Raw genomic sequence first — 56511 nt, 5'->3', positions numbered from 1 at the left:
CAGTCATGCTGGTAAAGGGGAGGGACTGGTTCTGCATTCGCGGATAGTTTAATTCACAATGCAACATCCAATGTGCTGAAAATAGATTCTGAATACTCGCCTAGGCTCTTTCAGAATGACGTTGGGAAAGCACGGAGCGCACCGCAGCAAAGAAAAACTCTCCCCCTTGATAACCACATTTAAATGCTTGGCAAAGCATGTCGAGAAAAGGGGGAGTTGGAGGGGGTTGCAAGCACCTACCTCGACGTTAAGCAACCCCACCTAACCTCCTCTTGGCTTCAACTTTAGGGGACTACAATAGTCATGTTGGTAAAGGGGAGGGACTGGTTCTGCATTCGCGGATAATTTAATTCACAATGCAACATCTAACACGCTTCAAGTAGATTCTGAACACTCGCCCAGGCTCCTTCAGAATGACATCGTGAAAGCACTGAGCTAACCGCAATAAAGAACAGCTCTCCCCCTTTATAACCACATTCAAATGCTTGGCAAAGCATGTCGAGAAAAGGGGGAGTTGGAGGGGGTTGCAAGTTTGGAAACAAACCCCATCTCCCTTCATCTATTTGTCATCTTCTGGCTATAAATTTGTCATTGGAACGTAACACTCCAAAACTAAAGTTGGTATATACCATTTGGAGCGTGTGTTATGTCAACTAACCAACATTACCTAAATATCGAAAATGTAGTGAAGCAATTCGGACAGTTCACTGCATTAAAGAAAATCTCGCTAGCGATTGAAAAGGGCGAGTTCGTTTGTTTTCTTGGTCCTTCTGGCTGCGGTAAAACCACTCTGCTACGTGCCATTGCAGGTTTAGACTTGCCAACGTCTGGTGCGATTTTTCAAAACGGTCAAGAGACCACATTCCTACCACCAGAGAAGCGCGATTTCGGCATCGTATTCCAATCTTACGCGCTGTTTCCGAACCTAACTGTGCAAGAGAACATTGCAGTGGGTTTGAAGAACCAAGGAATGTCGACCAAAGAAGCGTTAGAGAAGGTGGATTACTGGTTAGAAACCATTGGTCTTCCAACCTCTGGCGAGAAATTTCCTAACCAACTTTCTGGTGGTCAGCAGCAGCGTGTTGCCTTGGCTCGTGCATTGGCGCTATCTCCGGGTCTACTGTTACTTGATGAGCCGCTGTCAGCGCTGGATGCAAAAGTACGTGTTCACTTACGTGACGAGATTTGTAAGCTGCAACGCAAGCTTGGCATTACCACCATCATGGTTACGCACGATCAGGATGAAGCGTTGTCGATGGCGGATCGTATCGTGGTAATGAACCATGGCGTGATTGAGCAAGTTGGCACACCTCAAGAAATCTACCAACAACCAGCAACGCGCTTTGTCGCTGAGTTTGTCGGCAGCATGAACTTTATTGAAACCTCAGTAGCAACGGACTCCCAAGTACGCATTGCAGAAACCCTAATGCCAGCGCCAAGCTTGACCAATCGTGAGATCCAACGTGGTGACCGCTTCGACCTTGCGGTGCGCCCTGAAAGCATCAAGTTCGTTGAAAACTACAACAACTCTTTACCTGTGCGAGTGACGGCTACCGAGTTTCTAGGGGCGTTTTTCCGCATTGATTGCGTATTACAAAACGACAGCTCAACGAAAACCATCGTCGTGGATGTGCCTGTGGAAACGGTTCAAAAACTCAATATCAAGGCGGGCGATGTACGTTACATTCAGTTTGCTGAAGAAGGGCTGCATGGTTACGCCGTGCCCTCGGTTGATAAAGCGCTAGCGGCGTAGGTGTAAACATGGATGCGAAGACAATGACGATGAATAGCCTGACCACACAAGACAAAGCAAAATCACTACTCGGACGTGTCAGCCGCGACAACCTTGTGTTGTTTGGTTTGCTTGCTGGTTTGTCGACCATGATGGTGCTGTTCATCTTAATGCCGCTTTGGGCAATGTTGACCAAGAGTGTGCAAAATGCCAATGGCGAATTTGTCGGATTGGCAAACTTTGCGACGTACTTTTCCTCTTCAAGCTTGTGGGTGTCGGTGGGCAACACCTTCACTTTGGGCGTGATTGTGACCTCGGTAGTGGGTGTGCTTGCGTTTGGTTATGCCTACGCGCTGACTCGTTCCTGTATGCCGTTTAAAGGTTTGTTTCAAATCCTAGGTACTGCGCCGATTCTCGCGCCTTCGTTGCTACCAGCGATCAGTTTAATCTTCCTTTTCGGTAATCAAGGCATTGCCAAAGAGATGCTGTTAGGAAACTCGATTTACGGCGTGATTGGGATCTCGATGGGTTTGATTTTCTGGACCTTCCCTCATGCATTGATGATTTTGACCACTTCGCTGCGCACTTCAGATGCCCGCTTGTATGAAGCAGCCCGCGCACTGAAAACTTCACCCATCAAAACCTTCTTTATGGTGACGTTACCTGCGGCGAAATACGGTTTGATCAGTACGCTTATCGTGGTCTTTACGCTAGTTATCACGGACTTTGGTGTGCCGAAAGTGATTGGTGGCAGCTACAACGTTCTGGCGACTGACATTTTCAAGCAAGTGGTGGGACAACAAAACTTTGCCATGGGGGCGGTGACCAGCATTATGCTGCTATTTCCAGCGGTAATGGCGTTCGGCGCAGACCGCTGGGTTCAGAAAAAGCAAAAGAGCTTATTTGACACTCGCTCGGTGCCTTATCAGCCAGAACCTAACAAAGCGCGCGACAGCATTTGTTTGGTTTACTGCAGCATCATTTCTATCGCAGTGTTGGCAGTGCTAGGCATGGCGGTGTATGGCTCGTTAGTTACGTTCTGGCCTTGGAACAAAGCGCTGACGCTAAACAACTACAACTTTGCCGAAATGAGCACTTACGGTTGGAGCCCATTCTTCAACTCGCTAACGCTGGCAGGTTGGACAGCGGTTATTGGTACAGCCATCATCTTTGTCGGTGCTTACTGCATTGAGAAAGGGCGTGCGTTCGGTCCAATTCGTCAAGTGATGCAAATGCTCAGCGTGGTGCCAATGGCGGTTCCGGGTATGGTGCTTGGCTTGGGTTACATCTTTTACTTCAACGATGCGAACAATCCTCTGAACGTACTTTATGGCACCATGGCATTCTTGGTGATTAACACGGTAGTGCATTACTACACAGTGGGTCACATGACCGCCCTGACAGCGTTAAAGCAGTTGCCATCGGAGATTGAAGCCACTGCGGCATCGGTGAAGCTTCCTCAATACAAGTTGTTCTTTAAAGTGACATTACCTGTGTGTTTACCTGCGATTTTGGACATTGCGACTTACTTGTTTGTTAATGCATTGACCACCACTTCTGCGGTAGTATTCCTTTACTCAACCGATACGATTCCGGCTTCGGTCTCGATTCTGAATATGGACGATGCAGGTCAAACTGGCGCTGCAGCGGCAATGGCTGTCATGATCATGATTGCTGCCGCGATTGCGAAGATTGTTCAGATGACTTTGGGTAAATTGTTAGAAAATCGCACACAAGCTTGGCGCAAAAGATAAGGACACTTCGTGCAATACGTAAAAATTAAAGATTCGATTGTTGAACAGATTGAAGCGGGCATGCTATCGCCGCGTCAAAAACTGCCAGCAGAGCGTAAGTTGGCGGAATCGTTCGATACTACACGCGTCACTCTGCGTGAAGCTTTATCACTGCTAGAAGCGGAAGGTCGAATCTATCGCGAAGATCGCCGAGGCTGGTTTATCTCACCTGAGCCATTGCGTTACGACCCAACCCAAACGCTAAACTTCCCGAACATGGCGAAAGCGCAAAATCGTGTGCCAAAAACGGAGTTGGTTGCAGCAAAAGGGACGTTGGCAAACAAACAAGCGGCGCGTTTGCTGGACTTGCAGCCTTTCTCGGATGTGTATCGAGTTGACCGTGTGCGATACCTTGAAGATAGACCTGTGGTGTTCGTAACAAACTACATTCGCCCAGAGTTGTTTCCGAACCTGTTGGACTACGATTTATCAAATTCACTGACGGACATTTATCGCGAGCATTATGGCGTTACATATCAAAAGATTCGCTACCGCATTTCAACCAGCACTTTGTTGGGTGAAATGGCTCAAGCATTGCGCGCGACAGCCGGCACGCCAGCGATGGTGGTGGAGCGCATCAACTACAACCAACACGGTGAGTTGATTGATTGCGATATCGAGTATTGGCGACACGATGCCATCAGCATTGAATCTCTGGCGGAACTCAATCGTTAAGTGGATTTTCTCATTATCTAAGGCTCCATCTCGGGGCCTTTCTTTTATTCAGACAGGAACATTGAAATGGATTTGTTGGCGATTGGTCTCGTCGTTTTCTCTGCTGTTCTTCATGCGGGTTGGAATATCCTTGGCAAAAGCAACTCTGGGTCAGGGCTCGCGTTTACCATGGCCGCCAGCTTTTCTGCATGTTTCATTCTTACCCCTTATTTGATTTGGTATTTGGCAACCATTGGCTGGACATCATTACCGAGTGAGTTTTGGGGATTGCTGTTCATTAGCGGCATTTCACAAATGGTTTATCTGGTTGGTTTGATTGTCGCTTATAAGCACGCTGATGTGGGGGTGGTTTATCCGATTGCTCGGGCACTGCCTGTGATGATGGTCGGCGCAATCAGTGTTGCATTGGGACATGAATTATCTAGTCAGCAGTGGCTTGGATTCTTACTAATTACTCTTGGTTGTATGCTGGTACCACTGACGAATTTTCGTCAGATGACATTGGGCTCTTATTTGAACGTTGGTGTGTTCTGGGCATTGATTGCCGCAATAGGCACAACGGGTTACTCGGTAGTCGATAAAGAAGCGCTGAGTTTACTCACAGGACAAGCATCAGAGATCTTGAATGATCAGTACAGTGCGATCTTTTACTTGGGCGTGCAGTTTTGGGCAATTGGTATCCCAGCCCTTGTGTGGTGCTTAGTTACGGGCAAGCTAGATGAGATTAAGACCGCGTGGCAGATCCGCAAAACAGCCAGCATGGCAGGGGTAATGATGGCATCCACCTACGGTTTGGTACTGTTTGCGATGACCATGACCGACAACGTCAGTTTGGTCGTGGCACTAAGGCAAATTAGCATTGTGTTTGGATTGTTTATGGGGATTTGGTTTCTATCTGAGAAATGGTATCTCACCCGAGGGCTTGGTGTTACTTCGATCGTGGCGGGGATCATTCTTGCGTTGACGAACTGACTCATATTGATGAAAGAAAAAGGCAGCAACTCAGGCCATCGCGGCCTTTTTCTTTTTTAGTTTTTGGGGAAGGGGTAGGAGTATAAGGGACGTCAGAAACGCAATTGAGCACCAAACATCACGCCGCTAGAGTCAAAATCGCTGTTTTTTGAGTACACATATTCTGCATTCAAACCAAAGTGTTTGTAGCTCCAGCCGATACCGCCAGCCGCTTCACCTCCGACACTTGAGTGTTCGATGTTCTTGCTCTGACCGTTCACTTTATAAGTGTATTCGAGAGTGTAGAGAGTGACACCTGCCTTGCCGTACAGTTCGAAACCTGAACCCAGAGGATAGCTAGCATAGCCACTCAAGCGAGGTCCGGAGAAGCTCGTATCGGTGACTTCTGAAATCGGACTCACGAGTATCGAGCCGATACCGTCAAACGCGCCTTTATAACCTGCTTCGATACCAAAGTTATGTGTTGGCATGTAGCGGTAATATATTTCACCTAAGAACATGTCGCCTGATTCTTTGCTTGTCGGAGCATCGTAGTTCACATCGCCATAGCCAATGTTTGTACCTATGATGTGCTCACTGGTTTCTGCATTGGTTGACAAAGAAAAAGCCGACAGCACTAAAGCAGTAATGAATGAATAACGCATGAACGCTTCTCCTTAGCTTTTAGCTTGCTCGCCTTTTAATATTTGTTCGAAAGTGACCTTGGTGTTGTCTAGCCATTCATAACGGCGACGATACATCGAACGCTTAGAGCGCGACATGCCTTCGATATCTCGACGGGGTGCATTTACATCAATTGAGTAAAAATGACGATTGTATTCGGTGCCGCCCAATTCTTGCCAGAGTGCATCGTAATCCGTTTTGATTCGCCCTTTGCTGTAGCGCTTAGCTGCGTAAGTATGGGACTGCGTTTTCACTGCTAGAATCGTGTTCACTTCCCAAATTTGTGCGAGCAAAGTGAGCAAGCTCACCATCAAGCTTTTTGGTCTCTGTCCGTAAAGCTTACGAGTTAGCTTTTTAATTTTCGCGTTGTTTTCTTCACTGCTTCGCGGTCCTTGTAAGCCGCCAATCATAATGCTGCGTCCAGATTCGATGTGACCGAGCGTAAAAGAGAGCGTGTAGAAGTTGCCATCTTCAGCGCTGTGCAGCACTAGGCTCATGTCGCCTTCTTTTTGATAACGTGCTTCGTATACTAATCTCACCGAGTACAGTATTTCGTCAATTTCAAAAGAGGCTAATGTTAGGCCTTTCGAGTCTGTGTAGATTTCTTCGATTGTTTGTTTAGAAAACAGTTCTGAAATCGTTTTATAGTGATCAACCACCAAGTTGGAGCGATCAAAGGCGGAGTTATTCTTGATGATGTACGGGCGAAACGGTTTTTCTAGGAATCGGTGTGTACGCGTACAAAGCAACTCTAACAATGAAGATTCAATATTGTCTGAAAGGTGCTTAAACGCACGTTTGTAATAAAGCGCACGTAAGATGAACTTAGCTCTGTAGGTCCAAATTGGCTTGTAGACATCAGCATAATCATCTGAGTAAATCGATTTGCTATGGTAAAAAATGGATTTGTTCGCGGTCATTTTCACTCCAGATTAACTTGTGCTCAATAGCGACAATTAAGAACCGACGGACGAGCAGCGAAGAACCCGAAAAGGAGGAATGCAAAGCACGACTGAAAAGAGGTGGTTTTTGCTGTGTCCGACGTTTTTGTAAGGTTTTGAACACTGTTCTTTTGCTGGAATTCTAAGAGAAAATTGACCTTAGGTATTGTATGGTTTGGTAAGGAAGTGTCAGGTTGAAACCCATTGTTCAAAATGAAGAAAATGCGAATGTCGGCTGAATATGACGTTGAGTTGCTAAGTTAATGTGAAATAAGTTGAACGAAAATTGAACATTATTTGAAATTGTTTTGACGTGTTTTAGGTCTTTATACGTACCTTATAAGTATCGAGCCAATTTTGGCCCGATGTAAAGGTAAGTAAGGAGAGGTTTATGAAACGCTTAACAACTTTAGCAAGTACGATTGCTCTGATTGCTGCACCTTCTATGGCTCTTGCTAGTGGTTATCAGTGGACAAACGATACCGAAACTATCCATGGCGACGTAATGGATAGCAAACAAGCGGCTTATGAAATGGGCCGAGACATGATCCAAAGCTACCAAAATAAATCATCTGGACAACTCCGTGATGAGTTTACGAGCCTTACAACGTATGTTGATCGCCAATCGTTTTCTATCACTGACTCAAAAGTCATGGTAAATGAGTTCTTGCAAAGTGACGGGCAAGTTGTTTACCAGCCTATTCTCAATGTTCAATACGAGTACCGCATGCGTGATACCGGTAAATACTAACCAGTAAGACGGACTCGAATTGTTTACCACTAATATTTTTTGCTGTTTGTTTTGGGGAGCCACGAGCTCCCCATTTTGTTTTTGTCGAAAGCGAAAATTTTCACACTCTCAGTGCAACATTTTCTATCGCTCAGCGTTAGATTTTCTTGCTCGTTGATTGTCATCATCGTTTGTAAAGTGTTTGCGGAAATGGATGTAACGCACTAACGAGGATACCCGATGACACATCATTCATATTGGTTCAAGCAGGCAATTGAAGCTGAGCAACCAGAAACGCCACAACCGTTACAGCAGAACATTAATACTGACGTTGCGATTGTTGGTGGCGGATACACCGGACTTTGGACCGCGATTATGATTAAGCAGCAATCTCCGGCAAAACAGGTGGTTGTTATCGAAAAGGGCTTATGTGGCAGTGGTGCATCGGGCGCAAACGGCGGTTGTATGCTGACTTGGTCTACCAAGTTCCCGACATTGAAACGGTTATTCGGTGAAGAACATGCTGCTTGGTTAGTAAAAGAGTCGGAACAAGCAGTGCTAGAGATTGACGACTTTTGTCAGCAGCACAACATCGATGCGCAATTATCGTTAAAAGGGGTTTATTACACTGCAACCAATCCGGCTCAAACTGGGGGAATGCAGCCAGTTGTGGACGAGTTAAAGCGATTAGAAGTGAACAGTTGGCGTCGTTGCTCGGTGGAGGAACTGCGTGCCAATGCGGGATCGCCGCGCAATATAGAAGGCTTTCACTCTCCAGTTGCAGCCAGCGTTCAACCTGCTTTATTGGCGAGAGGATTAAGACGCGTCGCAATGGAGTTGGGTGTTGAAATCTATGAGAATACGCCGATGACGCGTTTAGATTATGGAAAACCTGCCACTGTCTGTACACCTAAAGGAAATGTTCAAGCGCAGCAGGTGGTGTTGGCATTGAACGCATGGATGGTGGAGCAGTTTAAACAGTTTAAAAACAGTATCGTGGTGGTCTCTTCCGACATGGTGATCACCAAGCCGCTTGGTGACGCACTACCTCAATCTGGTTGGCAGGTAGGTTCTAGTGTGTTGGATTCTCGTATTTTTGTGCACTATTACCGAGATACGCCAGATGGCCGTTTGATGTTGGGGAAAGGCGGCAATCAGTTTTCTTTCAATAACCAAGTTGACGTAATGTTTAACAAGCCAACACGCTACCAAGGTCTACTGCGTAAGTCGTTCGATAAGTTGTTTCCTCGTTTGAGAGGCGAGGAGTTTGCTTATTCATGGACGGGGGGCTCTGATCGTTCTGCTACTGGTTTCCCTTTTTTCGGCGAGCTAGATAAACAGAGCAATATCTTTTACGGATTTGGTTATTCAGGCAATGGTGTAGCGCAGACTCGCATGGGCGGAAAGATCCTATCTTCATTGATATTGGGAATCGATAACGAGTGGACGAACAGTGGTTTAGCCAAAGGACCGTTGGGGTGTTTCCCACCAGAACCGCTTCGCTGGACCGGGGCTATGATAGTGCGCAACGCGGTACGTCGAAAAGAGGAAGCAGAAGATAACGAGAAAACGCCGTTTATCTGGGATAAGTGGCTAGCAAAACTTGCAGGACCAGCAGGCAAAGCGGATAAGCTTGACTAAACTGAAGACTTTAGCCACAAACGAGACAGTTTGCAGTGAAAGTCATTGGGGCGCGATGAAGCCTTGTGTTAGCCTCTGTCTTTCAAGCTCAGATTTAAAAGGTGAGTCATAAAATGAAAGTATTCAGCAACTTCGATAGCGGCAGCATTCACGTAGTGAAAGCGGACGACAAAAACGACATCCAACTCAAAATTCCTAACGACAATATGTCGGAATTCTACCAGTGGTTCCACTTCCGTCTTGAGACAGAAGCTGAGCAATCGCACACCATCAAATTGCTTGATTTGGCTAAATCGGCTTATCCAGAAGGATGGCAAGGTTACGATGTGGTTGCGTCTTACGATCGTGAAGAATGGTTCCGAGTACCGGCAGAGTTCGATGGCGACACGCTGACTTTCACTGTAATCCCTGAGCGCAGTTCAATTTACTTCGCGTACTTTGCGCCATACACGTACGATCGTCATTTAGACTTGTTACACATGGCACAAAGCACGCACCATTGCCAACTTGAAACACTAGGCCACACATTAGACGGCAACGACATGAGCTTGCTTACTTTCGGTGAGCCAGAAGAAGGTAAAAAGAAAATCTGGATGATTGCACGTCAGCACCCAGGTGAGACAATGGCGGAATGGTTCATGGAAGGTATGATCCAACGTCTGTTAGATGAAAACGACACGGTTGCGCGTGCATTGCTTGAAAAAGCGGTGCTTTACGTCGTACCAAACATGAACCCAGACGGTGGTATTCGCGGTCACTTGCGTACCAACGCAGTAGGCGTAAACCTAAATCGTGAATGGCAAACGCCATCAATGGAAAAGAGCCCAGAAGTCTACCTTGTGCGTCAGCGCATGCTGGAAACGGGTGTTGACATGTTTTTAGATATTCATGGCGATGAAGCGATTCCGTATAACTTCGTCGCTGGCTCAGAAGGTATTCCTTCTTACGATGAAAATCTTGCCGCTTTAGAGACATCATTTAAGCAAGCGTTACTGACTATTACGCCAGAGTTCCAAGATGAGATTGGTTACGATAAAGATGAGCCTGGTAAAGCGAATTTGACTGTGGGTTCAAATTGGGTTGCAGAGCAGTTCAAATGCTTGTCTTACACAATCGAAATGCCATTTAAAGATAACAACAATCACCCAGATCCACTTTACGGTTGGTCTCCTGAGCGTAGTGTTTTGTTTGGGCAAGATGTATTAGCTGCAACGTTAACCGTAGCGGATAAAATTTAGCTCGACGAGTTAACGCTTTTTCATTATTTCGAAAACAGCTCATTTAAATGAGCTGTTTTTTTTGTGCTCTCCAGAACCACGCTCCCCTGTAAAAATTTGTTGCCATTCACAAGCTTAAATGATGATTCTTAAATTTGAGAAAGTGGCCTTTTATGGTGATTTGCGTCACAGAAAGTTGGCTTCTTTGTGATATTCTCCGCAACGAATTGACTATGGCTAAACCAACGCAACGAACTTTATTTTTCGGTTGGGTATGCGGATGAAGCTCATGAATAGATGGTCTTGAGGTTACCTTTTTCCGTTTTACGTCATTGGCGTTTGAATATCATTTTTGATTCTTTCCTACGCTATTTAGCTATTTCTATTCGAAGAAAAGAGAAAGTTACGGCTTCATATTTTACGGCAGTATGCTGCCGCGGTGTGTTGCTTTGTGTACAAGAAAAAGGAAAAGAATAATGAAAAAAATCGCTATAGCAGTGGCTACTGTACTTGCTGGTGGTGTGATCTCAAACGTTGCACTTGCTGACACTTACATGGGCGGTAAAGTAGGTTACAACTCTCTAAACGATGCGTGTTACCTAAACGAACCTTGTGACGACGACAGTTTTGCAGCATCTATGCACTTAGGCTACAGCTTCAACAAGTACGTTGCAGCAGAGTATGGTGTTGATTACCTTGGTGACTTCACTGCAAACTTCAAAAAGCCTGGCCTAAACACCGTTGATGGTGATCTTTGGGCGTTGACGCTTGCTCCTAAATTTAACCTACCACTAACGGATTCTTGGAATCTATTCGCGAAAGTTGGTGCTGCATACATGATGGCTGGTGACGAGAAAGATTTCGTACCAACTGGCTCTCTGGGTGCTGAATACCAAATCAACTACAACTGGAGCCTACGTGCTGAATACCAACGCTACCAAGATATGTCTGATGATGTAATTGAAGACATGGATTCAGATTTCTTCGGTATTGGTTTCAACTACAAGTTTGGTTCTGAGCCTGTCGTTCAAGAAAAAGCCGTTGAAGAGGTAGTAGAAGCACGTCCTGCAACACGCATTGTAGATCATGTTTACCCTGCTCAAACAACAGCGACAGTACAATTCGACTTAGAAAGTGCAGAAGTGAAAGACGCGTCGAACCTTTCTGGTACCGTTGATTTGATGAATACTTACCCACAAGCTCAAGTTGAGATCACGGGTTACAGCGATACGACAGGTTCTGCTGCTTACAACAAGCAACTAACAGAAAAACGTGCGAAAGCCGTTGCTGACGAGTTCCAAGCAAAAGGTATTGCGGCTGAGCGTATGACAGTGAAAGGCATGGGTGAAGCTAACCCAGTAGCAAGCAACGAGACACGTCAAGGTCGTCAAATGAACCGTCGTGTTGAAGTGGTTGTTCCTGCGTTTGAATACCAAACAACTGAAAAAGCAGAATAATTCCTGCTTAAGATAAAGTTCCAAAAGCCAGCGTGTATCACGCTGGCTTTTTTGATCCCGCTTAACTAACTAAGTAGTTGTGTAGAAACATAGTTATATCGGGACGCTTTGACATGTGCTCAACATACGTAAACTCAGCACCTTCATCAATTTGTCATCACCAGTTCATAGCATGACAGCCAAGTGTTTGGGAGAATGATATGCAAAGTTTACCGCCGCTCAATTTGCTCCGAGCTTTTGAAGCCACGGCTCGACTACAGAGTTTTACAAAAGCTGCAGAGGAGCTAAATGTGACTCGTGCGGCCGTAAGCCAACAGGTGAAATCGCTAGAGTCACAGCTTAATGCGACGTTATTCGAGCGCAAGGGCACTCACCTTACGCTGACCTGCTCCGCACAAGAATACTGGCCTGTGGTTAATCATGTGCTTCAAACATTATCGACCACGACGCAGCATTTATTTACTCGTCCCAAGAATACGCAAGTTAACTTACATGTCGCTCACAGCTTTTGCTCTCAGTGGTTAATGCCAAGATTGGCTGATTTTCAGCGACAATTCCCAGACATTTCCTTTAAAGTCTCGACAACTGCTAATACAGTTCCAAACGCCAGTGCGATTGCGGATATCGAAATTATTAACGGAGATGGAGATTGGCAAGAGCAAGAAGCCATACGATTAACCCAAGAAAACTGGATTGTTGTCGCAAGCCCCGGCTTTATGCATTTAAACCCGATAAATGACCTCTCGCAGTTAGCTAAAGCGCCTAAAATCTGTACTAGCGGTTATCATGAATCTTGGCAAGAGTGGCTTTCACACCAAGGTTACCAAGGGAAGGTGAGCAAAGTCGTCGCCGAGTTTGAACACTCATTGCTTGCTATTCATGCTGCGATTAATCAACTTGGCGTGTTGCTGGTAAGAGACTTTCTTGTTGAGGATGAGCTGCAACAGGGCGTATTAGTCCAGGCTGGAAATTGGCATATGCCAAGTTCTGGTGCACATTATATGATGGTTCGAGCATCCGAAAAATCACACGTAAACACCTTTGCTCGATGGTTAATACAGAGTCTTTAATGTTCGTTCAGCGAGTGAGTAGAGCGCATGTGTGGTTTAGCTATTATTAGCAGTAGCAAGTCATCAGTCTAGGACTGAGCGACATGCTTAATGACATCTAATAACCACTGATTTACCGGAGCTTGCTGTTGAGAGCGACGACAGCTCATCACGTAGCGAACATCAAGCTCTAGCCCAGCAGGAAGCGCGATACTCCGGCAACCCTTAGGAACATGTCCACTCATCGTTATGCCAAAATGATTCGTTTGCAGAAGCACTTTTTGAATCATCGCTGGATGCTCAATTTCCACTTTAGGTGTGGTTCTAAAACCCATATGTTTGAGCCTTTCCAACACTGGGTATCGGTAGTCGTTCCATCCCGGCGTTTTAAAAAGTATAAAAGGGTATTCTTCTAGTTCTTGGGAGTTTTGAGCGGGATGATCTTGTCGAACAAAAAATACCGCTTTTCCTCGCCCTAGTTCGGTCTGAACAATTGACTGTGGCAGATCTTCATCAAAGTAATGAATCGCAATGGCGTTTTCACCGTCAATTAATCGTTTTTTTGCTTCGCTACCCCAGCGCAAACATGAGAATTTTGCGTTTGGGGCGTGCTTTAGTAACTCCAAGTAAAACTTGTCACCAAAGTACTCCCAAAACAATGTGTTGGCATAAATAGTGATTGAACCGTCAAAATGAGCTGGTGAAAAATGCTGTGGTTTGATGGAATCAATACTGTTGATTATTTGCTCAAAATGCGCAATGTTCGCTTCCACAAAAGCTGTTGGTTCAAAGCCATTTTTGGTCTGAACGAATAGCGGATCATTGAGCTGAGTTTTCATCTTTGTCAGATTTTTGCTGATTGCTCCTGACGTTTTACCGAGTGATTCTGCGACTAACCGGACGTTACGTAACTCATACATCCGTTTTAATACCAAAATATTTTGAATATCCAGATTAACGCTCATACATTGTCTCGCTTGGCTTTTGTCGACAAATCATATCGCTGAATTTCTTAAGAAAAGACAACGCTCGGTCAATTTACGTTGCTGCCTTATCCCTGATTTATTGAAGGTAACGATAAGTTATTCTTGGTTACATCAGTTTATTAGCATGGATTTCCATTTGGTAAATAATGGCTTTCCTCGTATGAGCGCGTTTCTGTTGTTACAGTTTTTCCACCGAAAGAAAGTAAGAACGATAATAGAGGTGATGTATGAAAAAACTAATCGCACTTGTTTTGATGGTTTGCTCAACAAACGTAGCATTTGCTGGCGATGGGTCATACACGGGCACGATTGATATGACGATGGCAACGAAAAATCAGGTTGACGTAGAGCGTGCAGATTCTCAATTGACGCTGAAGGGTCGCAATGAAATGGCCTATGGCGGTGTAACAATCCATTCGGATGCTGCAACTCAAAAAATTGAACTTCGTGGTCGACGTGATTAATCGAATAGTTTCTTGTTAAGAAAATGCCGCGAAGAACGCGGCATTTCTATATGTAATATCATCAGATCATAATTACCAGATAAGCGTATGGTGAGAAGCTAAGCGCAATGACCACCTGCCATTATTCGCATGGCGGTGCCATATGAATGACAGCTAAGCCCCCCAAAGAGGTTTCACGGTATTTTTTATTCATATCTTTACCAGTCTGATACATGGTTTCGATAACTTTATCTAACGAAATTAAACATTTACTTGTGCGCTTTAATGCCATACGCGATGCATTAATCGCTTTCATTGCTCCCATGGCATTTCTTTCAATACAAGGTACTTGAACCAAGCCGCCAATCGGGTCACAAGTCATACCCAATGAATGCTCCATCGCAATTTCCGCAGCAATACAAATCTGCTCGTTACTGCCCCCTCTTAGCGCTGTTAAGCCAGCGGCAGCCATGGATGAAGAAACCCCAACTTCTCCCTGACACCCCACTTCTGCACCAGAAATTGACGCGTTAGTTTTATATAAGATGCCGATAGCGCCGGCGACTGCGAGAAAGTCTTTTAGCTGTTTAACATCGAGCTCTTTGATGAAGCGATGGTAGTACATCAATACCGCCGGAATCACCCCTGCTGCACCATTCGTTGGAGAAGTGACGACTTGCCCTCCTGCTGCATTTTCTTCACTAACCGCAAAGGCGAAGAGATTGATCCAATCCATGATCTCCATCGGATCGTTTTCAACTGCAGCGTTGGCTTCGAGCTTTTTCAAAAGGTTTGGTGCTCGACGAGTGACATTTAGACCACCTTCCAAAATCCCTTCCGTATCGAAGCCACGTTGCATGCAGAGCGACATCACTTTCCAAATTTGCTCTGCTCTTTGGTTAATTTCTTCGTCTGAGCGAAATGCGAGTTCGTTTTGGAGGATCATGCCTCCCAAGCTGAAACCGTTCGTCTCGGCTTTTTCCAGCATCTCATCTGCGGATGTAAACGGAAATGGTACTGCGACCTCATCTTGTTGCGTGCCGTTCTCTAGTTCGTCGGCGGTGGCGATGAATCCGCCCCCAATGGAGTAATAAATTTCAAACGCTACTTGATCTCCAGCAGCGTCTAATGCCGTAATCGTCATGCCATTTTCATGCAGGGGAAGGTTGTCGCTATGAAAGACGATGTCATGGTCGTAGCTAAACTCAATCTGGTGTGTACCGGCGAGCATGAGCGTATTATTGTCTATGGTATTTTGTAGCGCACTTTTGGCACTGCTCATTTTGATGGTATCAGGTTTATTTCCCATCAAACCAAGGACCGTGGCTCGGTCTGTATGGTGCCCTCGACCTGTCAGTGACAATGAGCCATAAAGGTCCACTTGCACCCGATGCACTTTCGCCATAGAGTCGCTAACTAGCTGAGTGAAATGGAATCCGGCAAGCATAGGACCATTAGTGTGGGAGCTGGATGGCCCGACACCAATTTTAAATATATCGAAAATCGACAGCATAATTGACTTCCTTTAGCAGTGAACCTTTATAAAGGTCTCTAGAACAGTGTTGTTAACTAGATGTTAAAGCTTGTGGGTCGGGAGTGAAAGAAGATTTTTGTAACACTGCCAACTAAGCGCGAGATTTTAAAATGAAGTTAGACAACATCGTCATCGTTTTAGGTAAACGCCTCGTCAATAACAGGTTGACCTCTGAGGGCATAACCAGAGTCGAAGTTTTGTCTTGTAGGACTGCATCACTACCGACAGAGCGAACGGCGATTATTTTTTGTGGCGGAGTAACGCAAGGACAAAGTGTTTCTGAAGCAGAGGCGATGTACGCGTATTTTAGAACCCTAAACGCAGACTCTGTGAATCCGTTCCCTGAACGTCATATACTCTTAGAAACGGAGTCGTTGAACACGTTTCAAAACATGCGTTATGTTTCCCAAGTTTTGTGCAAAAGTGGGTTGTTCGAGTTATGGTCGGGGCATCCGGTTGAGGTTATCTTGCTGTCTAATGACTACCACCTCGAACGAATCATTGATATCCAGAATTTGATGGATGAGCAAGGCTTATTACGAGTACTTAAATCCGATTGCGAATCCATTGGGGTGACTCTCAATATTCCACTGGATATCAGCAAACATATTCGCGTGCCATACCCACATAAAGGGCTTATGGCGGAGACATTCTTGCTACTCGATGAACTCACAACCTACCGAGTTTATTTAGAAGGGGTCAAGCATGGCGTATTTTTCCGAGATTTATCAATTGTCCGAAAAAAGCCACTTATGATCGCAAGAGATGCTATTCACAAATTGCTCTCTTTCCCGCTCGATAAAGAGGCTTTGCAAGATATTGAAGAAATGAAAAAGGCCGTCGAAATGACGGCCTTGGATGAATCTGTAGGTGTTGCGGAAAAGGCATTAAGTATCTTCCATCCGATACTGACTGCATTGAACCGTCGCTTTGATCCTGAGTCTATTCATTAAGCTCGCGTTTTGTGCGGACGGCGCTTAATGCGATCAAACAGTAGCAAAGCAGTTCTATACCTTCTTCTGAGATATTTTTAACATCACGGATGTAATTTTCGTCCATCACTTGTTGCCAAAAACTACCCATACCATACAAACGAGAGAAGACTAATAATAGCATTACAGCACCAACTAATAGCTTCATATGTGGCACCGTTAAAATGGTCGCCATTTCGTTCATGGTACCTTTACCACCTTGGTAAGCTTTGGCGCAAGCCAGTGCGGTGACAGCAAGTGCTGGGAAAACCCAAGAGCCATGATGAATCATGTCTGTCCAATAGTCCGTTTCGCGAATAATCAGTACTGCAAAAAATCCTGCAATCAAAATAGCCGCATGCTTTAGCTGAGGCTGTTGTTTCGATAAGCTGAAAAACGACCATGATGCAATAGCAAGCATCACAAGCTGGAGCGTCTCTGTAACGGAAAGCTCGCCAAGGCTTGATCCCAACACGACATAATCAAGACGAAGACTAAGGTTAACGAGAATACTTATAGCGACAATCATCAAGGCGTTTAAACTCGATTTATAAATAATGCGCTTTGATTTTTCAGTAACAACGTTGCTTGGGGCTGACTCGGCTTCTTTTACTATTTGTGTTTTCATCTTGCTCACCTGTCCCAGAAAATGTGGAAGAAATGTGAATTAGTGTGATCTGTGTTTGGAATTTTATTGTCCAAGTGGAAAGTTATGTCAGGGGAATGTCAAGAATAGAACACTGTTCGATATAGGGTCGATGTGCGGTAAAGTCAGAGATATGTAAAAACAACGTAAGAACACTTTGATAAATCAAATAAAAAAGGAGCCCAAAGGCTCCTAAGTGATAGAGGGAAGGTGACGTATCGATAAAAATAATTAGTAGTTGTCACCCTCATTTTCTTTGTGATTCTCGCGATAGTATTCCCATTGCTCGACGCGTTCATTGTCCGACAGCACACAGTAAGTGACACGTTCGCCGTTTTCCGACACGGTATCCAGCTCACCACCTTGCTGAACACAGTATACGGCTGCGGGATTTGCAACGGAGGTATACTCAGTTGATCGGGTCGCTCCCTCGTAAGTTGAACAACCAGCCAGTACCAATGTTGCAGCCATAGCCATCATTAAATTTGTCTTTTTCATTCTTTATCTCCGCATGGGGTGGGCGAGTATTGTATTGATTATAGGCAACTTTAAGAGATTATTGTCTTATCGATGTTAAAAGTAAGAGGGACGTATAAGAATTTAGATATTCTCATTTATTGCTGATTAGCACGTCACACTTCTGTTCTTGGCGTATTGTTGTGAAGGTCATATCAATCACTTCCTGACAAGCGCTCGCACGTACCTGGTCTACAACAATGATTTAAAGTGTGAAATTCGGTAATATGCGCACAAAACATTGACCGTGGTATTTTCGATGAGACATTTAAAATCGACCGTTCATCCAGACATAGAGCATTTGGATGACAAAATTGTTTTTCAGCGCAATGCAGCGCGAGCCATTGTACTTGATGGTGAAGATGTGCTGTTGCTCTATACAGAACGTTACCATGACTACACGCTACCAGGCGGTGGTATTGATGATGGTGAAGATGTCATTGCTGGATTAGTCCGTGAATTAGAGGAAGAAACGGGCGCCCAAAATATACATGGTATTAAGCCTTTCGGAATCTTTGAGGAGTTTCGTCCGTGGTACAAGGATGACGCTGACGTGATGCACATGGTGTCGTATTGTTATACATGTAAAATCGAACGTGAGCTAGGCGAAACGGCGTATGAAGATTACGAAGTTAAAAATGGAATGCGCCCGGTATGGATGAACATACACGAAGCAATTGCACACAATGAAAAAACGATGGCAGAAAGCCCGAAAAAAGGCATGAGCATTGAGCGCGAAACGTTTTTACTTCAGTTGATTTCTAAAGAATTACTATAAACAGCTAGTTTGCATCATTACGACTTAGCTTCTGTTGGCTCTATTGTGGGCAAAGATTTTAGAGCAATAAAAAAGTCCGGACTCCCCCCCGGAACCCGGACTTATTCCAGACGCGCAAGCGAAGCGTCATCTTGATATGTTAGATTTGTTTCGAACTATGAAAACAATAGCTGTTTTACATTTAGTGTGTAAATAATTATTAGGTCTGACCATTGGTTTTCATGTTTTTTTGCAAACGCAATGTGACGCATATCTACCCAATTGCCAAGCGCAATTGGGGCGCTTTTTAGTAAACCACTACTCTTTCTTATCTTTGAGATACCTTACCTCAACTTTTTTGCACACGTTTGCATAGAGATCACGAGTTTTCAAATTCGCCGAACAGGATCTTGTGATTTTACGTTTCTCTGACATTGAGCGCTGTCGTAGCTTTTATCACAAATTAACTAGCGGAGGCAGTCGGCTAAAGTCGACCAGCGGTTGTGAAATCATAGGAGCGTCTGGAGCAAATAAGAGTAAAGGTTGAAATGATGAGGATTGTAACTGACCGATATCTATCAACTTTTCCAATGCATAGAAGCGGCTGACATATTGGCGAGTCTCGTTAGGCAGCGTGAGTTGTTGGAAATCTCGACTTCCTGCTCGCTGAATAGCACGTGCAACACGTCCTTCTCCGGCATTGTATGCAGCTAAAGTGAGAGCCATATTTTGATCGAATTTGTTGTATAAAAACGCCAGGTACTTGAGCGCGGCCGTTGTGCTAGCTTCTGTGTCAAAGCGATCGTCTTGTTTTGTATTTATCGTTAATCCGAAACGTTTCGCTGTGGCTGGTATCAGTTGCCAAAGTCCGGCGGCGTTAGCGTGAGAAACGGCTTTGGGGTTGTAAGAAGATTCTAACATTGGCACTAAGGCTAGGCTATTTGGTAATGAGTGGTTTTGAAGCTGTTTGAAAATGTGGTTAATTACCGGTTTGGATGAATCGAGACGCTTGGCAATTTGTGGTTTGTATGGGGCTAATACTTGATACTGCGTTTGAATATCGACAGCATTTGGTTTTGCCTGGCATGTGAATGGAAGGTAGGACAGAAAGGCAATAAAAATAAAAAGGCCTACAGTACTCAGCCGAGATGGCGACTGAATCTGTAGGCAAGACGAACATCGTTTAGAACGATTTATCTTCATAAGTGTGTTGCACAGGTTGTTTGAGTTGACTGACCAACTCATGGAACGCCGCAGAGCTGTGGCCATTGCTCTGATTGTATTGTTGGCACTGACTTACCAACGTTTCCAATAGCGCCCATTGTTTTCTAGCTTGCATACCTATTTGGGCAGGCAAAGCATTGAAAATTCGTTTTACGCTGGCGTCATTACACGCTAACCCCAGCGCTCGCATACACTGGCTTCTGTCATTGGCGGAGCGGCTGAGTTTATTGAGTATCGGCATTTGTTTCTGAACATTGTCGTTCAGTGCCTCTCCATCAAACTTTAAGTACAATACCTTTTGCTGCTGAAGCAAAGGAAGCAGTTGTTGATAAAGCTTAATATCCTCAGATATAGAGCGAACAAATTGTTGAATTCGCTGCGATACTGCGCTTGCCATGATGTCTTCCTAGCGTTTTATTACTCGTGACCTGTATGGAACTGCATGATTGCCTTGGATAGCACTTTTGTATCTAGGCTAAGTTCACCACGCGCTAATGCGTTGCGTACTTGTTCTACTTTTTCCATATCAACATCAGGTAGTGATGCCATTTCAGCTTGAGCGCGATCTATCGCTACGGTATTCGCTTGAAATGCAGGCTCGTGTACTTTGCTCTGTTCGACGACGTCGACAGGCTGTTTGCTTGCTTGCTGTAATTTTGTTTGTGGGACATGACCGCCCGCGACTTTGTCGATTTTCATGCTGTGGTCCTCATCATCATGTTCTAAATTAAGTAGGCGGTTAGAATGTGATAAACATTAAATATTTTTTTTGTACTCGAAGTTCAGTGTTACTGACGAGAGCCAAAATTAAAAAATGTTACCCCGAGTCAAAAAATCAAAATTGAGTATGAACCTGGTTTAATCCAGTTACGACTGCTCTTATGACCTTGCCCGAACTTGGGTTTTCCACGTCAATTTGTTGCCCTTTCGCTCCATCTTCTAAGGCGACTCCTTTTGTGCTGGCACTAAATCCATTTTTGCTCGCAATGACTATGACTTCATTGCCTTTCTCGATTAGAGGTGGGGCCGACAAATTGGATGGATTAACCACTTGTCCAGCCCTCAAACGACGAGAGGTTTCTAAGCCTACTGCTTGCTCGGGGCGAGTATAAAAATCGTCTTGGCGAGAGATGGTTCGGGTTTCAAGCTTTATGTGTTTAGCCGTTACGACTTCATTTCGGCCAACCGTGGTTGTCGCGACTAAAACAGGCAGAGTCAGCGAAGACTTTATCGTAACGTTAATTCGCCATGGTGATGCGATATTGTCGCAGCTGACTGAGCGCTTGAGGTTACCGACTGGCAACGTGTTGTTGTCACGACCTGTGATAACTAAAGGCGATTCACATTCTGGCAAGTGATTGGCAGAACCGGGCACCCACATGTCGAAGTCCAGTTTGTACTCCCCCCACTGATTGGAGAGCGCTACGCGATCCACCTCTTGTTCGAAATCCGTTGCTACAACGGATTTTATCTCTTCAACGCTGAGGGTTTTGTCATTGGTGTTGGCGAATGCTTGTTCTGATGTCAAAGCGAGTAACGTCAGCATTATTGTTGAGGAAGTGGACACTTTCCTCTTGTTTTTAATGCTTTCCGAGAACCGGAAGTTTGGCTTCCATCCTTGTTTATAAGTCATTGATATATATGGCTATTTTTTATGGCACGTATCTTGTTTGTATGTTGGCGTATTCGAGCCAACTGTAAGGAAGATGCATGGCGATCACATTTGAAAATGCTTTAGGAGTACATCCAGAGGCACTTAATTTTCGCGTTCAGCGTACCAAAGTCCTCGCCAGTAACCTAGCAAATGTTGACACCCCTGGGTATTTGGCGAAAGACCTAAGTTTCACCACCGTAATGAACCAAGTAACGGCAGGTGGTGTGAACAAACCGGTGCCAAAGTTCCAGGTTCAGGCCCAATACTCGGTGCCTTACCAGAATAGCAAAAATGGCAACACCGTAGAGCTTGGTGTTGAACAAGCAAAATTCACGCAAAACAACATGGACTTTCAAACTAGCCTGACGTTTCTCAACATGAAATTTAATGGCTTAGCGAAAGCGATTGAGGGACGTTAATTATGTCATTCACTGATATTTACTCGATCACTGGTTCCGCGATGACAGCACAAACTGTGCGTCTTAATACGGTAGCCAGTAACTTAGCAAACGCAGATGCAGTATCTGCAAATCCAGAAGATGCTTATAAAGCGCTTAAGCCAGTATTTGCGACTGTGTACCAAAAAACGCAAATGACAACAGAAAATGGAGCTTATCCCAATGCAGAAGTTCGCATTGTTGACGTTGTTAAAAATGCTGGAGATGCAGAGAAGCGTTTTGAGCCGAACAACCCACTGGCTAATGATGAAGGCTATGTGTTTTACCCAGATATTGATGTAGTTGCTGAAATGGCAGACATGATGTCCGCAACACGCAGCTTCGAAACGAATGTTGAAGTATTAGCCAATGTAAAAAGTATGCAGCAAGGTCTGCTTAGATTAGGGCAGGGCAGCTAATGAGTATTGCACAATACACCCCTTTATCGTCTGACGCTCCAGTAAATACAAAAGCAAAAGACAGCAACGGTATCTCACCAAACCCTAAAGACATGAACAGCGCTTCTTCATTGGAGAATGAGTTTATTTCTTTGATGGTGGCTCAAATTCAAAACCAAGACCCACTTAATCCCCTTGATGGTACGGAATACGTTGGTCAATTGGCTCAGTTCTCGCAGGTACAAAGTACCGAGAATATGTCTAAGACAATGCAACAGAGCATGGTGTTACTGGACAACATGCAAGTGCTATCAACAGCGGGCCTTGTTGGGCAAACGGTTTACGTCAATGCGGATGAATTTCAGCTTGGTGAAGACGTACAAAACGGAAAAATCGAACTCGCTCATAGCTCAAACCAAGTCACGTTAGTTGTTAAAGATGAATTTGGTCAATCAACTAAAGTGCCACTAGGTGCTCACGGCAAAGGTGACGTCGACTTTTCAATTAATCCTGAAGAACTTGGTCTTAAACCAGGCAAATACTCAGTGGCCGTAGAAGTGCAAGAAGGGCAAGCAAGTCCAAATGTGCTGATGGCAGGCACTGTTGAGCAAGTGCGCATTCCTAATACCGGTGGCGCAGCATTAGTCAATGTCCATGGCGTTGGCAACGTTCCTTTCTATCAAATCACTCAGTTTGGTGCTTAACCAAATACGGAAATCAGAGGTCTATTTATGAGTTTTAACATCGCACTAAGTGGTCTGGACGCGACCAACACAGAGCTAAACACAATCAGTCACAACATTGCCAACGCATCAACGTATGGTTTTAAAGGTGGCCGCACAGAATTCTCCGCTGTATATAACGGCATGCAACCTGGTGGTGTGGAAGTCGCGTCAATTTCACAGAACTTCGACAAAGACGGCAGTATCACAGGAACTGGCCGTGCGATGGACCTAGCTATTAATGGCGGTGGCTTTTTTGTTACTAAAGATAATATGGGTCAAATGTTGTACACACGTTCAGGTGTGTTCTCAACGGATAAGAACAACTTTGTTACGGCTAACAGCGGTGCAAAGCTTCAAGGTTACAGTGTCGATAGCAACAACAACCTAATGACAGGTTCTGTGGGTAATATTCAGGTATCGACTTCCTCACTGAATGCTAAAGCAACAGACAGCTTAGATTTTGTTGCGAACTTCGACGCAAGCGCGTCTGTTATTGATAAAGCCGTAACGCCATTCAATCCAAAAGATCCAAGCTCATTTAACTCGTCTTACACAACAAAAGTCTACGACTCACTGGGTAACTCGCACACGGTAACTCAGTACTTTACTAAGACTGCTTCTAACTCGTGGGAAGTGAACGTTCAAGTAGATGGCGGTACGACGCCAGTAGCAACTGTGCCTGTAACGTTTGGTAAAGACGGCTCGCTTTCAGCACCAACTGCGCCGTTTAATGTTTCATTCCCTGCTGCAGGCGCGAACGCGATGAGTGTAGACATTAACCTGAAAGGCAGCACGCAATTTGGTGCAGCTTTTGGCGTAAGTACTAATAGTCCTAACGGTTACACATCAGGTGAACTTGCAGGTGTACGCGTTGAAGGTAACGGCATGGTTTACGCGACTTACACTAACGGCCAATCACAGCTACAAGGTCAGGTTGTTCTTGCTGATTTTGCAAACACACAAGGCTTAGCGAAAGTGAGTGGAACATCATGGACTCAAAGCTTTAGCTCAGGTGCTCCAATTATGGGTGTTCCGGGTTCAGGTACGATGGGTGACCTAACTCCGGGTGCATTAGAAGGTTCTAACGTTGACTTAACCAGCGAGCTTGTTGCTCTAATGACTGCACAACGCAACTACCAAGCAAACGCAAAGACAATTTCTACCAGCGACAAGCTTACTCAAGCTTTGTTTAACGCGGTGTAATGGGAGTTTTGCATGGATAGTTTGTTATTTACGGCAACGTCGGGTGCCAGCCGAGTTCTTAAAGCGCAGCACGTTCGTTCAAACAACTTATCAAATGCTGATACTGCGGGTTTTCGAGCGGATATGGAGCGTGTGCGTAGTGTAGAGATGCAAGGCCCAGGTTTTGATGGTCGCACTATGGTTGTGACCAACTCTGCCTCAACACGTTTCGACGCTGGCGATATTGTGAAAACAGGACGTCCGTTGGACGTTGCGGTTATGGGTGAGGGGTATCTCTCTGTAGAAACCCCAGCGGGTAACGAAGCTTACACCCGTGCAGGCAATATTCAGGTCGATACTTTTGGCGCTCTAACAATCAATGGGTTCCCTGTCCTCGGTGACAATGGTCCTTTGGTTGTGCCGGATTATCAAAAGATTGAAATCAGCGAGCGTGGTCAAGTCTCAGTGATCCCACCAGGTGGCGGCGCAGAAATTGTGGCAGGCACTTTGAAGTTGGTTAAACCGGAAATTAATCAACTGCAAAAAGAGAGCGATAGCTTGCTGCACAGCGTAGATGGCGTGCCATTCGCGGCAGATGAAACCGTGCAACTCTCTCCTGAGCACATTGAGGGCAGTAACGTATCTGCTATTGATGAATTGGTTAGTGTGATGTCGCTGACGCGCAACTTTGAAATGCAAGTTCGCATGATGAAAACGGCGGAAACTTTAGCAAAAGCTGGTAACAAATTAATGGCGGCGAGCTAAGTCTCGCCCCGCAAAGGAGTAAAAAATGCATTCAGCATTATGGGTAAGTAAAACAGGCATGGCAGCGCAAGACACGAAGATGACTGCCATTTCTAACAACCTAGCAAACGTAAACACGGTTGGCTTTAAGCGTGACCGAGTCGTATTTGAAGATCTTTTCTACAGCATTCAGCGTCAACCAGGCGCACAAGTAGACCAAGTTAACGAACTACCAAGTGGTATTCAGCTAGGTAGCGGTGTTCGCGTTGTTGGCACACAAAAAGTGTTCACGCAAGGTAATACCCAAAACACAACGCAAGAGTTGGATCTTGCTGTAATGGGTCAGGGTTTCTTCCAAATAGAAAACTCGGACGGACAGATCATGTATACACGTAATGGTCAGTTCCATCGAAACTCAGAAGGCTTAATGGTGAACAGTCAGGGCCTGCCTTTAGAGCCTCAAATCCAGATCCCAGACAATGCGGTCTCTTTCTCTGTGGGTGTTGATGGCACCGTGACTACAACAACAGCAGACGATCCAACACCTCAGCAGCTTGGTCAAATTACACTTGCAAAATTCATCAATCCAGCAGGCTTAGAGGCCATGGGTGGCAACTTATTCCGTGAAACGGAAGCCAGCGGTCCAGCTGATGAGCTGATTGCAGGAGCTGATGGTGCCGGCATTATCAAGCAAGGTGCACTGGAAGGGTCAAACGTACAAGTAGTAGAAGAGATGGTCGACATGATCACCACTCAACGTGCGTATGAGATGAATGCGAAAGTGGTCTCTGCTGCAGATGACATGCTGAAGTTTGTTTCGCAATCAATGTAAGTATGAAATTGGTGATGATGAAGGAAAAAGCAATGAAATGGCTTTCTAAGAGTTGGGCAGTAGCCGCCGTGTTGCTGGTGGGATGTGCTGGCCGTCAGGAATTTATTCCGCCTGAGCCGAATGCTGAGGAATATGCACCACCAACGCTCGATTACACGCTGCCGGAAACCCAATCTGGTAGCCTTTATCGTCACCAATACACGATGACTCTGTTCCAGGATCGTCGTGCTTACCGAGTTGGCGATGTATTAACGGTTCAATTATCAGAAGAAACCTCATCGAGTAAAAATGCGGGTACTAAGTTCGGTAAAAGTTCAGCAATTAACTTTGTGGCGCCGACCATAGGCACGAAAACTATCGATGAGTTAGGGGTTAGCGTGGATGGCAAACGTAACTTCGATGGCAGTGCATCAAGTTCACAAGGCAACAAGCTTCAAGGTGCCATTACGGTAACGGTACACGAAGTATTACCTAATGGCGTATTGCGTATCAGCGGTGAAAAATGGCTTCGTCTGAATCAAGGCGACGAGTTTATTCGTCTAACCGGTATCGTCCGTGTGGATGATATTAACCGCAGTAACCAAGTTTCTTCTCAACGAATTGCTGATGCAAGAATTACCTACGCAGGTCGCGGAGCGCTAGCTGACAGCAACGCAGCCGGGTGGCTAACTCAGTTCTTCAACAGCCCATGGGTACCTTTCTAATGAAGACAATGCAATCTTTCTTTATGTCTCTCCTATTGGTGTTGACCTTGGGACTACCAGGCACTTCACGTGCTGAAGCGGAAATTCCGATCATGGACTTGGTCGATGTTCGCGGCATTCGAGAAAACCAACTGGTTGGTTATGGTTTGGTAGTTGGCTTAGCTGGCCAAGGTGACCGAAACCAAGTGAAATTTACCTCTCAATCTATTACCAACATGCTACGTCAGTTTGGGGTTCAAATTGATGACAGTATGAACCCTAAGCTACGAAATGTGGCTTCTGTGAGTGTGACAGCGTCCGTTGACCCAATGGCAGGCCCAGGACAAACGTTGGATGTGGTTGTGTCTTCAATCGGTGATGCAAAGAGCCTTCGTGGTGGTACTTTATTGCTAACGCCTTTACGTGGTATTGATGGCGAAGTGTACGCGATTGCGCAAGGCAACGTGGTTGTGGGGGGCTTATCTGCAGAGGGGCGAAGTGGCTCCAAAGTAGAAGTGAACACACCAACGGCGGGTCGCGTTCCGAATGGTGCGACTTTAGAGAGAGAAATCAAAACCGATTTCAACCAACGTGATGAAATCACCCTAAACCTGCGCAAGCCTAGCTTCACTACAGCAAAAAATATTGCGCGTGAAATTAACAACACTTTTGGACCTAACGTTGCAGTTGCGATCAATAAAGCGCGCATTGATATGCGTGCACCAAAAGATACACAGCAGCGTGTCGTCATGATGTCGATGCTTGAAGAAATGAGCGTCGTTGAAGGCCGTAAACCTGCTCGTATTGTCTTTAACTCTCGCACTGGCACCGTGGTGATCGGTAAGAGTGTCAAAGTGAGTGAAGCAGCAGTAAGTCACGGTAACTTAACCGTGCGAATTTCTGAATCACAACAAGTTAGTCAGCCTAATGCGTTTGCAAATGGCGATACGAAAGTCGTTAACCAAACGGATCTTGATGTGAATGAAGATCTCGCTCAGATGGTGATTTGGCCTCCAGGCACGGAACTTAACACCATAGTTAATGCGGTAAATAGTTTAGGTGCCACGCCTACAGACTTGATGTCTATCCTGCAAGCTTTGAGTGAAGCGGGTGCATTGAACGCTGAATTGGTCGTGATATAAGGAGTTAAGGATGAAGCTAGACAGTACCAATGAACAAACTCAGTTAAATTCGATGCTTTATCACGACAATAGTGCATTGGCTAACATCAAGCATAGTCGTGATCAAGAAGGCGCACTTGAAGTCGTCGCAGGTCAATTTGAGGCAATGTTCCTACAAATGGTGTTACGCCAAATGCGTAGCAGTAGTGACGCTCTTGCTGATAAAGACAGCCCGTTTGCCAGTCAGCAACAAGGGGTATTCCGTGATATGTATGACGGACAGCTGGCGATGGAACTAGCAAAGAAACAGAGCTCAGGCATTGCCAATATGCTCATCCAGCAGCTGAGCCCGTCTATGCGTGAGGTTGCTTTCGATGCTGCGCGCAACATCTCATCCGCTAACGATGGTAAAGCTTCGAATTCTGAATCTATCTCACAAGTAGATTCTAAAGAGGTGGAGAAGAATTCAAGCCTATTTAATACCGCTTCTCAAGCCGTCGCCTCTGTTAAACAGGTATTCGGTGAGGCCGGTATGACTACCGCGTTTTCTCAGCCGTTGATCAGAAAAATGGAGCTGTAAATGAACCTAGTTAATATTGCCCTTTCAGGTTTAGGCGCGAACCGTGTGGCCCTAGACGTAACCGCGCAAAACGTGGCAAACGTGAATACCGTGGGTTACAGTCGTCAACAAGCGTTGATGGCGTCTGTCGATGATGGTAAAGCCAATCGCTTAAGTCCAGGTTTAGGGGTAGAAGTCACTAGCATTCGCCGCGTTACTGATCAATTTCTGATTAAGCAAACGTGGTCGACTAACAGTATGGCGGCATACGCATCTGGATACACCAGTAACATGAGTCAGCTGGAGAATACGCTTGGTGCCGATGGTTTCAGTATATCGGCTGGCTTGGACTCACTAAACGCCGCGCTTAACGATGCGACCGTTAAGCCAGAATCCATACCCTACCGCCAGCAGATCATTAACGAATCTGAAGCTTTGGCCCGCCGTTTTAATACGCTTACCGAATCTTTATACAATCAACATAAAGACATGAGCGACCAACGTAATGCAGCGCTTAACCACGCGAATAGCCTTATGGAAAATATCGCGAAGGTGAACAAGCAACTGGTAGAGATGCAAGGTACAGGTGGTAACCCATCACAGTTAATGGATGAACGAGATAGGTTAATCGGTGAGTTATCTCAAACCATTGAAATCAAAACAACACAGCAGCATGACGGCAGTGTTCAGGTCACACTAACCTCTGGTCAACCGCTTGTGATGGGTACGGACCATGGCAAACTGGAAGCCATTCCTGACCCGAGTGATCCTTACTTGGCGGACTTACACGTCACGTTCTCGAATCAAAGCTTTGCGATTGGTGACTCGCTTGGTGGCAAATTAGGTGCGATTAATGACTATCAAACTGAAGTGTTGAAACCAAACCAACTGGCTCTGAATGACATGGCGAAAGCTCTCGCGGATGAATACAACGCCGTGCTTGCGACTGGCAAAGACTTAAATGGCAACCCAGGTAAACCTTTGTTCAGCTATGACCCAGCAAACCCTGCAGCCAGTTTGGATATTACCAAGCTAACTCCAGATGAGCTTGCGTTCTCAAGTGATGGAACACCTGGTAACGCAGATGCGTTGCAATCATTGATCGAGTTAAGCAACAAGCCAGTGGCGGTATCAGGTTACGGCTCAGTAAGCTTGAACGATGCCTTTAGTTCAATGGTGGGTCAAACCGCAATTAAAGCACGCCAAGCTAATGCTGATTATCAAGCGAAGTTAGCCATGAACAAGCAAGCGCACGCAGCTCGCGATAATGTTAGTTCCGTAAACAGCGATGAAGAAGCGGCTAACCTAATGATGTTTGCTAATGCGCACAATGCCAACATGAAAGTGATCAGCACAGCAAATCAACTGCTCGATTCTATTCTGCAGTTATTCTAAGAGGAAAGTTTAGATGCGAATTAGTGACAATCAATTTAGTCAAATGATGTTGCACAGCTTGCAGAGCAATAGCGCGGGATTAGGCGAAGCTCTGCAACAGATGTCTACTGGCAAGCGCTTGACCAAGCTGTCTGACGATCCAATGGCTTCGATCAAGTTGCTTAACTTAGACCGAGAAACCAGTGCGATTGCTCAGTACAAAAACAACATTGAAAACGTAAAAACGACGCTATCGAGTCAAGAAACCCATTTAGATTCGATCAAAGAAAGCTTAAAAAGCATGCGAGACATCGCGCTTTGGGGTGCGAACGGCTCTCTTACTGACGAAAGTCGTGGCGGTATGATTACAGAGCTTAAGAGTTACCGTGACTCTATTGAGTCGTCTTTTAACGCGCAGGATGAAGAAGGGCACTACCTTTTCTCTGGTACTAAAACGGATACTGCGGCTGTAAGTAAAGCGAGCGGCAGCTACGTAATTGAAGGTAATAGTGACAAGCGCGTAGTAACAATTGCTAAAGGTGTCACGATGGATTCCAATATGACTGCAAAAGAAATATTGGACCTTGGGGGAGGCCATAACGTGCTTAACCAAATTGATGCGCTGATCAAAGAGTTTGAGAGCCCTACCGCCAACTTCAGAGCTGAAGTTGAGGCGAGTATCAGCGCTATCGACGATACTTTTTCAAACGTACTAGGGACCATGACTGAGATTGGTGGTCGACACAACAACTTAGATCTTGTTGGTGGCGCGCACAGTGAAAACAAGCTGTTCGTTGACAAAGTATCTGGAGACCTCTCTGCTCTGGACTATGGTGAAGCGTCGGTACGATTGAGTAATTACATGGCCGCTTTGCAAGCAACGCAAGCAAGCTATGTGAAGATCGATGGTTTGTCGCTGTTTGACCGTTTATAAGGTTAGGAAGTTCTTTTTATGGTAATGAGTACAGTAGAGGTTAGACCCCATAGCATACGCTTAGGTGGACAAGAACAAGCCTCTATCATGCCGACCCGTTCTGCAGACTCAAGTACGGCAATTAAACCGCGCCCGGCGCAAATTCAGGCTGACACTGCGTCAGCCTACTCTGTATCTGGTATTCAGCTTACGCAGGGTCAGCAGCAAGCCACGGCGGTTCAGATCGCGTCCAAATCGCTGCAGGTGATTGGCAAAGAGCTCACGCAAATTAAACGTGGTTTGACGCAAGCTGTGAATCAAGGCGTACAAAATGTTCCTAGTTTGCAGGATACATTGGTTCGCTCTAAAGCCACCATCCAAAAAGTCGTTGAGCAAGCACGTTTCGATGGCCAGAAAGTCCTAAATAACGAACTGCACTTAAAACTGGATAAAGCGGACATTCGTCGCTTTTCTATTCCAGGTTTGAATGTTCATCGCTTAAGCGACAAGGCCGAGCAAATCCGTTTGGATTTTCCTCAAGGTCAAGCGGTGATGATTCAGTTTGATGGACAATCAGACGGTGAGCGAACGGTCAAAATGCTGGATCGCAGCTTGATTGCGTTAGGAATGCGAGCCTCATTAGCCGATGATGGCAGCATTTTATTTGAAGCCAGAGACAACGCTTATCAACAAATGCAGCAAAAGGTGATGGTAACGGGGGAAGGGCACCGATTCCCTGCGGGGCAGCCTAACGTTTTGAACTTAAAGTCTGAGCCAGATGGTATTGCGGAGCTCGGGTTTGATTTAGGCTCACGCGACGGCATCAAGCAGACGATTGCCAAAGTAAATCAGCATCTGAAACAAGTTCAAACGAGCTTGCAGGAGGCGAAAGCTTTTCATGGTGAACTGAATACTCAAATGCGTTCTATCCAAACCAAAACCGCACAGCTTTCAGTCAATGAGGTGAATGCAAAACTGGATGGATTCATGCAAAAGTCTGGCGAGTTTACTTCGACTTTTCAGGCATTGAATGCGCAAGCAAACGTGCGTCGTCATACTGTGGTCGCTTTACTGAAGTAACGAACACTCCAATGATTCCCGGCTTTACACTGTTATCGTCCCCCAATAACGAAAACAGCGCACTGTCGGGAATCTCTCTTTGACTCGTCTAGGGCTCGAGTGCTTTTGCCACCGAACGATTCAATTTCTGGAATAGCCATCCAAGTGCTATCAAAGACGCACCTAAGCCTAAGAAGCTTATTGCTCGCCAGAACCCATCCAGAGAGCTCACATCCCATAAGAATACTTTCAGTGCGACACAGGCAAGGACTACTAGACCGACACGCTGCATCATCAGCCCCTGTTGGGTCACGCCGCGCCAAGTCAGTAATCCGCCTACGAGCAAGCCAGCCACTGAATAACTAAACAACTCTGCCATGCTGGTTGGCTGATACAGCATCATCGATGTGGTTTGCCAGAATTGACGGATAGACATCCCCAACCAAATGGCTGCAAGTAAAAAGCCTAGACTAGCAATCGCAAATCGATGAACTTGCAACGTATTCCAGCGTTTAAATGTTGCGATAAGCAGGATGCAAGCTGGTAACAGCCAGCCGATACTCAGCATGTTAAAGATGGGAAGTGCTTGTGCCGAGACGTTATCAGTCACCAACGGCGATTCTGCCGTATTAAGCAAAATAATCAATATAGCGAACGCGCACCAAAGCAAGTAACTATAGATTTCGTAGATACGACTTAAGCGTTGCGCAAATTGGCTGCGGTAGCTGTATACCAAACCCATAACTAATGCTTGATTGGCAAAGACTGCCGCACTTGTGAAGTCGATGTGCCCCAAGTAACCATATTGCCCCGTTAACCAGTAGTTAGTTTGGGTGAACAATGCCATTAAGAATACATGTAAAAACGCCCCTTCAAACCAGTTGGTCAGTTCTCGGTCCACTTGTTTTAGTGTTGAACGAGCATAAGACAAGATGAAGAGAGAAGGCAGATAACTCACCAGAACCCAAGCCCAATGCCCAGCTTCTACCGGTTGCCATTCGGGGATGAAAGGTAGCAGCGTGAGTCGGATAACCAGTATTCCCATTGCCACTTTAATCGCCCAACTCGCAGGTCGAAATAACCCGAATTGAGCCTGTAAGGCCATTATCGCAACTTGTATTGAGATTGCTGTTGTTAACCAAGTATCACTCAACCAAACAAAAGCGATACCTACGATTACAGCATGCATAACGGCAGAGCATTCTAATGCCAACGAACGTGCACGCTGACCAAGCACAACGTAGTAAGTGGCCATCAATGCGCAGAATGCAGTCCAATACCACAGGTAGCCTTGCATAAATTCGTCAATATAAAACAACGTAATTAAGCTCATCGCGGGAGCCAGTACCAGCAGAAGCAGCCCACTGAGTTGCGAACGGTCACTAAGTGATTGGCAATATGTTCGATAGCAGATCAGCGCAATACTCACCGCCAATGCGAATAGGATGCTAGCTTCTCGCTCTACCATATACAGCGCATCAAAAGCGATGGTAAGAACTATCAGCGCGGTTGCTGAGACGAGTATGGATGGCAAAAATACACGTAATGACCAGCCTGTACGAAGTGCTGGTAGCCAGATGCTCGCAACAAGCAGCGTATAACAGTACGCCATTTGTAGAGTGTTCAGCTCCGGCATTCTGGTGACGGCAGAAAAGGTCAATAAAGCAGTTGCGAGAGCGGTAGCGGTCGGCGAGTTTGTCCACTTGCTTTGATAGTGACGAAAGCGAGGATTGAGCATCCAACCCATTCTCGGAACCGCGAAAATGAGATACAAAGTGATGGAGAGATAAATCACGAGCCACGAGAACAACCGTTCTGTTGGTACACTCTCAATCAACAGCAACATCCAAATGACATGTGGAATCGCGATACTTGGCGTAATCCATGCCCTACGCACTTTTTGCATCAATAAGGTCGCCGCGAACGAAATTGCGCAGATGTATCCGGCTAACAAGAAGTAGTTGGGTTCATTACCCCCAATCCACAGTGGTGCTGTGTAGCCACCAATTAAGCCAAGCACGGCCATTAACGGCCCTTGTCGCAATGATAATGCTAAACTGAAAAATGCCGCTGAAGCCAAGATGATCAACGAGATACTCGGCGTTAGCATTTGATAAACCACAAAGGCAAAAATGACGGTGCAGTAAATGCCCGTTAATCCCGTACCGGTAACAGCAGCAGGAACATACGTAAAACCTTGGGCTCGTGCTGCCCGTTGCGGATTCTGTTGTTCTTTACGGTGAAACCACTCGCCAACAAGCACCATAAGTAATGAGAGCACAAAGGCAAAGGACACTCGCATAAATGGCGAAAACTGGATGTGACTACCAATTACCTGTACGAGATAACCTCCACCGATCAGCATGGCCAATGCGCCTACCCAAACCAACCAATTTTCTTGAATGTTGCTAAGCAGGCTCTGAACTTTACTCTGAAGGAATGACTCATTTTCTTGACTAAAAACATCCAGTTGCACTTCTCTTGTCTGGGCGTACCCTTGATTCGCAGCGCTCTGGTCCAAGTCTAGGTTGGTAGCTGGATCATGTTCCCCAGAGGATGAGACATCTTTCTGTGGTGATTCTATGTGAGGTGACGTCGCTACAGATGGTGTGTCTTTTTCGATGCTGAATTGTTGGTGCGCTTGTTGGTTTGAGCCCCCATGGACACTGGCTCGTAGTGATGTGACTTCCTCACGAAGTTTGGCTAGTTCTTTTTCTAAAAGTGCAGCTCGGTTGGCGGCTTTCACTCCGATGAGGATGGCGAGACACGCCATGAACAGTGCTAGTATTACGTACAATCCATTTCTCCTTGCGTACGTCGCGTGACACACGATTCTTAACTTTGAGCACTTACGCTAAAGCTTAGTTCATGCTCTATGCCTTAGCCTCATATAGTGCTAGGTTCCGCGCTTTCTTTAGAAATCATTCTACATAATGAAACTCAATGCGTAATGATGAATTCGACAAAGTCGCACACTTGTGTGCCACTTTAAAACCTGATGAACAAAAATGAGTCGTTAAGTCATTGGGGGTCAACTATATTCATAGTTCTGATGCGATCGCCAAATGACTTCAAACATGTGCGTTTCGTAGCGATGTCATCGAAGGTCAGTCGTTTGATTTGCACGTTCGGTTGTTTCTATTTGACCGTAAGGCTGAATGTATTCGGGTATAGCGCATTCACGCGAAAAAAGACAAAAACAGGTAATTATTGATGCAAGTGGGTAATGAAGCGCTGGTGCTGTCAGCGGTTGGGGTTATTGGTTTAGGTTGCCAATGGTTAGCTTGGCGATTGCGTTTGCCAGCGATTTTATTTTTGTTGTTGGCAGGGCTGATCGTCGGGCCATTTATGCAGTGGTTAAATCCTGATGAGATATTAGGTAATTTGCTCTTTCCGTTGGTCTCTTTGGCGGTGGCAGTGATTTTATTTGAAGGCAGTTTGACCTTAAATTTTAAAGAAATTCGTGGCGTGAGTGGTTCGGTATGGAGCATTGTTTCCATCGGGGCGATCATTTCGTGGGCAGCGACCAGTATCGCAACACACTATTTCCTCGGCTTTACTTGGGAGCTTGCCATGTTGTTCGGCAGCTTAACCGTAGTAACAGGGCCGACGGTCATCGTGCCACTTCTACGAACCGTAAGACCTAACAGTACGCTTGCTAACATTTTGCGCTGGGAAGGGATTTTGATTGACCCGCTCGGTGCGCTTTTTGTTGTGATGGTTTACGAGTTTATCGTATCTCACAGTGCGATAAATAGCGTCGAAGTGTTTGGGACGATCATTGCTGTCGGTGTCATGCTAGGTGCGGCCTCAGGCTATGCAGTTGCGACGATCATGCGTCGTTCTTGGCTACCGGAATATTTGCAGCCATTTGCGGTTTTGATGGTGGTTCTAGGTGTATTTTCGGTCTCTAACCACATTGAGTCTGAAGCTGGGTTACTAACCGTCACCGTAATGGGTATGTGGCTCGCAAACGCTAAAGACATCAATATTCAGCAAATTCTGCACTTTAAAGAGCATTTAACCATTTTACTGATCACCGGATTATTCATCTTCCTTGCGGCTCGAATCAGTCTGGATGATTTTGCTGCGCTAGGTAGCGGTGCGTTATTGTTGTTTGTATTTATGCAGTTAGTGTCGCGTCCGTTATCGATTTTTCTTTCAACCTTCCGCAGCAACTTGCGTCTTAAAGATAAGCTGTTTTTGTCTTGGGTTGCACCGCGCGGTATTGTTGCAGCTTCGATTTCGTCTCTTTTCGCGATCAAATTGACTGAATACGGCATTGATGAAGCGATTTTACTGGTCCCTATGACCTTCATGGTGATTATAGGAACGGTCGTGTTACAAAGTGCGACGGCACGTCCTGTAGCGCTGACATTGGGCGTCGCAGAGCCAGCACCACGCGGCTTCTTGTTGATTGGTGCTAACCGAGTAGCAAGAGAAATAGGGCAGGCGTTGTCGCGTTATGACCGTCGCGTATTAATGACTGACTCAAACTGGGAGTACATCAGTCAGGTTCGTATGTTGGGACTGGATTACTATTACGGCAACCCTATTTCTAGTCACGCGGACGACAACTTGAACTTGATAGGAATAGGTCAAGTGGTTGCATTAACGCCCGATCAGCATTTCAACATTATGGCTTGCATGCAATTCGTCGACGAGTTTGGGGAAGATAAAGTTCACTGCTTACAAAAAGTGAAAACCAACAGCAATGACAGCGAGAAGCACTCCGTGGCTCAGGAGTACCATGGTAAATTGCTGATGGGCGGCAATGTAAGCTATACCCAGCTAGCCAGTATGTTAAGTCGTGGTGCAGAGGTTAAACACACGAAATTGAGCGATAACTTCACGTATCAAGATTATTTAGCGCATCACAAAGGTAGTTCAGTTGTACCGCTGTTCCATGTAGAAGAAAAAGGAAAAATTCAATTCTGTGATGATCCCGAACAGTTTGAACCAACGACGACAAGCACTGTTGTGTCGCTAATTCTGTCGGACAGCGTAAAGTAAACTACAGAGCAATGTGATCCATTTTCATCATGGGTATCGTACGCTGATTATCTCAATTTGAAGAGAAACTTGCCGGCTTGTTTAAAACGGAAAGCGAGTTTCTTTTCTTATAATGTCAGGGGCAGTCGAGATTCATTACTCGTTTCGGAAAAGTAATCCGGCAAATTCACAAAATTCGCATTGACGTTACTGATAAGGATCGCAATACTGCGCGACTGTTTTACTTTAGGGTGACATTATGGCTCCGCAAACTAACCGAAAAGATTTACACCTAGATGCTGTTTTACATCATGATATGAGCATGAAGCATAAAACGGCGGGTTTTGAGTCTGTCGAGTTTGAACACTGTGCGCTGCCAGAATGTGACTTTCACGCGATCGATTTATCGACAGAGTTTCTTGGTCATCAATTAGCGCTACCGTTTTTGATTAGCTCGATGACTGGCGGAGCAAAAGACGCAGAAACGATCAATTGTCGTCTAGCTGAAGCAGCAAGTGAATTAGGTATTGCCATGGGTGTGGGCTCGCAACGGATTAGCTTAGAAGAAAGTCAGCATTCGGGCTTGGGTAAAACCATTCGTGAGTTGGCGAAAGAAGTACCATTGTATTCCAATCTTGGAGCCGCTCAATTGCTCGATAAAGGTAAACTCGATAATGCGCAACGTGCGGTTGAGGCGATTCAAGCCGATGCCTTGTTTGTGCACGTTAATCCAATGCAGGAAGCGTTTCAGAAAAATGGCGACCACAATTGGGTTGGTGTTTTCCAGGCAATTGAGATGCTTAAATCTCGCGTGAAGGTTCCTATCATTATCAAAGAAGTCGGTTTTGGTATTAGCGGACACGTTGCGCAGCGATTAATTGATGCTGGTGTGGATGCAATTGACGTTGCGGGCGCGGGTGGCACAAGCTGGAGTGCGGTTGAAGGGTATTGCCAAGATAATCCGAAAATGCAGCGTGCAGCCGAGCTTTTCCGCGATTGGGGTGTCCCTACAGCAACATGTTTGGCTCAAATCCGCGCACTGCATCCTACATTACCCTTGATCGCCTCGGGAGGTGTTCATAACGGACTTGAAGCGGCGAAAGCCATTCATTTGGGTGCTAATCTCATTGGGCAAGCTGGTGCGGTATTAAAAGCTGCGACGATCAGCACGCAGTCTGTCGTCGATCACTTTGAACAAATGGCATTAGAGCTGCGTTTAGCGTGCTTTGGTACTGGCTCTTTTAAGGTTGGTGAGCTAACAAAAGCGCGCTGCCTATAGCTTTTAGAATGGCGCGCTTTACACAGAGTCGCTCAATAATTTTTCGGTGTCTTAACACGTAGACTGATAATTTCGTTATAGTTGATACAAAAGTCACTTCAGCTAGTGACGCCTTTATTCAGACACTTGAATGGGCATGTGTTGAAGAGATTGAGTTTAATTTTACTATTGTTTGCAACTGGAACCTTAAATTTATGAAAAAACTAGTCATGCTGATGTTGGCGGCTTCTGCTTTGACCGCTTGTAGTGATGAAGTGGGCACTGAAGGCTGGTGTAACGACATGCGCGATAAGCCAAAAACAGAATGGACAGCAGACAACGCGGTAGACTTTGCAAAGCATTGTGTTCTGCAAGATGGTGTCGGCAGCGAGCAATGGTGTGAAAACCTGAAAGATAAGCCGAAAGGTGACTGGACTGCAAACGAAGCGACCAGCTTTACTAAACACTGCATTTTTTAAGCACAGCGGAAAGCGCCTTTTCTGAGGCGACATTCTGTGAGGTAAACACCAAGCGTTATTGCTTGGTGTTTTTGTATCTAAAATAGCTCGATTTTTCACGTGTCGAGCGCACTTCCCTCTGAATGGAATGTTTTACATTTTCGTTTCATTTTTGAAAACCTGTATTGCCTGTCTTTAATTTTTCGTATTGCAGTGGCATGGTGTCGAGATAGCCATCTAATTCAATTAGATTCATAACAAAAAGGAATTCAAATGGAAGTACTAAAAGGCTCATGTCTGTGCGGCAAGGTAAAGTTGGAAGTGGCAGATGAATTTAAGTACATGGGAAATTGCCATTGCTCTGAATGCCGCAAGTTCACAGGTTCTGACTATTCATCTGCCGGTGGTATTGCGTTGGATAAACTGCTTATTATCCAAGGGAAAGAAGATATTCAAACTTATCAGAAAAGCGAAAATACCATGCTATGCTTTTGTCGCCACTGCGGATCAAGTCTGTATTCGAAAAAGAACAATGGGATCGTCAATATTCGCCTTGGTATCTTGGATGACACACCTTCTCACAAGCCTGATTTCCATATTTTTGTCGCGTCGAAAGCGCCGTGGCTCGAGATATCGGATAACCTAACTCAATTTGATGCAGGGCCAAAATAGAGTTGTTGTAGATAAGTATTTAGAAACAGAGCGCGTTACAATACGCTTGCGACACGCTCTGTGCTTTTACTTTGTATATTAGAACGGAGACGACTATTTGGCGTTTTGTAGTTCTTCTAAGCCACCTGCATTGTGCAGATTCGTAAAGCCTTGCGATTGTAAGTATTGATACGCTTTGCCAGAGCGGTTACCACTGCGACAGTACAACACGATAGCTTGATCTTTATCGACGTCTTGAAAATGTTTATCAAGTTCAGATAAAGGGAAGTTGACGGCATTATCCAAATGCCCTTCAGAAAACTCTTGCGGCGTACGCACATCGACAATCATCGCGCCCTTGTCAATCAATTGCCACCCTTGTTCAGCGCGTTCAGAAGCCGACACGTTGGGAGAGAGGAAGCCAACGCACAACGTTGCAAGAAATAGAGATACGGCCTTTTTCATTGTTTGATTATCCTTTTTAAGAGTACGTAACCACTCTAGATTTGATTGAGCATATTTTCCATCATAAAGAGATGCTAAGTAGTTGTGAATGCGATAATTCGATAGAAAATTTTATTTAATTTAATAAAAAATTTTTATCAAATTCACCTCTTGAACTCTAATTTTTCGACCTTATTATTTTCATCGAAAGCGAGCTGTCGACTCGCAAATCCATCTTGATGTTTATTTTGTCTTTTATTTTTGGTTCCAAGTAGGAGGCACTTAAAAATGAAAATTCGTCCTTTAAATGACAAGCTAATTGTTGAAAGACAAGAGGTGGAAAATAAATCTGAAGGGGGAATCGTTTTAACTTCTCAGTCGGTGAAAAAATCAAACCGCGGGAAAGTCATTGCTGTTGGTTTAGGTAAACGTCTTGAAAATGGCGAACGCGCTGCGATGGAAGTCAAAGTGGGCGACCAAATCATTTTCAATGACGGTTACGGCGTGAAAACCGAGAAAATTGACGGCGCAGAATACTTAATTCTGTCCGAATCTGATGTGTTAGCAATCGTTGAGTAATTATTTTTGTAGTAGTTTTTTGAGGAGATAACCATGGCTGCAAAAGACGTATTATTTGCTAATGACGCACGTCAAAAAATGCTGAAAGGTGTGAACTTACTGGCGGACGCAGTAAAAGTGACACTAGGCCCGAAAGGCCGCAACGTTGTGCTTGATAAATCTTACGGCGCGCCAACCATCACCAAAGATGGCGTGTCTGTAGCGAAAGAAATCGAACTGAAAGATAAGTTCGAAAACATGGGCGCACAAATGGTGAAACAAGTGGCGTCCAAAGCGAATGATGAAGCGGGGGACGGTACAACGACGGCTACCGTACTGGCGCAATCTTTCATCAATGAAGGTCTTAAAGCGGTAGCCTCTGGCATGAACCCAATGGACCTAAAACGTGGTATCGACAAAGCCACTGAAGCGGCGGTTGAGAAACTACGTGAAATGTCTAAGCCATGCAGCGACAAAGAATCCATCACCCAAGTGGGTAGCATTTCTGCAAACAGCGATCGCGCGATCGGTGAAATCATTGCAGAAGCGATGGAAAAAGTGGGTCGCAATGGCGTGATTACGGTTGAAGAAGGCCAAGGTCTAAACAACGAATTGTCTGTGGTTGAAGGTATGCAATTCGACCGCGGTTACTTGTCGCCATACTTCATCACTAACCAAGAAAATGGCAGCGTAGAGCTAGACAACCCTTACATCCTATTGGTGGACAAAAAAGTCAGTAGCATCCGCGAGCTATTGCCTGTATTAGAAGAAGTGGCGAAATCTTCTCGCTCGCTATTGATCATTGCTGAAGACATCGAAGGTGAAGCGCTAGCGACATTGGTTGTGAACAACATGCGCGGCATCGTGCGTGCGACTGCGGTGAAAGCGCCTGGCTTTGGTGACAACCGTAAAGCGATGATGGAAGACATTGCGGTACTAACTGCTGGTACGGTCATCTCTGAAGAAATCGGCCTAGAGCTCGAAAAAGCAACGTTAGAGCAACTAGGTAGTGCGAAGAAAGTGACCATTACCAAAGACACAACAACCATTGTGGGTGGCGCAGCAGAAGCAAGCGCGATTGCTGATCGTGTGGCTTCGATTGAAAAACAAATCGAAACAACCACTTCTCAATACGACAAAGATAAGCTTCAACAACGTGTTGCGAAGCTATCTGGCGGCGTAGCGGTGATCAAGATCGGCGCTGCAACCGAAGTTGAGATGAAAGAGAAGAAAGATCGCGTGGACGATGCACTACACGCTACTCGCGCAGCGGTTGAAGAAGGTATTGTTGCTGGTGGTGGTGTTGCCCTAACTAAGATCGCGAAAGAATTGGCGGATCTAAAAGGCGACAATGATGACCAAAACGTGGGTATCCGAGTTGCGCTACGTGCAATGGAAGAGCCTCTTCGTCAAATCGCAACTAACGCAGGTGACGAAGCTTCTGTTGTGGCGAACGCTGTCAAAGCTGGTGATTCCGATTACGGTTACAACGCTGCAACAGGTGAATACGGCAACATGATCGAAATGGGCATCTTGGACCCTGCGAAAGTAACACGTTCAGCGCTTCAATTCGCAGCGTCTGTTGCTGGCTTGATGATCACCACTGAAGCGATGATCACCAACCACGTTGAAGACAAAGAACTTGATATCTAACGTCATCAACCGTTAGTGATTAAGTAAGCGTTAAAATAACAATAACATTGCAAAACCTAAGCGGGCTCGCTTGAGCCCGCTAATCAGTCATTTGAGGTAAGTGTTATGACCCGTTTACCTGAGTTTTCTTTCTCAATATCTGAGCCGGGCGGTAATGAAGCTTCGTCAACGTGGCCGACTGCTATTCACTTCCCCCTTGTTCCAGCTGGGCCAGAGTTTTCGATCGAAAATGCTCTGCCTAAACGTCCGACGGTGACGATATTCACTATCGATCTGTCTCAGTTATTTAAAGGGGACGCTCGGGTCATCCATTAACTGTATCGAAACAGCCAGCGCACGTTGGCTGTTTTTTCTAATTTAAGGTATTGATAATGAAGATTTTTATTTGATTACAGCCACTTGTTCAATGATCAATTTGAACTGGGGTAATCGGACCGCAAGCGTACTACACTTTTAAGCCCAGCATCGCGCCGAAAATGATTAATCCCGCCCCACATGCTTGATTGAGTCGATGCTTAATCTTCAACAAGAAAGCTTGTAGCTGGGGTGACGTGAATAAAACAGCAACGATAGAAAACCAAATACCATGCAGCGCAATCATATAAATCCCGTAGAACAAGGCGATGTGTTGCTGACTAGAGTCGGGAGAAATCACTTGGCTAAAAATACTCAGAAAAAACAGCATCGTCTTGGGATTGAGTAAATTACACAGAAACCCCTGCATGAAAAATCGCCACATTGAATACTCGCTCTGTTGAACGGTTTCTGAGTTTGATGCAGGTTGCGAGGAGAATATTCCTTTAATCCCAAGGTAGACAAGATAAGCGGCCCCAAGATAGCGCACGAGATTAAACAACCATTCATTTTGTGAAATTAAGTAACTGATCCCCAGCATGGAGTAAGCGATGTGGATGCTTATCGCCATGCTGATACCAATCGCACTGTATACGCCTGCTTTTCGTCCTTGATTTAAGCTATTTCTTAATACCAAAACAAAGTCTGCGCCAGGGCTAATAACAATAAGCACACCTAATAACGCAAGAGTTACAAATTCCATATCGATTTCCTGTTTGAATGATGAAGTCTGGGATGTAGCGGAATTGTAGGCGTCTTTATTACTGACTATAATCGAGAAATATTCCCATATTGGTGAGAAAAACTCACAGATGCGTCACCTGAAATCTTTTTATGTCTTCCACGTTGCGGCGAGTTCTTCAAGCTACACTGAAGCGGCTGACAAACTGAACATTACCCACGGAGCCGTGAGTAAGCAGATCAAGCAACTTGAGCAATATCTGTCTCAACCTTTGTTCTTCAAAGAGGGCAGGAAAGTCGTGTTGACGGCAGAAGGCGAATTACTCAAGACATACACAGAAACGGCATTCCAAACGCTAGAAACAGGCGTGAATACGCTTATGCAAGAGAAGCATCAGCATCTTGAAGTGTCTTGTGAACCGACATTAACCATGCGCTGGTTGATGCCAAGGTTGGCCGCGTTTAATGATGAACACCGTGCTGATGTTCGTTTGTCGACGGCTGGTGGCCCGGTAACATTAGGATCAACTGGGCTTTCGATGGCGATTCGTCGAGACGATTTTGCGCAGCATCACGATTACGACAAAACCATTCTTGTGGAAGAGTGGGTGGGGCCGGTATATTCTCCTGAGTATTGGCAATCCATTAAAGACAATTTGAAAGCAGCTCGATTGTTGAATAGCCAAACCAGACCGAATGCTTGGGCGGATTGGCAGCAATCAACACGTTGTGAAACTTTCAACGGCAACACTCAGCAATCATTCGCGCATTTTTATTTTTGCATACAAGCAGCGGTGGATGGCTTAGGCGTTGCAATGGGATCGTATCCTTTTGTCATGGACGATATTAAGCGTGGTAATTTGGTCGCACCATTTGGGTTTTCTCCATCAAGTTGCAATTACGTTTTATTGAGTCAAGATAAAAAGCGTACAGAACTCGAACATAAATTTATCACGTGGTTACAAACGCAGATGGCAGAGTGTGTGCCACTGTCATCACAGCAGATTACGCAAGGCGAATAGAAGGCATAGAGCGAGATTACGTCAGTCAGTTTTATGGAAAAAGGCTTAGGAAATTGGAAATGGAAAACCTCAATATTGTTGAAATCAAATCATTTGTTCCGGCGAAAGATTACGCGCTATCAAAACGTTTTTATGAGGCGATTGGCTTTGAAATGGCATCGGACTTCGGTGATGTAGCATACTTCTCTCAAGGTAGCTGCGCGTTTCTTTTACAGAATTTTTATGAGCCAGAACACGGCAATAACTTCATGATGCACTTGCTCGTAGAAGACGCAGAAAGCTGGCATCAGCACTTATCCAAAGTGGGTCATGAGGAATTTGGTTCGCGTTTGACAGAGCTGGTCGAGCAACCTTGGGGCATGCGCGAATGTTGTTTGTTTGACCCTAGTGGCGTTTTATGGCGAATTGGCCAGAACATGAATACTGACTAACGCCAGTCTTATTTTCACCGCATCTACGCGCAGGTATTGAGATCTCGATATCTGCGCGTTTTCTTTTTTACTTAGCCTTGCCAACGTTTGTAGCGCACTCACGCCTTTTTCGAGGTGGTGTGCGATGGGCTAACGCCAAAAAACTCCTCAAGCAGCATGGCTTTGAGTTCCGCTCTGACTTCTGCGCCACCGATTAACGCCAAAAGTGCGAGTCCTCCTGGAATAAGGATGACCATTAATATCGGTCTTAAAATATACGAAAAGCAGAAGATGGTCGGGAAGAAAATCAATCCTTGGCCTAGTTTGTTTAATACGTACATGAGCGATTCCTTTTGTTTTTATATAAAATGAGCATGCTCAATTTTATAAATGAGCGCGCTCAATTTGTCAATCTCAACCACGCAAGGTATGATCCTTTCAGGCTCATTAAGCAGACACATCAATGACGAAGCGACAACAAACCAGAGATAAAATTCTAAAAGCCGCATGGGCATCTTTTGCTCAAAATGGCTATGACATGACGACCACAAGGCAGATAGCGAGAGAAGCAGGAGTAGCCGATGGCACAGTGTTTAGCCATTTCCCGACTAAACTGTCGATTTTGCGCGAAGGGATGCTGGCGCAACTGCAACAGATCAGCCAAGAAACGCTAGTCAGTGTGGAAGGTAAAACCGATATCGACATTGGTTTGGCGCTGACGGAGAAATACTATCGCTACTATTTTGCGAACGTTGAGCTGAGCCGAGCTTTGTTGAAAGAAGTGATTTGGGATTTGGATTATTATCAGTCGTTTAACCAAGCTTTGTTTCAATCTGTAAACGGAAGCTCCGTCCTTGAGGGAAAAATACCGCTGATTTTTGACTGCTATTTTATGACGTTAATCTCGCACTTGAGCTGTGCAGAACCGGATGTTGAAGCGGCACTTGAAGAGCTTCATGCTAAGTTTCAGCAAATCATTGCGACTGCATAACATGGCCCCAACGCAGGATCTGAAAGAATATACTGCCTGTCATCTTATTTGCTGGACTCCCATTTTCTCGTTTCAGTTGGTGTCTCACCAAATAGCCGCTTGTAGCTTTGACTGAACTGCCCGAGATGGAAAAAACCAAAGTCAAAAGCGATTTCTGCAATTGTTCGATTATCTTCAGGGCTTTGTAGCACTCTACGTACTTGATTCAAGCGCATTCGATGTATGAACTGCTTTGGGGAAGTATTACAGCAATGTTCAAAGGTGTACTGTAGTGTGCGACGACTGACGTGTACTGCATCACACAGTTCACTGACGGTTATCGGTGTACGGTAGTCTAGATCCTGTAGCTGTTGTTTTATACGGTGCATCACGTGTTGACGATGAGAGATTGATATCGGATGGCTCGTGTGCAGTGAACTGAGTGAGAACAGCTCCAGCACAATATCTTTTAAGATTGCTTGATGTGTGGTTTCAGACCATCTTGGTTCGGCGGAACCAAGTAACATGCCTAAGTAGTATTTAAGTTGTTTAATGTGTTTTTCCGTCAAACCCGTTAAGTGTAATGTGTTGTTTTGGATACTCCCAAGCTCAAGTTGATTTTCTATGATGTGAACGAAGTTTTTGTCGAGCACTATTCCATAGATAGAAAACTGCTCCGGTGTCATTAACTCAAAATCAGCGCCACCTTGCCTAAGCAAAAGCTGGCTTGAATTAAACTGACTGTGATTTAGGTGTAGCGGCTTATTTTCCGCACTCAAACCCAACCAAATACCTCCCTCTTCAACCCTGCATTGCTGTCTTAGCGAGCGGTTACTGTCTTCACGAAATACATGGAAATTGGGAAATCGTCGTTCTCGAATTTGACCTAAAAATCGACCATCGCTGAGTTGGTCGTATTCCTGTTGCCAGTTTATCAGACTCGCAGCTTGTTGGTTTGCATCCTTAGTGTGATGGATGCACAGCATTGGTGCAGTTTGGGGCATTTGGTTACTCATCCTTGTGATGCTCATTCCTTTTTTGTGAGTCATGTTGGAGCAATATTTATATAAATCATTGTTTATTATTGGTTTATAAATGTTGCCAGTTTTTGATAACGCTACGGAACACATTTGGCAATACTTTCTTAAAGCTTATTGATAGTTCAGCAAAAAGCGAACCAAATAGTGAAGAGGAAGAGCAATGACGGCAACTTATCGTCGGCAACAAGGAAGTAAAGTCTATACCTTTAAGTCATTAGCTGACTTGATGGCGAAAGCGACACCGGAGCGCTCAGGCGATGCGTTAGCCGGGGTTTGTGCTCAGTCAGCGGCAGAACGTGTAGTCGCACAAATGGCGCTGTCTGAGTTACCACTTAAAACGTTTCTTAACGAGGCGGTTATTCCATACGAAAGCGACGATATCACTCGCCTAATTATCGATACGCATGACCTTGAAGCCTTTAAGCCGATTGAGCACTTGACGGTTGGAGATTTTCGAAATTGGCTGCTGAGTGAAGAAGCCGATGGTGAAACGTTGGCTAAAATTCGTCAAGGTTTAACACCAGAAATGGTGGCCGCAGTCAGTAAGATTATGCGCAACCAGGATTTGATTCTCGTTGCTAAAAAATGCCAAGTTGTCACGGCTTTTCGGAATACGATAGGTTTGCCGAGTCGCCTGTCTACTCGCTTACAGCCGAATCATCCCACTGATTCTCTCAACGGTATCGCAGCGACCATTTTTGATGGTCTGATGTACGGAAATGGCGATGCGGTTATCGGTATCAATCCGGCAACAGATAATGTACCTCAAGCTATTAAGTTAATGAACTTAATGGATGAGGTGATTCAACACTATCAAATACCGACTCAGTCTTGTGTGTTAACTCATGTCACGAACACGATCGAAGCCATTGAAATGGGTGCACCAGTCGATCTCGTTTTTCAGTCGATAGGCGGCACGCAAGGGACGAATGATACCTTCGGAATCGACTTGTCGATTTTGAAAGAGGCCCATGAAGCCGCGTTGTCTTTGAATCGAGGTAGTGTAGGAAATAATGTGATGTATTTTGAAACCGGACAAGGTACAGCGCTGTCTGCTAATGCATTTCATGGGGTCGATCAGCAGACTTGTGAAGCCCGCGCTTATGCTGTCGCGAAACAGTTCGATCCTTTGTTGGTTAATACTGTCGTTGGGTTTATTGGCCCTGAGTATCTGTTTGATGGCAAACAGATCATTCGTGCTGGGCTTGAAGATCATTTCTGTGGGAAGTTGCTTGGTTTACCTATGGGTTGCGATATCTGTTACACCAATCATGCCTATGCCGATCAGAATGACATGGATAACTTGCTGACACTATTAGGTGTGGCCGAGTGCTCGTTCATCATGGGTATTCCAGGGTCTGATGACATCATGCTCAACTATCAAACTACCTCATTTCACGATGCCCTTTACGCAAGAAAAGTACTCGGTTTGAAGCCAGCACCAGAGTTTGAACATTGGTTAATGGAGATGCAGATTTTCGAGAGCGTGCAAGACGTTCGGTTAAGTGAGCAAATCTCTCGCTCGTTTTCGGGAGCAATTAACCAACTGAATAAGGGTTATTCTCATGGGTAAAGTAATCACCATTGCTCAGTCCCCACAAGATGAGTCTGAAGTTGTCACACACAACCCGTGGGGCAAGTTACGTGACTTCACTTCTGCTCGGATCGCTCTGGGTCGTAGCGGGAACAGTGTACCAACCAACGAGTTACTCTCATTTCAGCTGGATCATGCCCAAGCTATGGATGCAGTGCATTGCAGTTTGAATGTTGACTCTCTCGTTGCTGGTTTATCGGACTCTTACTCGATTCTTGAAAATACCTTAGAACCTCCAGTGGTAGTGAGCAGTCAAGTGAGTGACCGGCTTATGTACCTGCAAAGGCCCGATTTAGGAAGGCTGCTTGATGAATCTTCTTGGCAAACGCTCAACTTGATAGCAAATGAGCATAACACTGACATTGATCTTGCGATTGTTATTGCTGATGGACTTTCTTCCGTCGCAATTCAAAACCATGCCGTGCCTGTGGTTACTCGATTGATTTCTCTTTTAAGCGCTGATGATGAACATCAATGGAAATTCGCACCTATCACAATCGTAAAGCAAGGAAGAGTAGCGGTAGGGGATGATGTTGGTGAATGTTTTAACGCCAAGGCCGTGCTGGTTTTAATTGGAGAGAGGCCCGGGCTAACCTCTCCGGATAGCATGGGGATGTATCTCACTTGGGGGGCTAAACGAGGCTCTAAAGATTCCCAAAGAAACTGCATTTCCAATGTGCGCCCTCAGGGGCTCAACTATGACGATGCCTGTGAACGCGCATTTTACTTGCTCAAGGAAGCTCGAAAATTACAACTGTCAGGAGTGAATCTGAAAGATCGCTCAGATATCAATGAGCCAAGTGGCGCAAGCGTTGAAGATAAACACAGCGACAACTTTTTAATTTCATCAAAGTAGAAGGATTTACTATGTCTAAACATCAGGAGTACTTGGCCAAAAGGCAGCTAAAAAGAGGCACCGCAGGTTGGATTTTACTTGCTGGCTTAGGTGTCTCGTATGTTATATCTGGTGACTTCGCCGGTTGGAACTTTGGCATCGCTCAAGCAGGATGGGGAGGCTTTCTTATTGCTGCTATCGCGATGGCAGTAATGTATTTCACGCTAGTATTGTCTTTAGCTGAAATGTCTGCGGCTATTCCTGCTGCGGGTGGTGGTTACAGCTTCGCAAGACAGGCGATGGGGCCGACAGGCGGCTTTTTCACTGGCTTATCAGTTTTGATTGAATATGCGCTCGCGCCTGCTGCGATAGTGATTTTTATTGGCTCAGCCGTGAATGAATTGGTTGGTATCGATGGCCCTGTTGTTTACGCACTTTTCTACGCCGTCTTTATCGCTATTCATATGGCAGGTGTTGGCGAAGCTCTCAAAGTGATGATGGTCATCAGCGGTTTGGCTGTGCTAGCTATTCTCATTACTGCTGCTGTGCTTATTGGTCACTTTGATGTTAATAACTTATTCGATATTGCTCCGGCGACGGCTCAGGCAACAGAAATCTTGCCGTTTGGGTGGTATGGCGTATGGGCTGCGTTGCCATTTGCAATGTGGTTGTTTCTTGCGGTTGAAGGTGTGCCTTTAGCGGCAGAGGAGGCAAAAAATCCGGCAAAAGATGTTCCCAAAGGCATCATTGGTGCGATGCTGTTTTTATTGCTAACCGCAACTCTCGTAGTCGTCCTTTTGGCTGGTGCGGTTGGCTCAAAGGTCATAGGCGATAGCGCGGTGCCATTAGTTGACGCCCTAAAGCTTACGGGCAATTCAACGGTAGCAATGGCCGTGAACTTACTCGGGTTAGCTGGTCTTATCGCTTCTTTCTTTTCTATCATTTATGGTTACAGCCGCTTGGTGTTTGCGCTTTCCCGCGCGGGTTATTTACCGCAAACTTTGTCATTAACCAGTGACAAAAAAGTGCCTTCTCGTGCGCTGTTGGTTCCGGGCGTTTTTGGGTTCTTGGTTTCACTTACGGGTGAGGGGGACTTAATCTTGGCGATGGCTGTTGTCGGTGCGACTGTATCGTACGCATTAATGTCCTTGAGCCATATTTTATTGCGAATTAAACAGCCTGAATTAACTCGTCCATATAAAACGCCTGGTGGGATAATTACTTCGAGTATTTCTCTGGTGCTTTCTTTGATCGCAATGACAGGTGTTTATGCTTTTGATCCCTCGGCCTTTTTCATTACAATGGGATTGTTTCTTATCGGTGGTGTTTATTATGGGTTATACAGCCGCAACAAATTGGTGGCAGCAACCGCCGAGGAAGAATTTGCCATGCTGTCTGTAGCAGAGCTAGAGCTTGAATCAGATGTCGTACGATAGTCACTCTGATTCTTGTTATTCAGCATATTAAGGGAGCCATAGGCTCCCTTTGTCATTTCTATCAAAAGTGCATAGCGCACAAATGCATCACTTTAACTTTATAAGTGGTTAATCATGTGAAAGTCTAGTCTGGATAACGATGGCGCAGATCCATCACAGGTAAAGGTTAAGTTTTCAAGGAAAGGTCATGATAAATAAGGTATTTAATACACTTTTGGGAACAGAGTTACCGATTATTCAAGCGCCAATGGCCGGTGTGCAAGACAGCCAAATGACCATAGCCGTCAGTAATGTTGGCGGGCTTGGCTCGTTACCTTGTGGAATGCTGAACAAAGACGCCATCGTAAAAGAACTTCAACTTATCAAGCAGGCAACTAACCGACCGTTTAACCTCAATTTCTTTTGCCATGAAATGCCGGAGTATGACGCCAACAAGCACGAAAAGTGGCAAAAAACGCTGCAACCGTATTTTTCCGAGGTTGATGCAACCGTTCAGGCTCAGCCAAACGCTCCGACAAGGATGCCTTTCAATCATGATATTGCTGACGCGATTGAACCATTTGCACCGCCAGTGATCAGTTTCCACTTTGGTTTGCCAGACGATGATCTGTTAGCTCGAATTAGAGGGTGGGGAGGGAAGATCCTTTCGTCAGCGACCACGGTGGACGAAGCACTTTGGCTAGAAGCAAAAGGCGTTGACGGTATTATCGCCCAAGGCTTGGAGGCTGGTGGACACCGAGGTATGTTTTTATCGGATGATTTAACTACTCAATTAAGTTTGATGGCGTTATTACCACAAATCGCCAAACGGGTGAATTTGCCTGTTATTGCTGCAGGCGGAATCGCTGATAGAAGTGGGGTGGAAGCCGCGTTGAGATTAGGAGCGAGTGCCGTTCAAGTTGGCAGCGCCTATTTGTTGTGTGATGAGGCGAAAACATCGTCTTTACATCGATATGCCATTGCCAGTGAACGCGCGCAACATACCGCTGTGACCAATGTTTTCTCGGGCCGACCAGCGAGAGGCATTGTGAATCGCGCGATGTCGGAGCTAGGCTACATCAGTGAGTTTGCGCCGAAATTCCCATACGCCTCCATTGAAATGGCTCAACTAAGAGCGCTTATGGAAAAGCAAAACCGAGATGAATTCACACCGTTGTGGTGCGGACAAAACTCGTCGGGTTGTAAGGAAATATCGGCGGCAGAAATGACATTGTCATTAGTGGAAGGCATCGATTTAAACTGATATGCATCTTCCCTTTTAAAGCGATGCTGACTGAATGGTTACGAGTTATCCCTGTATTTATGTAGTAAATCTAATGGGATGTGGCAGTAATCATTCGGAAAGTTTGTGAGTCTGTCTTGGTGCTCATCATCACTTGGCACATAATTTGTGAGTGGCAGTACTTCTACGGCGATCTTGTCGGCGTCCGGTCGTGCTGCGATAAACGCTTTCGCGATGGTGAGATGCTGTTCGTTTTGGCTATAAACACCAGTACGGTACTTCTCACCTACGTCTTCACCTTGCTTGTTAACGCTGTAAGGGTCGATTATCTCAAACAAATACCCCATTAAAGTTTCAACCGAAACTTGCTCAGCATCGAACTGGGTTTTCACGCACTCTGCGTAGCCATCGTATTCGGATTGAGTGTTATCCGTTGTGCCATTTGCTCGCCCTGCTTCTGTGTTGATTACGCCCGGAAGGTGGCGCATAAATTCTTGCACGCCCCAAAGGCAACCGCCTGCGAAGTAAATTTCTTCCATTACTTTTATCCTAGTCTTTACCGTTGTTGGTATGTAGGGATCTAACCCCTCTTCTTCCATCACATTTTCGTTGCCCTATTATCTGTTGATGGGAGCGATATTCGCAAGGTACAGCTTGGCTAATCAGACCACGTGTTTTTTCCTTTTTACTTTCAAGTTCTTTTCATATGAAACATCAGGTGAGTATACTGTAAGCTCATCAATAAGGAGCGAATCTGTGAACCCAAGACAAAATGAAATCCTGCAATTAGTGAACGACCGTAAACGCGTTCAAGTCACAGAGCTTTCTGACATCATTGGCGTGTCGGGTGTGACCATCAGACAGGATTTGAACTTTCTGGAGCAACAGGGCTACCTAAAGCGCGTTCACGGCGCAGCTACCGCGTTGCAAAGTGATGACATTGATGCCCGCCTAGAAGTACGTTTCGATATTAAACAATCGCTCGCAAACCAAGCTGCGGATTTGGTCGCACCGAATGAGACAGTGCTGATTGAAGGAGGCAGTGCCAATGCGTTGTTGGCTCGGACTTTGGCTGAGCGCGGCGATGTGACCATCATTACGCCATCGGCGTATATCGCCCATCTCATCCGTAACACTTCTGCCAACATTATCTTGCTTGGTGGCGTATATCAGCACCAAGGCGAGAGTTTGGTCGGACCGCTGACTAAGTTGTGTATTGAGAACATTCATTTCAGCACAGCCTTCTTGGGTATTGACGGCTTCCATCAAGACACTGGCTTTACTAGCCGCGACATGATGCGCGCTGAGATTGCAGAAACCATCATTGCGAAAAAAAGGCGCAATATTGTTCTAACGGATTCTAGTAAATTTGGGCAGATTTATCCCTCATCAATTGGTAAAACTGACGAAATATCAGTGCTGCTGACTGACAAAGCCGCTCCGAAAAGCGACCTTGAACAAATCAAAAAGCGAGGTGTGGAAGTCATATTAGGCTAATTAAGCCACGCTTCGTTTTCGCTTCGCGAGCATTGCTGTTGGGGAGAAACCGGTGACTAGCATAGTGCCGCTAAGCACTAGAATTGTTCCTATGATGGTGTTAGAGCCGACGGGCTCATCTAGCACCAAGTAGCCCCATAAGATACCAAAAACAGGAACAAGAAAAGTGACAGTTAGCGCTGATGCTGGGCCGATATCAGAAACTAAGCGGAAATAGAGCAAATAAGCGAACCCTGTGCATACAACGCCGAGCGTGACAACAGAGCTCCATTCGAAATGACTTGGTTCTGCACGCATTGGTAAGAATGGTAGCAGCGGCAGTACCCAAATAACCGCCGCCCACATGCTGCCGTGAGCATTGTCAAAAGCAGGTACTTGTGGCGCATTTTTAGTGTAGTTGGTAGCAATGCCATAGCTGAAAGAAGCCATCAAACTGGCGGCAATAGGGAGCATGGCTTCTTCACCTATGGTTGAAGTATCTAAGCCGACCAAGACTGCAACGCCTCCAATGCCTATTAGCATACCGAGAACAGATTTCGCTGTGAGTGGGCTGCGGTACCAAACAAAGCCAACTAGTGCTCCCCATATTGGGGCGGTTGAGTTCAATATTGCTAAAGTTGATGCATTCAGTGTCTGGGCTGCGTACGCAAAGAGTAAAAATGGAACTGCGCTATTGAATAAGCCAATAATAAAGAAGTGTTTAGTATGCGCAGTTAACGTGAGTTTCTTCTTCAAATATACGGCGATCAATAACAAAGCGACGGCGGCAAATGTAACTCGAAATTCGATTAAGTAAGCCGGCCCGAATGTGTTGGCGGCGACTCGCATAAACAGAAACGAGCCACCCCAAATAGCAGCGAGGCAGAGTAAGCGAAAAAAACTGACGGCAGTCATTTGACATCCTTGGTCGAGGTCTAGCGCCTCATCGATTAATTGTTGCGCTAACAGTGAATTAAACCAAGGATGAGGTCAACCAGAAATGTAATGCCAGTTCCGGATCTGGCTAGCTTGGGCTCACGTTGATAGTGTGTTGTTGATTTGTGATGACTTAATGGCTCTCTGACCATACTGCGAATTCATTTCCACTCGGTTCAGTGAAGTGGAATCGACAGCCGCCGGGGAATTCGAAAATAGGGCGGATAATTTTTCCACCATGCTGCTCTACTTTTGTCTGAGTGGCCTGAATGTCTGAGCTATAAAATACTAAAAGTGCGCCACCATTTGCGGTTTGGTTTATAAACTCAGATTTGAAGAATCCGCCATCCAACCCTTGTCCTGAAAATGCAGAATATTCTGGGCCATAATCGGTAAAGCTCCAGTCAAAAGCACGCTCAAAAAATTGTTTGGTCGCACTGACATTAGTGGAACCAAATTCAACGTAATTCAATTTTTCATGTTGATGCATGGTGAAATCCTTCTCGGTTACTATCGTTTCTAGGCGAACTTTTCTACGATGATGTCGTCCGCTTTTTCGACAAATAATGCGCCATTATCTCTGAGCTCTGTCAGCACATTCTCTACATTATCAGGCAGCACCGCACGAGTTGAAGCAAGATTAACTACCACATTGTAGCCAAGTTCCAGCGCTTGCATGACGGATTTTTTCACGCAAAAGTCTAAGGCAAGGCCACCTATAACTAAGGTATCAATCCCGTTGAACTTTAGAAATTCATGCGCGCCTGTCGTTTTGGTGTCGGCAATATCATGGAAAAAAATACCGTAAGGGTGTGCGTCAGGATCCATACCTTTATTAACTTGAAAATCATAGTCCAACACGGGTGGTAAGCCATCTAGCAGCTCAGAACCTGTTGTGCCAAGCACACAGTGACGGTTCCACTTTATATCCACATTCGGTAAACCAACGGGCTCAAGCATATTGGCTGGCGATTCTGCATCCCATTTTGCTTTCGGTGGGTGCAAGTCACGACTGACCAGCTTTAATCGGCCTTTGGCATGATTGTTCAAAAGCTCCGGTACGATTTCCAACGCACCTGCAACGGGCAGTTCATTTGGACATAACTCACTAAAGCCTTTCTCTGGATCAACGTCGATCACTGCTGTAGTTTGATAGTTTACTCGAACAGTCATGGCAGACTCCTTGTCTGTCTGATTGTCTGCGTTTATCCACGCAAACAGTTTTGAAAAAAGGTTACTTCGTCGCTAGTCAGCGTATATACCATTGCGGGTTTTCCACCTTTACCTTTGTTGGTAGAAGCGACTTTATTAGTGGGTTTTAGTACGCCTGAATCTATCAAGCGGCGCTTAATCGTCATTCGGCTGATATCAATACCAAACTCTTGATAAGCAGAAATGATGTCCGCAACCAAAAACTCTTTGTCTAATGCAAACAAAAGAACCGATGTGTATTCAATGGATGCACGAAGCTTTTGCCACGCTTTTTCAATGGTTTTTTGATGATCAAATGCGAGGGTTTCTTCTCCATTGAGAATAGCCTGTAGCGAAAACCATTTAAGTTGGCATTCCGGTACACCTGCATTATTTATTTGCTCTACATTGTTACGATCGACTAAGGCGTAGTGCGTAATGTTTAAGCTCCAGTCTTCTGGATCGCGCTTTGGATCACCGTCGATAAACGCTTCGCTAAAATGGCGAGGGTAGGTATGGATTTTCTCACGGCAAATTCGGCGACGCGCCGCTTCAAAGTTTTCATCGGCCGGGCGTCCGCCTTCACTGGTTAAGTCTTTATCAAAGACAAATCCGCCCGGTAGTGCCCAGACTCCATGGTATGGCCGATTTGGATTTGAACGTTTAATCAACAACACTTCCAATCCCTTATCGGCACAGCCAGATAGCCTGAATGGAATAATGTCGACAGATACGATCATGGTTGGGTCCTAATATTGATTTGTAAGTAATCTAGCGCATAACAAGTGGTCAATCAATGGGTAAGTAACGAGTTGTTAGAAACGTTTTCGGTAGTGTTCTTAATACGGTTTGAGCATAAATTTACGGATGACTCTGACTTATTCACAATACTTGCTCGAATTCTAGACAAAAAAACCTTATAAAAATGAGTGGTTAGTAACAAAAGTTGACAAACTATAGATGGGTGTTTATTGTTTACGCAAATTAGTTAGTAACAAAAAGTTATATACCCAGGAAGGGCATGTAGAAGGGCACCTAATGACCACCAAACTATTTTCTTCCCGCATCATTCAAAGCGCTTTGGATTTCGATGTCTACAAAGTCAATATGATGAGCGCTGTAACAGCGCTTTACCCTGATGCGATGGTGTCATATAAGTTTATCGTGCGCAGTGAGGAAGACCTCTCTGAGCTTTTGCCCGAGGTAAAAGCCGAAGTCCTTAAACTGCAAGATATTCAATTTACGCAAGAAGAAATTGAATATATTAAGCGTGTCGCGCCTTACCTGAATCCTGACTTTGTTGATGCACTGCGCCATTTCCGTTTCAACCCACAAAGTGATGTCTCTTTCCATAATAAAGCCATGGCTGATGGCTCAAGCCAGTTAAGAATTACCATTAACGGTTTGTGGCGAGATACCATCTTGTACGAAACGATCATCATGAGCATCGTGTCTGAAGTTCGTAGCCGTCAGCGTTGGTCAGATATCCCTGTTGCGCAATTTACCACTGTTTTAGAAGAGAAAGTTCGACACCTAAAGTCGGAACTAAAACGTCGTAACATTACTAACTTTAAATTTTCTGACATGTCGACGCGTCGACGTTTTTCCTTTCAAGCTCAGCGCACTATGCTGGAATATTTGTGCCAGGAAGTGCCGGAATGTTTGACAGGAACAAGCAACTATCACTTAGCAAAAGAGCTGA

At 45.3% G+C, this 56511-nt stretch carries 60 protein-coding genes (1 of these 60 cut by a window edge); 40 read left to right on the top strand and 20 right to left on the bottom strand.

Annotated elements, in window-relative coordinates:
• Positions 1–646: 646 nt before the first annotated feature.
• The 4 genes from R7P64_RS09295 to R7P64_RS09280 all read left to right on the top strand — a co-directional run bounded on the left by R7P64_RS09295 (position 647) and on the right by R7P64_RS09280 (position 5172).
• Complete coding sequence (locus tag R7P64_RS09295) at positions 647–1753, top strand: putative 2-aminoethylphosphonate ABC transporter ATP-binding protein (RefSeq protein WP_025768029.1); 1107 nt, start codon at positions 647–649, stop codon at positions 1751–1753.
• A gap of 8 nt (positions 1754–1761) precedes the next feature.
• Positions 1762–3486 (top strand): putative 2-aminoethylphosphonate ABC transporter permease subunit, encoded by a 1725-nt coding sequence (locus tag R7P64_RS09290; RefSeq protein WP_005445406.1) that lies wholly within the window; start codon positions 1762–1764, stop codon positions 3484–3486.
• Positions 3487–3495: 9 nt separating this feature from the next.
• The gene (phnR, locus tag R7P64_RS09285; protein ID WP_005374048.1) at positions 3496–4200 is read left to right on the top strand and encodes a phosphonate utilization transcriptional regulator PhnR; all 705 of its coding nucleotides are present in this window, start codon (positions 3496–3498) and stop codon (positions 4198–4200) included.
• Positions 4201–4266: 66 nt separating this feature from the next.
• Entirely contained in the window at positions 4267–5172 is a 906-nt protein-coding gene (locus tag R7P64_RS09280) for an EamA family transporter (RefSeq protein WP_318118847.1), read from the top strand.
• Between the two features lie 92 nt (positions 5173–5264).
• Here R7P64_RS09280 and R7P64_RS09275 read toward each other — a convergent pair whose 3' ends face one another.
• Positions 5265–5816: an outer membrane beta-barrel protein gene (locus R7P64_RS09275; RefSeq protein WP_318118849.1), complete on the bottom strand. Its 552-nt coding sequence runs from the start codon at positions 5814–5816 to the stop codon at positions 5265–5267.
• 12 nt (positions 5817–5828) lie between these two features.
• Positions 5829–6755: a VirK/YbjX family protein gene (locus R7P64_RS09270; protein ID WP_005374042.1), complete on the bottom strand. Its 927-nt coding sequence runs from the start codon at positions 6753–6755 to the stop codon at positions 5829–5831.
• A 412-nt stretch (positions 6756–7167) separates the two neighbouring features.
• Here R7P64_RS09270 and R7P64_RS09265 point away from each other — a divergent pair, with 412 nt between their 5' ends.
• The 5 genes from R7P64_RS09265 to R7P64_RS09245 all read left to right on the top strand — a co-directional run bounded on the left by R7P64_RS09265 (position 7168) and on the right by R7P64_RS09245 (position 12891).
• The gene (locus R7P64_RS09265; protein WP_005374041.1) at positions 7168–7527 is read left to right on the top strand and encodes a DUF3316 domain-containing protein; all 360 of its coding nucleotides are present in this window, start codon (positions 7168–7170) and stop codon (positions 7525–7527) included.
• Between the two features lie 219 nt (positions 7528–7746).
• Complete coding sequence (locus R7P64_RS09260; protein WP_170893073.1) at positions 7747–9147, top strand: FAD-dependent oxidoreductase; 1401 nt, start codon at positions 7747–7749, stop codon at positions 9145–9147.
• 113 nt (positions 9148–9260) lie between these two features.
• Complete coding sequence (locus tag R7P64_RS09255; protein ID WP_222712018.1) at positions 9261–10385, top strand: M14-type cytosolic carboxypeptidase; 1125 nt, start codon at positions 9261–9263, stop codon at positions 10383–10385.
• 455 nt (positions 10386–10840) lie between these two features.
• Positions 10841–11821, top strand: a complete 981-nt coding sequence (locus R7P64_RS09250) for an OmpA family protein (protein ID WP_005374035.1) — start codon at positions 10841–10843, stop codon at positions 11819–11821.
• A gap of 200 nt (positions 11822–12021) precedes the next feature.
• Positions 12022–12891, top strand: a complete 870-nt coding sequence (locus R7P64_RS09245) for a LysR substrate-binding domain-containing protein (protein ID WP_318118850.1) — start codon at positions 12022–12024, stop codon at positions 12889–12891.
• A 68-nt stretch (positions 12892–12959) separates the two neighbouring features.
• On the opposite strand, the gene R7P64_RS09240 is transcribed toward R7P64_RS09245, so the two are convergent.
• Positions 12960–13835 carry a LysR family transcriptional regulator gene (locus R7P64_RS09240; protein ID WP_005384388.1) on the bottom strand — a complete coding sequence of 292 codons (876 nt, stop codon included), beginning with the start codon at positions 13833–13835 and terminating at the stop codon, positions 12960–12962.
• A gap of 248 nt (positions 13836–14083) precedes the next feature.
• On the opposite strand from R7P64_RS09240, the gene R7P64_RS09235 reads away from it, so the two are divergent.
• Positions 14084–14320, top strand: a complete 237-nt coding sequence (locus R7P64_RS09235) for a hypothetical protein (protein WP_005374030.1) — start codon at positions 14084–14086, stop codon at positions 14318–14320.
• A gap of 121 nt (positions 14321–14441) precedes the next feature.
• Here the strand turns inward: R7P64_RS09235 and R7P64_RS09230 are convergent, their stop codons facing one another.
• Complete coding sequence (locus R7P64_RS09230; protein WP_017819764.1) at positions 14442–15812, bottom strand: L-serine ammonia-lyase; 1371 nt, start codon at positions 15810–15812, stop codon at positions 14442–14444.
• Positions 15813–15943: 131 nt separating this feature from the next.
• Here R7P64_RS09230 and R7P64_RS09225 point away from each other — a divergent pair, with 131 nt between their 5' ends.
• On the top strand, positions 15944–16786 hold the full coding sequence (locus R7P64_RS09225) for a YdcF family protein (RefSeq protein ID WP_318118851.1): 843 nt from the start codon (positions 15944–15946) through the stop codon (positions 16784–16786).
• Here R7P64_RS09225 and R7P64_RS09220 read toward each other — a convergent pair.
• The gene (locus R7P64_RS09220; RefSeq protein WP_005374025.1) at positions 16776–17432 is read right to left on the bottom strand and encodes a hypothetical protein; all 657 of its coding nucleotides are present in this window, start codon (positions 17430–17432) and stop codon (positions 16776–16778) included. The two genes, R7P64_RS09225 and R7P64_RS09220, sit on opposite strands and share 11 nt — an antisense overlap.
• 249 nt (positions 17433–17681) lie before the next feature.
• Positions 17682–17948, bottom strand: a complete 267-nt coding sequence (locus R7P64_RS09215) for a DUF333 domain-containing protein (protein ID WP_005374023.1) — start codon at positions 17946–17948, stop codon at positions 17682–17684.
• 277 nt (positions 17949–18225) lie between these two features.
• Here R7P64_RS09215 and R7P64_RS09210 point away from each other — a divergent pair, with 277 nt between their 5' ends.
• Positions 18226–18744, top strand: a complete 519-nt coding sequence (locus R7P64_RS09210) for an NUDIX hydrolase (protein ID WP_005374021.1) — start codon at positions 18226–18228, stop codon at positions 18742–18744.
• Between the two features lie 435 nt (positions 18745–19179).
• Here R7P64_RS09210 and R7P64_RS09205 read toward each other — a convergent pair whose 3' ends face one another.
• From R7P64_RS09205 to flgA, 4 genes are all read right to left on the bottom strand, one after another.
• Complete coding sequence (locus R7P64_RS09205) at positions 19180–19926, bottom strand: lytic transglycosylase domain-containing protein (protein WP_042523341.1); 747 nt, start codon at positions 19924–19926, stop codon at positions 19180–19182.
• Positions 19907–20344, bottom strand: coding sequence for a flagellar export chaperone FlgN (gene flgN, locus R7P64_RS09200; protein WP_005374018.1), 438 nt, complete (start codon positions 20342–20344; stop codon positions 19907–19909). Before flgN ends, R7P64_RS09205 begins: the two co-directional genes overlap by 20 nt.
• Positions 20345–20364: 20 nt before the next feature.
• A complete protein-coding gene (gene flgM, locus R7P64_RS09195) occupies positions 20365–20646 on the bottom strand; it encodes a flagellar biosynthesis anti-sigma factor FlgM (RefSeq protein WP_005374016.1) in 282 nt (93 codons plus the stop codon).
• 136 nt (positions 20647–20782) lie between these two features.
• Positions 20783–21580 carry a flagellar basal body P-ring formation chaperone FlgA gene (gene flgA / locus R7P64_RS09190; protein WP_248525495.1) on the bottom strand — a complete coding sequence of 266 codons (798 nt, stop codon included), beginning with the start codon at positions 21578–21580 and terminating at the stop codon, positions 20783–20785.
• A gap of 77 nt (positions 21581–21657) precedes the next feature.
• On the opposite strand from flgA, the gene flgB reads away from it, so the two are divergent.
• The 12 genes from flgB to R7P64_RS09130 are packed head-to-tail and all read left to right on the top strand — an operon-like array spanning position 21658 to position 31649.
• Positions 21658–22020, top strand: coding sequence for a flagellar basal body rod protein FlgB (flgB, locus tag R7P64_RS09185; RefSeq protein WP_005374013.1), 363 nt, complete (start codon positions 21658–21660; stop codon positions 22018–22020).
• A 2-nt stretch (positions 22021–22022) separates the two neighbouring features.
• Entirely contained in the window at positions 22023–22457 is a 435-nt protein-coding gene (flgC, locus tag R7P64_RS09180; RefSeq protein ID WP_005374012.1) for a flagellar basal body rod protein FlgC, read from the top strand.
• Positions 22457–23140 (top strand): flagellar hook assembly protein FlgD, encoded by a 684-nt coding sequence (gene flgD, locus R7P64_RS09175; RefSeq protein ID WP_005384410.1) that lies wholly within the window; start codon positions 22457–22459, stop codon positions 23138–23140. Before flgC ends, flgD begins: the two co-directional genes overlap by 1 nt.
• 27 nt (positions 23141–23167) lie before the next feature.
• A complete protein-coding gene (gene flgE, locus R7P64_RS09170) occupies positions 23168–24364 on the top strand; it encodes a flagellar hook protein FlgE (protein WP_005374010.1) in 1197 nt (398 codons plus the stop codon).
• Between the two features lie 12 nt (positions 24365–24376).
• On the top strand, positions 24377–25108 hold the full coding sequence (gene flgF, locus R7P64_RS09165) for a flagellar basal-body rod protein FlgF (RefSeq protein WP_005374009.1): 732 nt from the start codon (positions 24377–24379) through the stop codon (positions 25106–25108).
• 25 nt (positions 25109–25133) lie between these two features.
• Positions 25134–25919, top strand: coding sequence for a flagellar basal-body rod protein FlgG (gene flgG / locus R7P64_RS09160; protein WP_005374008.1), 786 nt, complete (start codon positions 25134–25136; stop codon positions 25917–25919).
• A 32-nt stretch (positions 25920–25951) separates the two neighbouring features.
• Positions 25952–26623: a flagellar basal body L-ring protein FlgH gene (gene flgH, locus R7P64_RS09155; protein ID WP_017635111.1), complete on the top strand. Its 672-nt coding sequence runs from the start codon at positions 25952–25954 to the stop codon at positions 26621–26623.
• On the top strand, positions 26608–27744 hold the full coding sequence (locus R7P64_RS09150) for a flagellar basal body P-ring protein FlgI (protein ID WP_086026720.1): 1137 nt from the start codon (positions 26608–26610) through the stop codon (positions 27742–27744). Before flgH ends, R7P64_RS09150 begins: the two co-directional genes overlap by 16 nt.
• Positions 27745–27754: 10 nt before the next feature.
• A complete protein-coding gene (locus R7P64_RS09145; protein ID WP_005374002.1) occupies positions 27755–28303 on the top strand; it encodes a rod-binding protein in 549 nt (182 codons plus the stop codon).
• Positions 28304–29677, top strand: coding sequence for a flagellar hook-associated protein FlgK (gene flgK, locus R7P64_RS09140; RefSeq protein WP_005374000.1), 1374 nt, complete (start codon positions 28304–28306; stop codon positions 29675–29677). It abuts the gene before it with no gap.
• Positions 29678–29690: 13 nt separating this feature from the next.
• A complete protein-coding gene (gene flgL / locus R7P64_RS09135) occupies positions 29691–30590 on the top strand; it encodes a flagellar hook-associated protein FlgL (RefSeq protein ID WP_005373998.1) in 900 nt (299 codons plus the stop codon).
• Positions 30591–30608: 18 nt separating this feature from the next.
• Positions 30609–31649: a flagellin gene (locus R7P64_RS09130; RefSeq protein WP_042523339.1), complete on the top strand. Its 1041-nt coding sequence runs from the start codon at positions 30609–30611 to the stop codon at positions 31647–31649.
• Between the two features lie 88 nt (positions 31650–31737).
• On the opposite strand, the gene R7P64_RS09125 is transcribed toward R7P64_RS09130, so the two are convergent.
• On the bottom strand, positions 31738–34401 hold the full coding sequence (locus tag R7P64_RS09125; protein ID WP_411912784.1) for a DUF2339 domain-containing protein: 2664 nt from the start codon (positions 34399–34401) through the stop codon (positions 31738–31740).
• Between the two features lie 440 nt (positions 34402–34841).
• On the opposite strand from R7P64_RS09125, the gene R7P64_RS09120 reads away from it, so the two are divergent.
• From R7P64_RS09120 to R7P64_RS09105, 4 genes are all read left to right on the top strand, one after another.
• Complete coding sequence (locus R7P64_RS09120) at positions 34842–36641, top strand: cation:proton antiporter (RefSeq protein ID WP_104976290.1); 1800 nt, start codon at positions 34842–34844, stop codon at positions 36639–36641.
• Between the two features lie 238 nt (positions 36642–36879).
• Positions 36880–37899 carry a type 2 isopentenyl-diphosphate Delta-isomerase gene (fni, locus tag R7P64_RS09115; RefSeq protein WP_005388695.1) on the top strand — a complete coding sequence of 340 codons (1020 nt, stop codon included), beginning with the start codon at positions 36880–36882 and terminating at the stop codon, positions 37897–37899.
• 194 nt (positions 37900–38093) lie between these two features.
• Positions 38094–38357, top strand: coding sequence for a DUF3012 domain-containing protein (locus tag R7P64_RS09110; protein WP_005373992.1), 264 nt, complete (start codon positions 38094–38096; stop codon positions 38355–38357).
• 252 nt (positions 38358–38609) lie between these two features.
• A complete protein-coding gene (locus tag R7P64_RS09105; protein WP_005388696.1) occupies positions 38610–39008 on the top strand; it encodes a GFA family protein in 399 nt (132 codons plus the stop codon).
• Positions 39009–39101: 93 nt separating this feature from the next.
• Here the strand turns inward: R7P64_RS09105 and R7P64_RS09100 are convergent, their stop codons facing one another.
• On the bottom strand, positions 39102–39452 hold the full coding sequence (locus R7P64_RS09100) for a rhodanese-like domain-containing protein (protein WP_064376174.1): 351 nt from the start codon (positions 39450–39452) through the stop codon (positions 39102–39104).
• Positions 39453–39719: 267 nt separating this feature from the next.
• Between R7P64_RS09100 and R7P64_RS09095 the strand changes: the two genes are divergently transcribed.
• The 3 genes from R7P64_RS09095 (at position 39720) to R7P64_RS09085 (ending at position 41957) form a co-directional block, all read left to right on the top strand.
• Complete coding sequence (locus tag R7P64_RS09095; RefSeq protein WP_005373989.1) at positions 39720–40010, top strand: co-chaperone GroES; 291 nt, start codon at positions 39720–39722, stop codon at positions 40008–40010.
• A 33-nt stretch (positions 40011–40043) separates the two neighbouring features.
• Positions 40044–41642, top strand: a complete 1599-nt coding sequence (gene groL / locus R7P64_RS09090) for a chaperonin GroEL (RefSeq protein WP_053304624.1) — start codon at positions 40044–40046, stop codon at positions 41640–41642.
• Between the two features lie 105 nt (positions 41643–41747).
• Positions 41748–41957 (top strand): hypothetical protein, encoded by a 210-nt coding sequence (locus tag R7P64_RS09085; RefSeq protein WP_115386481.1) that lies wholly within the window; start codon positions 41748–41750, stop codon positions 41955–41957.
• Positions 41958–42087: 130 nt separating this feature from the next.
• Here the strand turns inward: R7P64_RS09085 and R7P64_RS09080 are convergent, their stop codons facing one another.
• A complete protein-coding gene (locus R7P64_RS09080; RefSeq protein ID WP_005388704.1) occupies positions 42088–42699 on the bottom strand; it encodes a LysE family translocator in 612 nt (203 codons plus the stop codon).
• Positions 42700–42808: 109 nt separating this feature from the next.
• Between R7P64_RS09080 and R7P64_RS09075 the strand changes: the two genes are divergently transcribed.
• Both R7P64_RS09075 and R7P64_RS09070 read left to right on the top strand, forming a co-directional pair.
• Positions 42809–43699, top strand: a complete 891-nt coding sequence (locus R7P64_RS09075; RefSeq protein ID WP_262656169.1) for a LysR family transcriptional regulator — start codon at positions 42809–42811, stop codon at positions 43697–43699.
• Positions 43700–43758: 59 nt separating this feature from the next.
• On the top strand, positions 43759–44130 hold the full coding sequence (locus R7P64_RS09070; protein WP_005373979.1) for a VOC family protein: 372 nt from the start codon (positions 43759–43761) through the stop codon (positions 44128–44130).
• Between the two features lie 98 nt (positions 44131–44228).
• Here the strand turns inward: R7P64_RS09070 and R7P64_RS09065 are convergent, their stop codons facing one another.
• The gene (locus R7P64_RS09065) at positions 44229–44450 is read right to left on the bottom strand and encodes a hypothetical protein (RefSeq protein ID WP_017635120.1); all 222 of its coding nucleotides are present in this window, start codon (positions 44448–44450) and stop codon (positions 44229–44231) included.
• Positions 44451–44572: 122 nt separating this feature from the next.
• On the opposite strand from R7P64_RS09065, the gene R7P64_RS09060 reads away from it, so the two are divergent.
• Positions 44573–45100, top strand: coding sequence for a TetR/AcrR family transcriptional regulator (locus tag R7P64_RS09060; protein WP_170890217.1), 528 nt, complete (start codon positions 44573–44575; stop codon positions 45098–45100).
• A gap of 44 nt (positions 45101–45144) precedes the next feature.
• On the opposite strand, the gene R7P64_RS09055 is transcribed toward R7P64_RS09060, so the two are convergent.
• Positions 45145–46095, bottom strand: coding sequence for a helix-turn-helix domain-containing protein (locus R7P64_RS09055; protein ID WP_318123407.1), 951 nt, complete (start codon positions 46093–46095; stop codon positions 45145–45147).
• Positions 46096–46279: 184 nt separating this feature from the next.
• Between R7P64_RS09055 and R7P64_RS09050 the strand changes: the two genes are divergently transcribed.
• The 4 genes from R7P64_RS09050 (at position 46280) to R7P64_RS09035 (ending at position 51227) form a co-directional block, all read left to right on the top strand.
• Complete coding sequence (locus tag R7P64_RS09050; RefSeq protein ID WP_318123405.1) at positions 46280–47692, top strand: ethanolamine ammonia-lyase subunit EutB; 1413 nt, start codon at positions 46280–46282, stop codon at positions 47690–47692.
• A complete protein-coding gene (gene eutC, locus R7P64_RS09045; RefSeq protein WP_053307170.1) occupies positions 47685–48569 on the top strand; it encodes an ethanolamine ammonia-lyase subunit EutC in 885 nt (294 codons plus the stop codon). Before R7P64_RS09050 ends, eutC begins: the two co-directional genes overlap by 8 nt.
• Before the next feature lie 11 nt (positions 48570–48580).
• Positions 48581–49984, top strand: coding sequence for an ethanolamine permease (gene eat, locus R7P64_RS09040; RefSeq protein WP_318123403.1), 1404 nt, complete (start codon positions 48581–48583; stop codon positions 49982–49984).
• Positions 49985–50171: 187 nt separating this feature from the next.
• Positions 50172–51227 carry an NAD(P)H-dependent flavin oxidoreductase gene (locus tag R7P64_RS09035; RefSeq protein WP_042523324.1) on the top strand — a complete coding sequence of 352 codons (1056 nt, stop codon included), beginning with the start codon at positions 50172–50174 and terminating at the stop codon, positions 51225–51227.
• 38 nt (positions 51228–51265) lie between these two features.
• On the opposite strand, the gene R7P64_RS09030 is transcribed toward R7P64_RS09035, so the two are convergent.
• A complete protein-coding gene (locus R7P64_RS09030) occupies positions 51266–51745 on the bottom strand; it encodes a peptide-methionine (S)-S-oxide reductase (protein WP_005388723.1) in 480 nt (159 codons plus the stop codon).
• A 217-nt stretch (positions 51746–51962) separates the two neighbouring features.
• Here R7P64_RS09030 and R7P64_RS09025 point away from each other — a divergent pair, with 217 nt between their 5' ends.
• Complete coding sequence (locus tag R7P64_RS09025; protein WP_017635127.1) at positions 51963–52703, top strand: DNA-binding transcriptional regulator YciT; 741 nt, start codon at positions 51963–51965, stop codon at positions 52701–52703.
• Here R7P64_RS09025 and R7P64_RS09020 read toward each other — a convergent pair whose 3' ends face one another.
• From R7P64_RS09020 to R7P64_RS09005, 4 genes are all read right to left on the bottom strand, one after another.
• Positions 52704–53597, bottom strand: coding sequence for a DMT family transporter (locus R7P64_RS09020; RefSeq protein ID WP_005373960.1), 894 nt, complete (start codon positions 53595–53597; stop codon positions 52704–52706).
• 154 nt (positions 53598–53751) lie between these two features.
• On the bottom strand, positions 53752–54108 hold the full coding sequence (locus R7P64_RS09015; protein ID WP_042523322.1) for a VOC family protein: 357 nt from the start codon (positions 54106–54108) through the stop codon (positions 53752–53754).
• A gap of 29 nt (positions 54109–54137) precedes the next feature.
• The gene (locus tag R7P64_RS09010; RefSeq protein ID WP_033906301.1) at positions 54138–54791 is read right to left on the bottom strand and encodes an isochorismatase family protein; all 654 of its coding nucleotides are present in this window, start codon (positions 54789–54791) and stop codon (positions 54138–54140) included.
• 32 nt (positions 54792–54823) lie between these two features.
• On the bottom strand, positions 54824–55549 hold the full coding sequence (locus R7P64_RS09005) for an NUDIX domain-containing protein (RefSeq protein ID WP_005373953.1): 726 nt from the start codon (positions 55547–55549) through the stop codon (positions 54824–54826).
• A gap of 298 nt (positions 55550–55847) precedes the next feature.
• On the opposite strand from R7P64_RS09005, the gene pncB reads away from it, so the two are divergent.
• On the top strand, positions 55848–56511 hold the 5' portion of the coding sequence (gene pncB, locus R7P64_RS09000; protein WP_258457526.1) for a nicotinate phosphoribosyltransferase. The gene runs 647 nt beyond the window's last position; 664 of the gene's 1311 nt are visible here — the first part of the coding sequence; its start codon is at positions 55848–55850; its stop codon lies beyond the right edge, outside the window.

It is taken from the genome of Vibrio sp. 2304 (assembly GCF_033339475.1).
GTDB classification, from domain to species: domain Bacteria; phylum Pseudomonadota; class Gammaproteobacteria; order Enterobacterales; family Vibrionaceae; genus Vibrio; species Vibrio alginolyticus.
The sequence above is the reverse complement of the archived record's forward strand: the minus strand, read 5'-3'. Positions and strand labels throughout refer to the sequence as shown.

Bases quoted from the DNA above. Each gene is read 5' to 3' on its own strand.
- R7P64_RS09105 (WP_005388696.1), top strand. From the start codon at position 38,610: ATGGAAGTACTAAAAGGCTCATGTCTGTGCGGCAAGGTAAAGTTGGAA.
- flgD (WP_005384410.1), top strand. From the start codon at position 22,457: ATGAGTATTGCACAATACACCCCTTTATCGTCTGACGCTCCAGTAAAT.
- R7P64_RS09130 (WP_042523339.1), top strand. From the start codon at position 30,609: ATGGTAATGAGTACAGTAGAGGTTAGACCCCATAGCATACGCTTAGGT.
- R7P64_RS09260 (WP_170893073.1), top strand. From the start codon at position 7,747: ATGACACATCATTCATATTGGTTCAAGCAGGCAATTGAAGCTGAGCAA.
- R7P64_RS09055 (WP_318123407.1), bottom strand. From the start codon at position 46,095: ATGAGTAACCAAATGCCCCAAACTGCACCAATGCTGTGCATCCATCAC.
- R7P64_RS09150 (WP_086026720.1), top strand. From the start codon at position 26,608: ATGGGTACCTTTCTAATGAAGACAATGCAATCTTTCTTTATGTCTCTC.
- R7P64_RS09255 (WP_222712018.1), top strand. From the start codon at position 9,261: ATGAAAGTATTCAGCAACTTCGATAGCGGCAGCATTCACGTAGTGAAA.
- R7P64_RS09065 (WP_017635120.1), bottom strand. From the start codon at position 44,450: ATGTACGTATTAAACAAACTAGGCCAAGGATTGATTTTCTTCCCGACC.
- flgB (WP_005374013.1), top strand. From the start codon at position 21,658: ATGGCGATCACATTTGAAAATGCTTTAGGAGTACATCCAGAGGCACTT.
- R7P64_RS09075 (WP_262656169.1), top strand. From the start codon at position 42,809: ATGCGTCACCTGAAATCTTTTTATGTCTTCCACGTTGCGGCGAGTTCT.
- R7P64_RS09125 (WP_411912784.1), bottom strand. From the start codon at position 34,401: ATGGCGTGTCTCGCCATCCTCATCGGAGTGAAAGCCGCCAACCGAGCT.
- flgN (WP_005374018.1), bottom strand. From the start codon at position 20,344: ATGGCAAGCGCAGTATCGCAGCGAATTCAACAATTTGTTCGCTCTATA.
- R7P64_RS09120 (WP_104976290.1), top strand. From the start codon at position 34,842: ATGCAAGTGGGTAATGAAGCGCTGGTGCTGTCAGCGGTTGGGGTTATT.
- R7P64_RS09280 (WP_318118847.1), top strand. From the start codon at position 4,267: ATGGATTTGTTGGCGATTGGTCTCGTCGTTTTCTCTGCTGTTCTTCAT.
- R7P64_RS09215 (WP_005374023.1), bottom strand. From the start codon at position 17,948: ATGAAAAAGACAAATTTAATGATGGCTATGGCTGCAACATTGGTACTG.
- flgK (WP_005374000.1), top strand. From the start codon at position 28,304: ATGAACCTAGTTAATATTGCCCTTTCAGGTTTAGGCGCGAACCGTGTG.
- R7P64_RS09295 (WP_025768029.1), top strand. From the start codon at position 647: ATGTCAACTAACCAACATTACCTAAATATCGAAAATGTAGTGAAGCAA.
- R7P64_RS09220 (WP_005374025.1), bottom strand. From the start codon at position 17,432: ATGAAAACACAAATAGTAAAAGAAGCCGAGTCAGCCCCAAGCAACGTT.
- R7P64_RS09010 (WP_033906301.1), bottom strand. From the start codon at position 54,791: ATGACTGTTCGAGTAAACTATCAAACTACAGCAGTGATCGACGTTGAT.
- R7P64_RS09250 (WP_005374035.1), top strand. From the start codon at position 10,841: ATGAAAAAAATCGCTATAGCAGTGGCTACTGTACTTGCTGGTGGTGTG.
- flgA (WP_248525495.1), bottom strand. From the start codon at position 21,580: ATGACTTATAAACAAGGATGGAAGCCAAACTTCCGGTTCTCGGAAAGC.
- R7P64_RS09020 (WP_005373960.1), bottom strand. From the start codon at position 53,597: ATGACTGCCGTCAGTTTTTTTCGCTTACTCTGCCTCGCTGCTATTTGG.
- R7P64_RS09030 (WP_005388723.1), bottom strand. From the start codon at position 51,745: ATGGAAGAAATTTACTTCGCAGGCGGTTGCCTTTGGGGCGTGCAAGAA.
- R7P64_RS09050 (WP_318123405.1), top strand. From the start codon at position 46,280: ATGACGGCAACTTATCGTCGGCAACAAGGAAGTAAAGTCTATACCTTT.
- eutC (WP_053307170.1), top strand. From the start codon at position 47,685: ATGGGTAAAGTAATCACCATTGCTCAGTCCCCACAAGATGAGTCTGAA.
- R7P64_RS09205 (WP_042523341.1), bottom strand. From the start codon at position 19,926: ATGAAGATAAATCGTTCTAAACGATGTTCGTCTTGCCTACAGATTCAG.
- flgH (WP_017635111.1), top strand. From the start codon at position 25,952: ATGAAATGGCTTTCTAAGAGTTGGGCAGTAGCCGCCGTGTTGCTGGTG.
- flgF (WP_005374009.1), top strand. From the start codon at position 24,377: ATGGATAGTTTGTTATTTACGGCAACGTCGGGTGCCAGCCGAGTTCTT.
- groL (WP_053304624.1), top strand. From the start codon at position 40,044: ATGGCTGCAAAAGACGTATTATTTGCTAATGACGCACGTCAAAAAATG.
- R7P64_RS09290 (WP_005445406.1), top strand. From the start codon at position 1,762: ATGGATGCGAAGACAATGACGATGAATAGCCTGACCACACAAGACAAA.
- R7P64_RS09245 (WP_318118850.1), top strand. From the start codon at position 12,022: ATGCAAAGTTTACCGCCGCTCAATTTGCTCCGAGCTTTTGAAGCCACG.
- R7P64_RS09110 (WP_005373992.1), top strand. From the start codon at position 38,094: ATGAAAAAACTAGTCATGCTGATGTTGGCGGCTTCTGCTTTGACCGCT.
- R7P64_RS09015 (WP_042523322.1), bottom strand. From the start codon at position 54,108: ATGCATCAACATGAAAAATTGAATTACGTTGAATTTGGTTCCACTAAT.
- R7P64_RS09060 (WP_170890217.1), top strand. From the start codon at position 44,573: ATGACGAAGCGACAACAAACCAGAGATAAAATTCTAAAAGCCGCATGG.
- R7P64_RS09005 (WP_005373953.1), bottom strand. From the start codon at position 55,549: ATGATCGTATCTGTCGACATTATTCCATTCAGGCTATCTGGCTGTGCC.
- R7P64_RS09035 (WP_042523324.1), top strand. From the start codon at position 50,172: ATGATAAATAAGGTATTTAATACACTTTTGGGAACAGAGTTACCGATT.
- fni (WP_005388695.1), top strand. From the start codon at position 36,880: ATGGCTCCGCAAACTAACCGAAAAGATTTACACCTAGATGCTGTTTTA.
- R7P64_RS09230 (WP_017819764.1), bottom strand. From the start codon at position 15,812: ATGCTGTCGATTTTCGATATATTTAAAATTGGTGTCGGGCCATCCAGC.
- R7P64_RS09235 (WP_005374030.1), top strand. From the start codon at position 14,084: ATGAAAAAACTAATCGCACTTGTTTTGATGGTTTGCTCAACAAACGTA.
- R7P64_RS09240 (WP_005384388.1), bottom strand. From the start codon at position 13,835: ATGAGCGTTAATCTGGATATTCAAAATATTTTGGTATTAAAACGGATG.
- R7P64_RS09080 (WP_005388704.1), bottom strand. From the start codon at position 42,699: ATGGAATTTGTAACTCTTGCGTTATTAGGTGTGCTTATTGTTATTAGC.
- R7P64_RS09225 (WP_318118851.1), top strand. From the start codon at position 15,944: ATGAAGTTAGACAACATCGTCATCGTTTTAGGTAAACGCCTCGTCAAT.
- R7P64_RS09085 (WP_115386481.1), top strand. From the start codon at position 41,748: ATGACCCGTTTACCTGAGTTTTCTTTCTCAATATCTGAGCCGGGCGGT.
- flgE (WP_005374010.1), top strand. From the start codon at position 23,168: ATGAGTTTTAACATCGCACTAAGTGGTCTGGACGCGACCAACACAGAG.
- R7P64_RS09210 (WP_005374021.1), top strand. From the start codon at position 18,226: ATGAGACATTTAAAATCGACCGTTCATCCAGACATAGAGCATTTGGAT.
- eat (WP_318123403.1), top strand. From the start codon at position 48,581: ATGTCTAAACATCAGGAGTACTTGGCCAAAAGGCAGCTAAAAAGAGGC.
- R7P64_RS09145 (WP_005374002.1), top strand. From the start codon at position 27,755: ATGAAGCTAGACAGTACCAATGAACAAACTCAGTTAAATTCGATGCTT.
- R7P64_RS09070 (WP_005373979.1), top strand. From the start codon at position 43,759: ATGGAAAACCTCAATATTGTTGAAATCAAATCATTTGTTCCGGCGAAA.
- flgL (WP_005373998.1), top strand. From the start codon at position 29,691: ATGCGAATTAGTGACAATCAATTTAGTCAAATGATGTTGCACAGCTTG.
- R7P64_RS09265 (WP_005374041.1), top strand. From the start codon at position 7,168: ATGAAACGCTTAACAACTTTAGCAAGTACGATTGCTCTGATTGCTGCA.
- R7P64_RS09270 (WP_005374042.1), bottom strand. From the start codon at position 6,755: ATGACCGCGAACAAATCCATTTTTTACCATAGCAAATCGATTTACTCA.
- flgC (WP_005374012.1), top strand. From the start codon at position 22,023: ATGTCATTCACTGATATTTACTCGATCACTGGTTCCGCGATGACAGCA.
- flgG (WP_005374008.1), top strand. From the start codon at position 25,134: ATGCATTCAGCATTATGGGTAAGTAAAACAGGCATGGCAGCGCAAGAC.
- R7P64_RS09100 (WP_064376174.1), bottom strand. From the start codon at position 39,452: ATGAAAAAGGCCGTATCTCTATTTCTTGCAACGTTGTGCGTTGGCTTC.
- R7P64_RS09095 (WP_005373989.1), top strand. From the start codon at position 39,720: ATGAAAATTCGTCCTTTAAATGACAAGCTAATTGTTGAAAGACAAGAG.
- R7P64_RS09275 (WP_318118849.1), bottom strand. From the start codon at position 5,816: ATGCGTTATTCATTCATTACTGCTTTAGTGCTGTCGGCTTTTTCTTTG.
- flgM (WP_005374016.1), bottom strand. From the start codon at position 20,646: ATGAAAATCGACAAAGTCGCGGGCGGTCATGTCCCACAAACAAAATTA.